This is a genomic window from Methylophilus aquaticus, from assembly GCF_030769565.1.
Classification (GTDB): Bacteria; Pseudomonadota; Gammaproteobacteria; order Burkholderiales; family Methylophilaceae; genus Methylophilus; species Methylophilus aquaticus.
This window is the reverse complement of the sequence record NZ_JAVCAP010000020.1, coordinates 57,672-114,578: the sequence shown is the minus strand read 5'-3', so window position 1 is coordinate 114,578 and position 56,907 is coordinate 57,672. Positions and strand designations below refer to the sequence as shown.

The window sequence follows — 56,907 nt, the reverse complement described above, 5'->3', positions numbered from 1 at the left end:
CCCTGACTGGCGATGGCTATCCCCGGCTGGCGTTTCATCGCGGCACACAGCGCAAGGGTAGCCAGTATTTTGGACCTTTCCCCAGTTCGCCTGCGGTGCGCGAGAGTATTCAGCTATTGCAAAAGGTGTTCAAGCTGCGTACCTGTGAAAACACCGTGTTTGCCAATCGGTCACGTCCGTGTTTGCAATACCAGATCGCGCGTTGCACTGCGCCGTGTGTCAATCTGATTTCTACCGAAGATTATGCGCATGATGTGCGGCATGCTGCCCTGTTTTTGCTGGGTAAAACATCTGAAGTCATGCAAGCCATCGAGGCGGAAATGAATCAGGCCGCCGAGGCATTGGAGTATGAAATGGCGGCCGTGTTGCGTGACCGCATGCAGGCCTTGCGGCAAGTGCAGGCCAAACAGTTTGTCAGCGATTTCAGTGTCAGCGACGCCGATGTGATTGCCTGTGCCGAGGCACAAGGGCAGCACTGCATCAATCTGGTCATGATCCGGGGTGGGCGCCATCTGGGTGATAAAAGCTTTTTCCCCAAAAATAGTCAGGATGCCGACCTTGTGGAAACCGTTGAAGCCTTTATGACCCAACATTATGTCGCGCAGAACACGCCGCCTTTGCTGGTGTGCGGTGCCGAGGTGGATAAAGAGGCCTTTGAAACCGCCCTGAGCGAGCAGTCAGAACGTAAAATCCGTGTGCTGACCAATGCCATTGGTGATAAAAAAGTGTGGCTGAAAATGGCGCAGACCAATGCCGAGCTGGCTTTGCAGCAACGCCTGGCCACTTCAGCCAATCAGCAGGCACGGCTACTGGCCTTGCGTGAGGCACTCAATCTGGCCGAGAACACCGAACGCATCGAGTGCTTTGACATCAGCCACACCATGGGCGAGGCCACGGTAGGCAGTTGTGTGGTGTTTGACCGCGGCGATATGCAAAACAGTGAGTACCGCCGGTACAACATCACCGGCATTACGCCTGGCGACGATTACGCCGCCATGCGCGATGTGCTTACGCGTCGCTACAAAAAAGTGGCGGCAGGCGAGGGCAAAAGGCCCGATCTGGTCTTTATCGATGGTGGCAAGGGCCAGTTGGGCGTGGCGATTGAAGTCATGCAGGAAGTCGGCCTGGAAGATATTCTGTTGGTCGGTATTGCCAAAGGTGAGGAGCGCAAGCCCGGCCTCGAAACCATGATCTTCTCGGATACCGGTGAAATGCTCAACCTGCCTACGGACAATATTGGCCTGCACCTGTTGCAGCAAATTCGTGACGAAGCACACCGTTTTGCCATCACCGGCCACCGCGCCAAGCGCGCCAAAGCCCGCATTACCTCCAGCCTTGAAGATATTGAAGGCGTGGGCGCCAAGCGTCGCAAAGCGTTGTTAACCCGATTTGGTGGCCTGGACGGCATAAAAAATGCTAGCATAGACGAAATCGCGCAGGTCGAAGGCATCAGCCCTGCATTGGCACAAACCATTTACGAGCGCTTGCACTGATGCAGCGTGCTTGAATAAAAGCGCAAAACAACAAGTTATGTGGACCATTCCCAATATTCTGACCCTGTTACGCATTGCCATGATTCCGGTATTCGTCGGCATGTTCTTTCTGCCTGCCAATGCAGTCACAGCAGAAGGCCTGCCTGCCCACTGGGTGAATCTTACGGCCTCCTCAGTGTTTATTCTGGCCGCGCTGACCGACTGGCTCGATGGCTACTGGGCGCGTAAATACCATCAAATGTCCAAGTTCGGCGCCTTTCTCGACCCGGTCGCCGATAAACTGATGGTGGCCGCTGCGCTGATTGTGCTGGTGGAACTCAACCGCGTCGGCGCTGTGGTCGCACTCATTATTATTGGGCGCGAAATCGCCATCAGTGCACTGCGTGAATGGATGGCCAGCATCGGCAAAAGTAGCAATGTCGCCGTCGCCATGGTCGGAAAATTCAAAACCGCCGCGCAAATGATCGCCATTATCCTGCTGCTCTGGTACGACCCGCTGTTTGGCATCAACATTCAATGGATAGGCGAGTGGCTGATCGTGATTGCCGCACTGCTGACCCTCATTTCCATGGGCTATTACCTCAAAGCCGCCTGGCCCGCGATTCGGGAAACCATCTAAAAAAGCATTCCTGCAATAAGAATGCTTTTTTCAAAATCTTCCTTGACACCGGGGCAAAAATCATTAAAATGCCAGCTTCCTTACGACGCATGACGCAAGGAAATACGCGGGAATAGCTCAGTTGGTAGAGCGCAACCTTGCCAAGGTTGAGGTCGCGAGTTCGAGACTCGTTTCCCGCTCCAAATTTCGGGGAAAGCGCAGCTTTCCCTTTTTAACATAAGAAGTTTTTATGTTGTTGGTTCTGGCGCGATAGCAAAGCGGTTATGCCGCGGCCTGCAAAGCCGTTTAGGCCGGTTCGACTCCGGCTCGCGCCTCCAGTCTCATGTAGTAATTATGCGGGAATAGCTCAGTTGGTAGAGCGCAACCTTGCCAAGGTTGAGGTCGCGAGTTCGAGACTCGTTTCCCGCTCCAAATTTCTCACAAGCACGTCGCCAGAAAGACTAGGCAAAGCCCGTCAGGGTGTTAAAATACGCAGCTTGTCAGACCTACCGCCCGGATGGTGAAACTGGTAGACACAAGGGACTTAAAATCCCTCGGCTTAACGGCTGTGCCGGTTCGATTCCGGCTCCGGGCACCACACTTCTTATACCGTTCCAGCATTTTTCTATTGACCACACATCAAATTTGCAAAAAGTGAGCACACCACTTTTTATTCGTTTTGATTCATCAGTGGCAAACCTCCGCACTGCATCTGTATTTAATAAAAGTGGCAGTTATGGTCTCTGCCTGAAAAGCTGGTTTTTGAGCGCGCCAGCCGTTAAAGTGATGTCAGTTGCAATCGATTATGTTTAATCAGATTTTTAACCAGAAAACATCACCATGTTTGAGCAAACCTTTAAAAATATCGACGATATTCTGCACAAAGATGCAGGCGCCACCAGCGAGCTGGATTACACCGAACAAACCTCCTGGATATTGTTTTTAAAGTATCTCGATGCGCTTGAGCAAACCAAAGCTTTAGAGGCAGATTTAGAAGGCAAACCCTACGCATTTATTATCGATGCCGATTACCGCTGGCCAGCCTGGGCAGCACCCAAAACGGCGGATGGCAAGTTTGACCACAACAACGCCTTAACCGGCGATGACCTCAAAGAGTTTGTAAACACCAAGCTTTTCCCTTACCTCAAAGGCTTTAAGCAACGCGCCACAGGCCCCAACACCATCGAATATAAAATCGGCGAGATTTTTGGCGAGATCAACAACAAAATTCAGAGTGGCTACAACCTGCGTGAGGTGATAGAGCGCATTGATGAGCTACGCTTTAACACCCAGGCTGAAAAGCACGAGCTTTCGCACCTCTACGAGGCCAAAATTAAAAATATGGGCAACGCAGGTCGCAACGGCGGTGAGTATTACACCCCGCGCCCCCTGATTCGCGCCATGATTAAAGTGCTAAACCCCAAAATTGGCGAGACCATTTATGACGGCGCTGTGGGTAGCGCAGGCTTTTTGTGCGAAGCATTTGATTATTTGCGTAACCAACCAAACCTGAGCACCAGCGATTTAACCACCCTGCAAACCAGCACCTTTTACGGCAAAGAGAAAAAAAGTCTCGCCTACGTGATTGCCATCATGAACATGATTCTGCATGGCATCGAAGCGCCCAATATTATTCATACCAATACGCTGGCCGAGAACATTAGCGACATTCAAGAAAAAGACCGCTACGATATTATTCTCGCCAACCCGCCGTTTGGTGGCAAAGAGCGCGCCGAAGTGCAGCAAAACTTCCCCATTAAAACCGGCGAAACCGCGTTTTTGTTTATGCAGCACTTTATTAAAAGCCTCAAAGCCGGTGGCCGCGCCGCGGTGGTGATTAAAAACACCTTTTTAAGCAACACCGATAACGCCTCAGTCAGCCTGCGCAAACTGCTGCTAGAAAGCTGCAACCTACACACCGTGCTCGATTGCCCAGGAGGCACTTTTTTAGGCGCAGGCGTTAAAACCGTGGTGCTGTTTTTTGAAAAAGGCGCGCCAACTAGAAACACATGGTTTTACCAGCTAGACCCAGGCCGCAACATGGGCAAAACCAACCCGCTGAATGATGACGATTTGGCAGAGTTTGTGCGTTTACAAACCACCTTTGCCGATTCACCCAAAAGCTGGTCAATAAACGCCAGTGACATAGACCAAACTACCTTTGATTTATCGGTAAAAAACCCCAACAACGTGCAAGAAGTCGCGCACCGTAGCCCGCAAGACATCATGCAAGAAATTGCTGCACTTGATGCTGAGAGCGCGGAAGTGCTGGTGAGTATCAGGGCGTTGCTATGAAGGCTGGATGGGAAGTAAAAACGCTTGGTGATGTTTGTGAGTATGACAAATTACAAGCCATTCATAAAAACCTACCTTATGTAGGTCTGGAAGACATTGAATCCAATACAGCGTCGTTTCTTGGGAGCTTGGAGTCACAATCGGTTAAAAGTGCCACATTTAAATTCAATAACTCTCATATCTTATACGGAAGATTGCGCCCTTATTTAAATAAGGTTCTTGCACCAGAGTTTGATGGGCACTGTTCAACAGAAATATTCCCAATAAAACCAAAGTCGTGTCTTTTACGAGATTATTTATTGTACTGGTTTATTAGAGAGCAAACTGTTGATCTAATAAATGCAACTTGCACTGGTGCACGTATGCCACGCGCTGACATGAACGCAGTGTTAAGTTTTGAGTTTTTACTCCCACCAATTCAAGAACAACAACGCATCGTTGCGATTCTTGATAAAGCGTTTGAGCAGATTGCTATTGCCCGCGCCAACACCGAAAAAAACCTGCAAAACGCCCGCGCCTTGTTTGAAAGCCATTTGCAAAACGTCTTTACCCAGCGCGGTGATGGGTGGAAAGAGAGAAGGCTTGGCGATATTGCTGAAGTTCAAAGTGGAGGCACGCCATCAGTACCGCAAAAACAATATTGGAATGGAGACATTCCATGGTATTCGTCAGGTGAGTTAAATAATACTTACACAACTGAATCTGAAAAAAAGATTACTTTATTGGGTTTGGATAACTCTAATGCCAAGCTTTTCCCAAAGGGCTCCTTACTTGTTGGTATGTATGATACGGCGGCTTTGAAAATGTCCATTCTTGACCGTGATGCCACATTCAATCAAGCAATTGCAGGTATAAAACCAAACGAAATGATTGACGTTAAATACATTCTGCATGCTATCAATTCAAAAAAACCAGCATTGCTTCTTGAAAGGCGTGGTGTCCGTCAAAAGAACCTTAGCCTTGGCAAGATAAAAGATATTTCGATTCCTTTACCTGACTTAGTAGAGCAGCAAACGGTTGTCTCTAATTTACAAAAAGTCCTATCTGAAACCCAACGCCTAGAATCCCTCTACCAACGCAAACTTAACGCCTTGGATGCCCTCAAAAAATCGCTGCTCCATCAGGCGTTTGCTGGCGAGTTATAGCCTCACACCGTCCGTATGCTATTTGCATATAGCATATAGGGTGTATATTCGCTATTCTCGAACAGCGAATAAATCAAAAAAATTAAACATTAAACCATTGTTTTAATTGAGTTGACAGGTTAATTTTAATTGATATATGCTGTTTGCATATAGCATATAAGGTGGTTTTATGGCAAAGGCAAACAATCAACAATCGGCGTCTATGCGTCGCGCAGGCAATCGCCAATGGGGCTTAAAGCCCTTAGATTTGGCGGTATTGCTCATGCTGGTCATTATTCGCAGAGAGCCTAAATACACTTACGCGGCACTGGCAAAATTAATGCTGCTTTCTCAGTTTGAGGTGCATGCATCGGTACAGCGCTTGATTGCAGCTAAATTGCTGGTGGATGCAGGGGAATATTTTCGCCCTGTGATGGAAGCTGTGCGCCAATATGTGTTGTTTGGCGCAAGCTATTGCTACCCCGCTATTCGTGGTGAGGCCACCATTGGTTTTGCAACTGCTTATGGTGTGCCGCCTTTAAGCGAAAAGGTGTTGTTCTCGCAAGAAATGCCGCCCGTTTGGCCGCACCCAGAAGGTGATCAACGTGGGTTTGCCTTGATGCCTTTATATGAAAACTTACCGTTAGCCGCCAAGGCTTTTCCACCGCTTTATGCGTTGCTGGCGTTATTTGATGCTTTGCGCATGGGGCAGGCGCGTGAGCGCGAGATAGCCATGCAGCTGTTAAACGAACGCTTGCAATGAATATCAACGACCCCAACCGGGCGATATTGTTGCTGATTGCCAACGCGCTTGGTGATTTGCGCGAAAAGGTAATTTTTGTGGGTGGCTGCGCCACGGGCTTGCTGGTGACTGTGCAGCGTGCGCAGGTGATACGCCCAACCGATGATGTAGATATTGTGGCGCAAGTAGCTAATACCGCGGGTTATCATCAGCTAGAAGCGCAATTGCGCAGCAAAGGCTTTGTGCAAGATATGAGTGCTAAAGCGCCTATTTGTAGGTGGAGCTATCGTGGTGTTGCCGTTGATGTGATGCCAACGGATAAAAGCATTTTAGGCTTTGCGAATCGTTGGTACCCACTTGCCATTGAATATGCAAATGACTTTGTATTAGATGCAGAAAATACGATTAGGCTGATAGCAGCACCATTTTTTATTGCCACCAAGCTAGAGGCGTTTGAAGATAGGGGGAAGTCAGACTTATTGCTCAGCCACGATATGGAAGATATTGTGACCGTGATTGATGGCAGGCCTTCACTTATTGCAGAAATGCAGTTAGCACCAACAGTGTTGCAAAAATATATTGCTGAAAAATTTAGTGCCCTGTTACAGAACGAGGATTTTCTTTCTGCGCTGCAAGGCTATTTACCAGGCGACTCTGCCAGCCAAAGCCGTTTGCCTTTGCTTGAGCGCAAGTTAAACGCGTTGGCAAATTTGGTTTGATTGCGCGGTGTAGTAGCAACGTGTATCAAAAACACGTTTTTTTGAACATATCCAGCGCAACGTGATAAGAGAATGCGTTTTTTTATACACGTTGTGGTGACTTTTTAGTTTAAATGCTTATGTCGATGATAGTGAATTTTATCGACACAAGTCGCTGATGTGTCGTTAGCATCGACATACACCAAAGATGTGTCGATAAAACTGAAAAATATCGACACAAGTGGTTGACGTGTCGATAGCATCGACATATGATAAAGATGTGTCGATAAAACTGAAAATTTCGAACATATGGGCAACGATATGAACGCGCAACCTTGGCAAGCTGATCAGCCTTATTTGTCTTTACCTACCCTGCCACCCAAGGTGGATATTGAAACTAAGGCAATTTTAAAACAGTGTATTACTGCGCGTGCAGCTTTGGCTGAGCTAAAGCAAGCCGCAGAGTTAATACCCAATCAAGCGGTGTTGATTAACACGCTGCCTTTATTGGAGGCAGGCGCAAGTTCTGAGATTGAAAATATCGTCACCACTACTGATAAGCTGTTTCAGCATTTACGCAATGAAGACCAAGCAGACCCCGCCACCAAAGAAGCGCTGCGCTACAGCCGCGCCCTATTTGAGGGTTTTCAGGCACTCAATCAGCATCCATTAAACACTCGCACCATTGAGGAAATTTGTACGCAAATTAAGGGTGTGCAGATGAATGTGCGCAAGGTGTCTGGCACAGCATTAAGTAGCCATAAAACGGGAGAAGTGATTTATACGCCACCCGTGGGTGAGGATGTATTGCGGACGATGCTCGCTAATTGGGAGCAGTTTTTACATAACGAGATTGAGGTTGACCCCTTGATTCGGATGGCAGTGACGCACTACCAGTTTGAAGCTATCCACCCTTTTACTGATGGTAACGGGAGAACTGGGCGTATTGTAAATAGCCTGTTTTTAATACAGGAAGGTTTGCTAACGTTGCCGATCTTGTATTTAAGCCGCTATATTATCAAGAATAAAAGTGATTACTACAGACTATTGCTTCAAGTGACCAAAGAGCAAGCTTGGGAAGATTGGATTCTCTACATTTTAAAAGGCGTTGAAGAAACAGCCATTTGGACAACCGCTAAAATTGCTGCCATGAAAGCGCTGAATGAGCATACTGTAGAGTTTGTACGACAAAAACTACCTAAAGTGTATAGCCATGAGTTGGTCAGTTTAATTTTTGAACTGCCTTATTGTCGGATTAGCAGTGTAGTGGATGCGGGAATTGCAAAGCGACAGTCGGCATCGGTTTATTTAAAACACCTTGTTGAGATAGGCGTGCTAGTTGAGGTGGCGGTGTCAAAAGAGAAATTATTTGTTCACCCCAAGTTAATGCAATTACTCTCTCAAGATAGTAACGAATTTAAAGCTTATATATGAATGAAGCCGAAACCCGCGCAGAACATATCGACCCAGCCCTGAAGGCCGCTGGTTGGGGCGTGGTGGATGGCAGTTATATTCGGCGCGAGCATATTACGCTAGGGCGTTTGCAGGGTGGTGGTAAACGCGGCAAACAGGAAATTGCCGATTATGTGTTGGTGTATAAAAACCATAAGTTAGCCGTCATTGAGGCCAAGGCGTGGGATAAGCCTTATACCGAAGGCGTGGCGCAAGCGAAAACCTATGCCAAAAAGCTGAATAGCCGTTTTGCCTATGCGACCAATGGCCAGCGCATTTATGGCATTGATATGCTCACGGGTAAAGAGGCGGATGTCGCAAGCTATCCTAGCCCCGATACGCTGTGGCGCTTAACTTTTGCAGAGCAAAACGCTTGGCGTGATGCCTTTGCAGAGATTCCATTTGAGGATAAAGGCGGTAGTTTTGGTGCGCGCTATTATCAACACAATGCGGTTGAGGCGGTGCTTGAGGCGATTGCAAATAATCAAGACCGTATTTTACTGACGCTGGCGACTGGCACTGGCAAAACCTTTATTGCGTTTCAGTTGGCTTGGAAGTTGTTTTACAGCCGCTGGAATTTAAGCCGCGAACTGGATGCCAACAAACCACGTAGGCCGCGCATTTTGTTTTTGGCCGACCGCAATGGGCTGGCCGATCAGGCGTATAACGCGTTCTCTGCTTTTGCTGAAGATGCGCTCGTGCGCATTGCGCCCGATGAAATTAGCAAAAACGGCCGTGTACCTAAAAACGGTAATCTCTTTTTTACCATTTTTCAGACCTTTATGAGTGGGTCGGATGCTGAAGGCAATCCAGCACCAAACTTTGGCGAATATCCACCAGACTTTTTTGATTTTATTATCATCGACGAATGCCACCGTGGCGGTGCCAATGATGAAGGGAGCTGGCGCGGGATTCTGGAATATTTTTCCCCCGCCGTGCAATTAGGCCTAACGGCGACCCCCAAGCGCAAAGACAATGCGGACACCTATGCTTATTTCGGTGAGCCGGTGTATGTGTACTCGCTCAAAGAGGGGATTAATGATGGCTTTTTGACACCCTTTAAAGTCAAGCAGATTGCGACCACGCTGGACGAGTATATTTACACTCCGGGCGATGGTGTTGTGGTGCAAGGCGAGGTTGTGCCGGGCAAACTGTATCAAGAGGGTGATTTTAACCGGGTGATAAAAATCCCGGCACGCGAGCAATATCGCGTGAAATTGTTTATGGAGTTGATTAACCCGCGTGAGAAAACCCTGGTGTTTTGCGCCAATCAGGAACATGCGCTGGAGGTGCGTGACTATATTAACCAGATTAAAACCAGTAGCGACCCTGATTACTGTGTGCGTGTCACGGCGGCTGATGGCGCGCGTGGTGATGAGTACCTGAGAGCGTTTCAGGACAATGAAAATGCGATCCCCACCATATTGACCACCTCGCAAAAACTTTCAACAGGGGTGGATGCGCGCAATGTACGTAATATTGTGCTCATGCGCGAAGTGAACAGCATGATCGAGTTTAAGCAGATCATAGGCCGTGGCACCCGCTTGTATGACGGCAAGGACTATTTTACCTTGTATGATTTTGTGAAGGCGCATCATCACTTTAGTGACCCGGAATGGGATGGTGAGCCTGAACCAGTGGAGTACATCACGCCTGGCACTGCGGTGAGTACCTCCAAGCCTGCAGAACAAACGCAAAAGCCTTATGAGCCGACGGAACCCAAGCGAGAAAAAATTCTCATCAAGCTCAATGATGGCAAAACACGTCAGATTCAACACATGATGGCGACCAGTTTTTGGGGCGCAGATGGCAAACCGATGTCGTCTGCCCAGTTTTTGGAAAGTTTGTTTGGTGTATTGCCCGAGTTTTTCAAGGATGAGGATGCGTTGCGCGATTTGTGGAGCGACCCCGAAACCCGCAAAAAACTATTGGAAGGCTTGGCAGAGAAAGGCTTTCACAAAGAGGTATTGATAGAAATGCAGCGGATTATTGATGCAGAAAACAGTGATCTGTTTGATGTATTGGCAAATGTTGCATTTGCTTTGGCGCCGCTTTCGCGCACACGCCGTGCAGACCTGGCTAAGCAGAACATCCATCAGCACTTTGCGGATAAGCAGTCAGCCTTTATTGAATTTATCCTTGGGCAATATGTGCAACAGGGTGTTGATGAGTTGAATCAGGAAAAACTGAAAGACTTAATCAGTCTGCGATACCAGTCCATTCACGATGCCACTGCCGAGCTAGGCAATGCGGCTGAAATCAGGCAACTCTTTGTAGGTTTTCAAAAATATCTTTACCAGCCAACTGGCGAGGCCAATCTTTGATCTGATCTTGCCATTCTGACTGATATAGATGGCCGCTCACTCGCGCGCATGCAGGGCATTGATCTGAGCTTGCGCGCAGGTTGGCGCCACCATTGTTAAGCTGAGTGAATTGTGTGGGGGATGAGGTTATATCAGCAATGCCAGGCGTTATTCGTCATATAATAACGCGCAGTAATATCCCTTGTTTAATCCTTGTCCTCCAGTAGTTTGCTTAATACTTCAATAGATAAAAACCGTCGTTCCTGGCATAAAAAATCTCAGTTGGTAGATAGTACGGGATCCAAATATATTGTATTCACTCACGATATTTCGTTGACGGGGATCAGCCTGTTCGCGGATAAGCAATACGCGCCCGGGCAGGTATGCAATATTGATGTCCCGGTATATGTGGGTTCAAGGCTCAAGCATTACCGATTCAATTGTCGTGTGACGTTTTCATCGCTGTGCGGCATGCGCGGTTTTAGAACCAATCTGGAGTTTCTGGACGTTCCTTTAGAAAATAAAAGCCTGATTCAGTCGCTGATGGCGAGGTGAGGGTGATGGCTTGTATCCCTCGCGTGATTTACTTCACAAAATAGAGGGGAAGGGCAGGGCGACAATGCTGGAGATGATAAATGCGAAGGTGTTCAGCACTAGCCAGCGTGTAAATCGAGGTAGCTCAATGTCGTTGTTTTGCAGCAGCTGATCGCCCCACTTTAAAGAAAAGTAGTAGGCGAGCAGTGAAATGACAATACCAATAATCAGCATGTTGCGATTCTAACACTGCCATTCCTAACACTGCTATTCTAAGTCACATAACACCATACGCATGCAGTGACTTCAGCATGCGCTGACAGCCAAATAAGCCATGACCCGACCTGCGTAGCACTTTCCAACCGTTAGGATTAGACACGCTAGGGTTTGTGTGGCCCTTTTCTTACATTTTTTCCAGCTTGAGGTGTCATGAGATTGTCAGGGAGCAAAGTCCCAGTGAGTAAAGTCCCAGTGAGTAAAGCCCCAGTGAGTAAAGCCCCAGTGAGTAAAGCCAAGGTGTCTATGCGAGACATATGAGTGCTGGTTGCGACGTGTTTTAATGTGGTCTTTGGCTTTTTATTCACCACCGGCATGTTCGCCATGATTTACAAGGTCATGCCGCGCGTCAGCATCCGCTGGCGAAGTGTGGATAGGTGCGGCCATCACTGCTGCCCTGTTTACGGTGGGTAAATGGCTGATTGGTTTTTATATAGGCCGCAGCGCGTTTTCAAGTGGCTATGGCCCCGCAGGGGCGATTCTTGCGTTGCTGATCTGGATTTATTACTCTGCGCAAATTTTTCTCATGGGCGCTGAATTTACCTGGGCGTATTCTCATATTTTTGGCTCTCGTAAAAGCAGGGATACGCCCGCGGAGCTCGCCAATGCATTGATAGAAAATGGGGAAAACGTCCTGAGGCATGACCATGTGGTTGCAAAAAAGGCACGCACCCAAAAAGTGAACCCGCACCTGAAATAAGCCGCGCATCTCAAGATGCTCTTTCTTTTCTTCGATGACTGCCTTTGGTGAAAACAGATATTATATAAAAATGTATAATGTCTGTTTTTGTTGCACTGCAATTCTTTAAGCGTTTGCTTGATGCGGGTCAACACACCGCAAATAATGGAACGTTATGCTGAGTGCGGTGGTCAACCATGCCAGTCAATGCTGGATGGCTGGCATGAGACAAGTCGTGTGTATTGGAACAGATTGTGATTTACGTTGAATTGAAACAGGTCATTTTTAAAAAACAGGTCGAGTGGGGCAGAACCATCACCGTGACCGAAATTGCGGATGCAAGCGGCATTAGCCGCATGACTCTGCATCGCATGTTAAAAGACCATACCTATAATGCCAGTACGGACCATTTGAACAAGTTGTGTGCGTATTTGGAATGCGATCTGTGCGAGCTGCTGCGGTGGGAGCCAGACACGCCCACCCGTTGTGAAAATGCCGCCTGATCGGCGGCTTCAGGCTTAAAAAATAGCCCGGCCATCTTCTTTCCTGCGGTTGATTCGGCATTTTTACGGCAGATCTGCAGTTTTCTTTAATCATGCAGTTGGCCGCGCATGGTCTGCGGATTTTCTGCCTGATGCTGCTAAACCCAGTATTCAAGCGCCATCACGCGCCATATTTTGTATGCGCATGCCATGATCAGCAGCCAAGTTGAATGGCTTTTCCCCTTTTTTTTGCGCAATAGATTGCCCGGTTTTTTTTCAATAATAAGAGAAATTTTTTGGAATTTCTTTTATGCAACATTCTGCCGCGCGCGCTCATCGCAAGACTGCTCATGACACTGAATGCCAGCAGTGGATGCAGCAATTGATCGCGCACTGGCAGGCTGGTGAATGGCCAGCCTGTCTTGAATGGGCGCAAAAGATCACGCGTACGTTTCCTGAAGAGGGCCTGGCCTGGAAGTTATTGGGCAGCCTTTATCAGCAGCAGGAGCGTCTGGTAGAAGCTGCCGAGGCGTTTTTGCAGGCAAGCAAAGCGCTGAAAAAAGATGCCGAGGTGCTGTATAACCTGGCCAATGTCCATGCGCAATTGCAGGAATATCCCCAGGCCATTAAATATTACCGTCAGACACTGAAGTTAAATCCTGCATTTAGCCTGACCTATGCCAACTGGGCCAGCGTGCTCAAGCAAACCGGCCAGTTAAAAGAAGCCGAGAAGTTATTGCGACGTGGCTTGAATATTCACCAGCAGGATGGTCGTGTCAATTTTGAACTGGCGACCTTGTTGCATGAGGCAGATAAACCTTTAGAAGCCATGCAATATTACCGTGAAGCGGTGGCGATTGAACCTGCAAACGCTGTGATCTTTTTTAATATGGCCGTGGCGCTGGAGCAACTGGGCAATACCTCGGAAGCAATAGCGACTTATGAACAGGTGATTACGCTTCAAAAGGACTACGTTGAGGCATACAGCCATCTGGGTGGCTTGTATCTACAGCACGGCGATGTGGAAGAAGCAGAACAATGGCTGTTGGCTGGGATGGCGTTGAGTCCGGCCGAGCTGTCACTGCTGAAAAACCTGGCCCGGCTCTATCGAGTGACGCATCGTACCAGAGACTATCAAGCGTGTTTAGATCAGATCATGCAGGTGCAGGATTTTAGCCCCGAAGCACTGAATAACCTGGCTACCGAAATGCTTAACCAGCAGTTGTATGGCGAGGCGGAAAGCTATTGCCTGAAAGCGCTGGAAGCAGACCCCGATAACCCTTATATACAAGCAAATCTGGGGCTGGTTGAAAATGCCAGAAATAGCTATGACAAAGCCTGCCAGCGTTTCGAAACGGCTTTGCAGCAGTTGCCGGATTCTGAAAGTGTCTTGAGCAATTACAGTATCAGCTTACGCATGCTGGGTCGCTTTAGTGAATCAATTGCCTGCTTGGAAAAGGCCTTGCAGATCAAGCCTGACTTTATGGCTGGCTATATCAATCTTGCCAATGTATATCTGGATATGGGGCAGGTGAGCACGGCAATTGACACCTTGAAAAAAGCGTTGGAAATTGAGCCCACACACATGATGGCGCTCAGAAACCTGCTGTTTGCCAATAGCTACAGCAATACCTTGCCAGTCAGTGAAAGCCTGACTTATGCCCATCGCTTGGGTGCAGCCATGATGGCTGGCGTGACGCCCTATGATAGCTGGCAGGTGCATGCACAAGAACAACGACTCCGCATTGGTCTGGTCTCTGCCGATTTGCGTACACACCCGGTGGCGTATTTCCTGCATCAATGGTTACAAGCCTTTGATGCCAGCCGTCTGGAAGTGTATGGCTACTCGACCGATGGTCGCGAAGACGCGTTTTCGCACGAACTGAAAGACTTATGCAACCAGTGGCGTTCACTGGCCGGGTTGACCGATGCACAGGCAGCCAAGCAGATTCGCGAAGATGGTATCCACATTCTGCTGGATTTGTCTGGCTTGTCTGGAGGCACACGGTTACCCATTTTTGCGCACAAACCCGCGCCGGTGCAAGCCACCTGGTTAGGCTATTGGGGCACCACCGGTTTACCGGTGATGGATTACGTGATTGCAGACCCGGTGAGCATTGATGCGCAGGGCGCAACGCAATTTACTGAGCAGGTGGTGCACCTGCCGCATACACGCATGTGTTTCACGGCGCCGTCGAATGATGTGGCTGTCAATGCATTACCTGCCTTGCACACAGGGGCCATTACCTTTGGTTGTTTCCAGAACTACAGCAAGGTCAGCGATGATGTGTTGTCCTGCTGGGGCGAGGTTTTGCAAGGGTTACCAACAGCCAGGTTATTCTGGCAAACCAAGGCATTTAATGACGGACGCATGCGTGAACAGGCATTGGCCAGATTAGCGCAATACGGCATCTCGGCTGCCAGATGCACATTGACTGGCATGGCCCCGCGCGAACAATACTTGCGTAACCATCACCAGATTGATGTGATTCTGGATACATTCCCGTTTACCGGTGGCACGACGACTTGCGAGGCGCTCTGGATGGGTGTGCCGACAGTCACCTTACTGGGCGAGTCACTGATTGCCCGCCAGGGGGCCAGCTTTTTGCATTGTGTAGGCTTGCAGGATTGGGTGGCCACTTCGCGTGACGCGTATGTAAGCAAGGCGATTGCGCTGAGCAGTGATTTGGAGGCGCTGGCAGCATTGCGTGCCCAATTGCGGCCACAAGTGCTGGCATCACCATTAATGAACGCCGAGCTGTTTGCACAAGGTTTTGAGCAATTACTGTTTCAGTTGTGGCAACAAAAACTCGCCTGTTTGCAGGCTGAGCAGTTATTGGCACAGGTTCCGGTACAAGCTGCTTTTACCGGAGCACAGCCAGTGTGGGTGGTGAGCGCCACACGCATGACAGAAGAAGCTTTCTGGCGCGAATCTGCCCTGGGGCGTTCACTCAAGCGTCACATGCAGCAGGATGCACGCCTGCGCCCCGTGGTGGCGTATGAGAATACACGCGGCCTGTCTGAGGTGTTTAACGAGGCTATTGCCGCTGCCCCGGACGATGCTTTGCTCGTCATGATTCATGATGACGTGTGGCTGGATGAGAATACCTTTGTACACACCCTAGAGAATGGATTGACGCACTATGATGTGATCGGCATTGCGGGAAATGCCCGGCTGCAAGCTGGTCAGCCCGGCTGGTGCTTTGTTGACCTGCAATTTACCTGGGATGATGCCAAATACCTGAGAGGTGCAGTCAGCCATGGTCAACATGCGTTTGGGCCCGCTTCCAGTTATGGCGATGTGTCAGGCGAATGCCAGCTCATGGATGGCGTGTTTCTGGCGGCACACAAGCAGACCCTGCTGCAAAGCAGTGTGCGTTTTGACCCACAGTTTGAGTTCCATTTTTATGACCTGGATTTTTGCCGTACGGCGACGCGTGCCGGGTTGAAACTAGGCGTATGGCCAGTACGGATGACGCATCAAAGTGGTGGCGCTTTTGGCAGTGCCCGCTGGCGTGAAACTTATCTGCACTACCACCAAAAATGGGAGGCAACGCCAGTACAACAGTCTACGTCTCCTGCGATGCAGGCAGCCATGGCCGAAGTATTTGACCTGGCCTCACGTGCGCAGCAGCAAGGTGACTTTGCGACGGCGACACAGCTTTACCAAGAGATTCTGGCGGTGGATGCCCAGCATGCCCTTGCCACGCATAATCTGGGCTTGATTTACTGGCACAGCCAACAGCCAACAGAGGCCTTGCGCTTGCTGGCAGCGGCGTATGCGCTGGCCCCAAGTCAGTGGCAGTTGTTAAGCAGCTATCTGACGGCACTCAAAAACAGTGGTGCCACAGCCGAACTGGAGCAAGTATTGGCGCAGGCGATGAATGGCGGCCAGCATACACAGGCCTTGCAAACGTTGATGCAGGACTGGCAGTTACCAGTGCAAACGACCGCTGTACAGCCGTCTGATGCAATACAGCAGGCCTTGCTGGCGTTATTTGAAGCGCAGCAATATGCGCAAATGGAAAGCGAATTGCACACGCTATTGCAGCAATATCCAGCCTGGTTGAGTGGCTGGAAAATGCTGTCTGACGTATTGATGATACAAAAAAAGGATGCGCGCGCAGCGGCCAGCAAAGCACTGGCACTGAATCAGCTCAGTGCTGAAGAGCATTGCTATTACGGTCTGGCACTCAAGGCCCAGAGTGATCTGGTCGCAGCGGCTGAAGCTTTCAGAAATGCCATCCAGCTTAAGCCTGACTATGCAGCGGCCTATAACAATCTGGGTATTGTGCTCAAAGACCTGGGTGCGGTGGACGAAGCAATCAAGCAGTTTAAGCAGGCCTTGTTATTACAGCCGCAGTATGCCGATTGTTTTAGCAATTTGCTGTTTTGCATGACGCATGCCGAACATATTGATCATCATGCCCTGTTTGAAGCTCACACTGCGTATGCAGCGCTGTATGAAGCCCCGTTAAAAGAGCAGTGGCAGTCACACAGCAATACACGCGACGCACAGCGTCCGCTCCGTGTCGGCTTTGTGTCTGCTGACCTGCGCGCACACTCGGTAGCGCATTTCCTGCTGCCTTTGCTGCCTGCGCTGGCGCAAGATGCATCACTGGTCCTGTTCGCTTATGCCAATTACACTCTGGAAGACGAAGTCACTGCCGAGATGCGCCAGTATTTCAAACAATGGCGTGTGGTTTCAAGCATGTCTGACGACGCGCTGGCTGGGACGATCAGACAGGATGAGATTGATATTCTGATTGATTTATCTGGCCATACGTCAGGGAATCGCTTGCTGACTTTTGCCAGAAAACCGGCACCGGTACAGGCCAGCTGGTTAGGGTATCTGAATACCACCGGCTTGCGCGCGATCGACTATTACCTGGCTGACAGCGCTTTGCTGCCGCCGGGCCGGTTTGATCAACAGTTTACCGAGCAGATTGTGCAGTTGCCGGTGAATGCGCCGTTTGTGGCCCACCCGCAGGCCCCCGAGGTCAATGCTTTACCCGCGCTGACGAATGGCTATCTTACTTTTGGCTGCTTTAACCGGCCCAATAAAATTACGCAGGCAACCGTGCAGCAATGGGCGGCTGTGATGCAGGCCAACCCCGGCAGCCGCATGGTACTGGGCGGCATGGCTGAAACAGCAGGCAATGCGCATTTGCAACAATGGTTTGCCGAAGCAGGCGTGAGCACAGACCGCTTATCGTTTTATGCACGCACCGATATGCTGGGCTATTTGCAGCAATATCACCTGGTCGATGTGTGCCTGGATACCTTCCCGTCTAACGGCGTGACCACCACGGCGCACGCCTTGTGGATGGGCGTCCCCACGCTATGTGTCGCGGGTGATCGCCTGGCCAGCCGTGGTGCCATGGCGCTCATGCAGCATCTCGGTTTAGATGCATTTATCGCTGTCAATCCACAGCAATATGAACAACAGGCGCAGCTCGCCTTGGCTGATCTGCAAGGGCTGGCCGAATTACGTGCCAGTTTACGCACACGTTTTGCCCAATCCCCGCTGGTACAAGCAAGCCCACTGGCACAGGCCTTATCACAAGCGATGCGCCAGATGTGGCAGCGCTGGTGTCAGGGCCAAACTGCAACCAGCTTTGCTATTCCTTCTTTAACCCTGCAAGCACCTTCTGTTGCGGCCGTCGTGACTGAACCCACTGATAAAGGTATCTCTATGAACACAACACTTAACCCCCAAGCTGCACCGGCGAACGCACTGCAAGACTCGATTGCCGAAGTATTTCAGCTCGCGCTAAAAATGCAGGAAAAAGGCGACTTTGTCCAGGCCATGCAGTTTTATCAGGAAATTTTGCGAATTGATGCCAAGCATGCAGCGACTTATTTCCAGTTGGGCCTGCTGGCACAACAAGCAGGCAAAACCGAAGAAGTCCTGCCGCTCCTGGAACAGGCAGTGATTCTGTCACCCAAGCAAGCCGCCTACTGGCAAGCTTATATTCAGGTGTTGGCGCTGACAGCCCCGCACAGCGAAGTGCTGGATGTGATTACCTTTGCCCGCCAAAATGGCCTGGCTGCCGCGGAGGCAGATGCATTGCAACAGCAATATGGCCAGCCAGCAGCAGTTGTGTCTGGCGCAAGCGCTGCGGTCGTCACCAAGGGTGCTTATATTTATCGCGCTGAAGACAACTTTTACCAGCGTGCCCAGAGCGAGGCGTTTGGGTATCAGGATGTAGGCAATGCCGAACAGCGTTTGTACGACATGATTCGCCAGTCACGCGACAAGAGTGTGTTTTCGAGTGAGCTGGCCGCCAAAGCCACTGACTGGCCAAGTTATTATCACTTGACCTCGCAACGCGCCAATCTGCTGCGTCCGTTTGCCGATAAAATCGCCGCAGGCAAAGTGCTCGAACTGGGCGCGGGTTGTGGTGCCATTACCCGCTTTCTGGGTGAATTGGGCGGTGAAGTGGTGGCGCTCGAAGGCAGCCCGAACCGTGCGCGCGTGATTGGCCAGCGTTGTGCTGATCTCAAGAATGTGACGATTTATTCTGACCTGATCCAGGCGTTTGAAACTGACGAAAAATTTGATGTGGTGACCCTGATCGGTGTGCTTGAATACGCGCAGGTCTATGTCAAAGAAGCTGATCCTCTGCGCTATTTGCTGCAAGTGGCCAAGTCTTTTCTCAAGGAAGATGGCATGCTGATTGTCGCGATTGAGAATCAGCTGGGACTTAAATATTTCTGCGGCGCGCCTGAAGATCATATGGGACAAGCCATGTATGGCATCAATGACTCTTACAGCAACAGCAGCCCGATTACCTTTGGCCGTGTTGAACTGGATGCATTGATCCGTAGTGTGGGCTTTGAAACAACAGAACTCTATGTGCCATTGCCAGACTACAAAACCCCGGTCAGCGTGATTTACCCTGAAGGCTTTAATCAGGCGCATCGTGCGGCTGGCTGGGATGTCGGTGCAATAGCGGCTGGCTCTGTGGTACACGACAGGCAATCGCCACGTCACCCAACCTTTTCACTGGAAAACGCCTGGCAGGTGATTGCGCGCAATAATCTGGTCGAAGATGTTGCTAATTCGTTTATGTTTGTGGCTTATCCACAGCGTCAATCAGGCAAATTGCATCCGGATGTATTGGCAGCGCATTATGGTTGTCAGCGCCAGGCCGTGTTCAGTAAGGAAACCCAGTTTATCAACGCGGCGGAAGGCCTGGTGACGCGTACACGCAATACCGGCGAAACCGCACAACTGTTGCAAGCCGACTGGGAGCATGCGCCTTATCATGGCGGCCAGCTATGGATGGATAAGCTGACCCAGCTGATGAATCGCCCTGGCTGGCGTGTGGAAGAACTGGCAGCTTGGGCAGCCCCGTGGTTACAGGGCCTGGAAGCTGCGGCACAAACCGGCGGCAAAACCTTGCCGGAATTTGCTGGCTATTCTGCCTTGTTGCCTTCCCAGTATTTTGATGCCACTCCGACCAACTTTGTGATGGACAAGGCCGGGCAGGGACATTTCTTTGATCTGGAGTGGGACTTTGCCATCCCTTTGCCAGTGGCCTTTGTCGCCTTGCGAGGTTTATTCCTCACGCTGCATCGCGTACGCAGTTGCGGCAAACCGCATGCCAGCACGCCTGCCAATATTGGCAGCCTGACCCTGGCTGCACTTGAACTCAATGGCTATTATTACCGGGACGATCAGTTGCAGGCCTTTATCAGCGTGTTTAACCGTTTGCAGAATATGACGCAGGGTGCACCTGAACATGTGGTGAACAGCCTGACAGCCGAGTTTACGCGGGCGGTGCTGCCTGTGCGCCAACTGTTTACCTAAACGCTGGCAGTCACCTCACAAAAGCATGTGCAGCGATGCACATGCTTTTTTACTGCCTCAAAGAACAGGCAGTAAAAAACCGGCGACACTCAAGTGGCCGGTTTTTTTATCACTGATCTAGACGCTGTTAAAACATGGTTTCCATGCAACGGCGTATATGCGGAATCGAGCCGCCAGGGTTGGGCGTGTACTTGCTGAGTTTGGCCAATGTGAGCAGAGCTTTGTCGGCCTTTTGTTGCAGACAATACACTTCTGTCAGGTTGCTGAGCGGGATCGCCGGATTCTCCTGTGCTAGCAGCACCGCTTTTTCCAGCAGCAGTTCGGCATCTTCAAACTGGCCCTGGCTCACCAGTAAAGTGCCAAGGTCGTTGTAGGGCTCCCAGCAGCAACTTTCTTTTTTAATCAGCTCCAGCATGACCTGGGTAGACAATTTCATATCGCCTTCGGCGGCCAGTTTTTCGGCATAGTGATAGGTATTGCGGTCAATCTCAACCTGGGATTTGATCGCGGGTGTGGGCAAGGCGGTTTCACCCGCCAGGGCGGCGAGAATATTATCCGTAATCAAGGTGGCACTTTGCCCCAGATGGGCAAACTGGTGCTGCTTGTTTTGCGTGATCTGTTGCTGATAAACGGCCGCGTTTTTCAATACATCTTCTACGGTCCGGCGTAAATCCGCTTTGACTGTTTTGATCACATAGTCATAAGGCACGCTGGCCGGGCGTGGTGGATTGGTATCCGGGATCAGCCAGTCGGTCACCGCAATGCCAGGCACATCCAGCAACAAGGCCTCGGTCAGGACGCTGGATTCATCCGACACCATGACATCGGCCAGGCCCAGGCAATACATGATGCTGATTTCGCGATCAACCACATAGACATTGTCTGCGCAGTTTCTGTGCAGGGCATCCATTTCGTCGATATTATTCAGTACCCAGCGATATTTATCTGACCACGGGGCCTGCTTTAACAGTAAATTGACTGGCAAGTCTTTCAGGCTCTGTACAAATTCATCCTGCTTGCCATGGTTTTCCCACGATGGCGCATACAAAATCGAGTGTTCATACTTCAACCCCAGTTGCTCGCGCAGCTTTTGTGCTTCCTGTTTAAAGGTTTCCTGGTTGCGGTAGACCAGGTCAGCCTTGGGCCAACCCAGGTCAAACATGCCGAGTTTGGGCTGTGCCTGTTTGAAATTGGCTTGTGTTTGCCAGCGCTCTACCCAGGCCGGGCCGGGCACAATGCCCATATCAAACGCGCTCCAAGGTTCATGATGCCAGAAGTGCGGCCAGATATCATGGCGCTGCGCCAGATCGTGCAGCAGAATCACTGAAAATCCGGCATTGGGTTTGCAAGCATGCTCGCAGTACACGCCGACTTCAGCATATTGTCTGGAGTCAGTGCTCCATTGAATCGGGTAGCCTCTGCTGGCAATTTCATCGGCAACCGGTGCCAGTGCCTGGCGTTCGCAGTTGTCGGTATAAAAAAAAGTGAACACAGGCTGGTGTGATGTAGTTGTCGTCATGATGGTCTATCCATGCAAGCGTTTGGAAAAAATGACACTGAAGCGATATTGGCTTTGTGCATAATTGGGCACGCAGCTTTCAAATGCCTGATGCGGTTTGTCCGGCAGTTGCTGGCTGAACCACTCAGGAGTGTAATAGGTGTGGTGCAGGCCACGGTATTTTTCTTCATACTCAGCCTCACTCAGCGCCTCGCGCCGGGCGCGTTCGCAGGCTTCTTTGGTGGCTGCGTGCGGAATATCCAGAATGGCCACGCCAATGTTGGCTTTTTGCCACATGGCCTGGAACACCTGGGTGGCCATGGCTTCATCAAAATAATGAAACACGCTGTTGGCGATGACAAAATCATATCGGGTATCGGTGGCCATGGATTGCGCAGGCTGTGCTTTAAAGTCTCCATCCGGCATGGCCTGTTGCGCGGCTTCAATCAGTCCGGCAGCATAATCCAGCCCGCCCACGGTGAGGGTATGCTGCTGTCGCAAGGCATATAAAAATGCGCCTGCGCCACAGCCAACCTCAAATACTGAGTGTCCTGACTTCAGCGCAAGCTTGTCACTGATGCGGCGGGTATATTCCTGCCAGTCTGCCGGGTTGATTTTGCCCGCGCCACTGTCAAAACCATCCAGTGCAATCAATGTTTCCAGGGTTATGGGATGTTGCGGTTGCAGACTGCGTTTTTCCCAAATCTGTTGCCAAATATTACTCATGTGTTCGCTTCCATTTTTTGACTGACTGCCTTGAGTACACGGGCGCGCAGCATCGTGCTGCTGATGCCTTCCGTGCGCGGCAGGAGATGTAGTTTATCTGCAGCAATCGGGTTGCTGTTGTCATGGCCGTGGACCAGCACATCGATCTTGTGTTGTTGTAAAAAGGCTTCGTCAAGCAGCCAGGGGCTGGGCACCACTTCATCAACATCGCGCATGGCCAGTAACACTTCGGCACGGGCGGCATAGTCCAGCTCCGGCTCATAGCCTTTCTTGGCGCGGATTTCTGCATCAGTGGTCAGGGCGACCACGACATGGCCCAGTTGTTTGGCTGCCTTTAACAGGCGTACATGACCGTGGTGGATCAGCGTGGCTGACATATCGACCATAATCCGTTTTTGGGAGTGCGTCATGGCTGTAGCTCCAGTAAATCAAGAATATCACCGCGGGCCTGGCTGCCCAAATGTGCTTCGCCCAAATGGCACACAACGCTGCCACGGCTGATGCCGCGCGGTTGATACAGCACAGCACGTGCGTCCTGGCTGGTCACTTGGGCGTCTACCCAGGTGCATAAAGCGGGTTGGTAATGCGCCGGATGGGTGGCATAGCCCGCAATCTTTTTCAGCATGCGGGCTTTGTTGATAAACACGGCTTCGCGCAAGTCAGCGTGCTTGGGCAAGACTTCATACAAAGAAGCAATGGCGTGATAAGGGCCGGTCATACGGCGCTCAAGGTGCGTGGCCAGGTTCAGGTAAAATGAATCCACTTCATGTTTGGGCGGCTGGTGAAAAGCAATAAAAGAGGCACCTGTCAGGCCAAACAGGCCTTTGCAGGAACTGTAGGCAATCACATCCGCCAGGCCATGATCGATTTCGAGGCCGATCGAAGCGGTGGCATCCAGCATCAACTGGGCGCCGACACGGTCAGCCAGTGCGCGTAATTCAGCCACTGGTAACAACAGGCCAGCACTGGTTTCGGTATAGCAGGCCACCACCCAGTCATAAGGCTCTTGCACGCTCGCCAGTTGTTGCCAGTCGCAGACGGCGACTGATGACACTTCGCCCGCAGTGCGTTGTGCCATTTGTGCAAAGCTGCTCAGTCGCTGGGCATAGTAGCCGCTGTCTATCACCAGCACCTTGCCGTTTAAAAAGTTCAGGCTGGCGATTTCCAGCGCCAGACTGGCCGAGCCTTGCAGTCGCGCAATATGGGCGTGTCCCGTCATGGCTTTCAAGGTAGTCAGGACAGCCTCTTCAACCTGGCTGTAATCCTGGTCACCCCGACCAAAACAGGGCCGCAGGCCAAGCAAGTTTTCATCCAGCAGACTGGCCGGGCCAGCAGTAAACAGCACTTTGCGCGCATTTTGCGACGCGACATGGGTGTGCACGCTGATCTCAGGCATATTCCACCTCGGTCAAAAACTGCATGAAGTCTTGTTTGTTCTGGGCCGGCGTTCGTGTCGGACGACCCAGGTCTGCGCGCGCGCCTTTGCGGCACAGGACTTCAATAAAACTGCTTTTGCCGCTGTTCAGCACATTTTGCAATACGCGACCCAATTGTTCAGGGCCGGAAACACTGTAGACCTGCGCATAACCGGCAGCACTGGCAATCTCGGACAATGTCAGTTGTGCCGCTACGGTCGGTTGGCCACCGACCGAGTCATGGGCGCCGTTATTCAATACAATATGTAGCAGGTTGGTTTGCTGGGCACTGATGGTCAGGCTGCCCATATGCATCAGCATGGCACCGTCGCCGTCAATACATACGACTTGTCTGTCACGCTGGGCGAGGGCAATGCCGCAGGCAATCTGTGAGGCATGTCCCATGCCACCGACCGTCAGAAAATCTCGGCCATGCCCGGCTTGTTGGGCTTTACGATATTCAAATAATTCGCGGGAAGCCATGCCGGTGGTTGCAACTACTGCAGTTTCTGCGGGTAATGCGCTGACGATATGCTGGATCATATGCTCGCGGCTTTCCAGCGTTGGCAATTTTTCTGCCAGTGTAGCTAAGGGTTCAGGCTTGGTTTCGGCTTTTTTGTAGGGTGCAAAGCGCTGCTTGCGTACCACCAGGGCAACCGGACCTTGTCGCTCAGTTGCCTGGGTTAATAATGCTTGAATTTGTGCATGTGCGGTTTGAATGTCATCAGCCAGGATTCGATAAGGGATATCCAGCACATCGAGCTGAGATAAAGTCACCTGACCTTGTTTGACATGCTGCGGCTCATCATGGATCTGTTCGCCATTTTCAGCGACTTCACCACGCCAGCCGATCACCAATAACATCGGAATACCATACACCTGCGGATCCGCCAGTGACGCAATCGGGTTGACGACATTGCCGATGCCAGAATTCTGCATATACACCAGGGCAGGGTGGTGTGTGGCCAGGTAATGGCCAATCGCCAGACCGATGGCGCCGCCTTCATTGGCGGCGATCACATGCTGGCCTGCGGCCAGTTTGTCTGAAAAGCATGCGCACAGCTCTTTTAACAATGAATCAGGTACTCCGGCAAAAAACTGTACCTGTTCAGTTTGCAATGCGTTTAAAAAATCCTCGGCATGTATCATTTTCACGCTCCGCTTATTTAGTGCCTGGGATCAGTTCCAGCACATCGTTAATCGACATCAAACTGGATTCGATTTCAGCTGTTCGGCCATTTTTCAGGATTTCCATCGCTGCATTCTGCATGGCCGGGTAAGCGGCACGCATCATGTGGTTGGCATAAATAACCAGGTTAAAGCCATGCGCAGCCAGTTCTTCTTCAGTCACTTTGTTATAGCTGGTGGGTACGCAGACTAACGGTGTGGTTGGAAATTCCGATTTAAAAATCCTGGCAAACTCAAATACTTCGTCCGGTGCTTTCTGGCGGCTGTGGATCATGATGCCGTCCACACCTGCACCCACATAGGCTTGTGCGCGTTTGACCGCGTCGGCAATGCCTTTTTCCAGGATCAGGCTTTCAATCCGCGCAATGACCATAAAGTCATCACTGACGCGGGCAGCACGCCCCGCCATGATTTTTTCGCAAAACGGCTCGATCTCATCTTGCAGTTGCGGGACATCATTGCCAAATAAAGAGTTCTTTTTCAGGCCGATCTTGTCTTCAATGATGGTGGCCGAAATGCCCAGGCGCTCCATGCTGCGCACATTGAGTTCAAAATGCTCCAGTTTGCCGCCGGTATCGGCATCCATAATTAAAGGTTTGGTGGTGACATCAAAAATGTCATTGATATTCGACAGGCGGCTGTTGATTTCCACAGCTTCGATATCCGGCTTGCCGCGGGCGGTAGAGTCGGTGAGTGAGCTCGACCAGAAGCCATCAAACTGGCAGGTCTTGCCATTGCGCTGGGCCGTGACATGTTCGGCAATCAAGGCCGAGATCGGATTGTGCGCTTCAATAAAGCGGGAAATCGGTTTGACTGCCAGTAATCGTTTCAACGTCCGGCGGCGAATATCCGGCGTGGTGCCCAACGCCTGGATTTGTTCCAGCATTTCGTTGGACGACACGCCACGGGTGTAGGGGATTTCAATCAGGTGGCCGCCATACTCTGCCAGAGCGGCACGCGCGCGCTCACGGTAAGGCACTAAAGGACCTTCGAGCCAGTCATCACCATGCACCATGATGTCAGGTTTGTATTTGAGCAGGTTAGGCGCGTAGTCCCATTCTTCCTGCGTCACCACATTAACCACGCCGCGAATGTTTTCAACGATGTGTTTGCGCTGTTCATAGGTCAGGTAGGGCAGGCGCTTGTGGTCTGCCACCGCCGCGTCTGATAACAGGCCTATCGTGACATCACCATACTTTCTGGCCTGCTCAATAATGTTGATGTGGCCGTGATGCAGAATGTCTACTGTCATCCCTACATAAACTGATGCCATGCATAACTCCTTCGTAGTCTTTTGATACCTTATATAAGGTATGCGAAATGGTTAGCCTGATTATCGGTGGCTTTGCGCGGAAATGATTTGCAGATAAACGCTGAAAACCAGCCTTATATCTTGTGCGATAGGCATGTGCTCAAACAGGCACCTTGAAAAGCAGAATTAAGACTGAATATGTGTTTAGCTCGGTTAATGGTGAGGGCACTTCTTTTTATAAAATTGATTGCTATAAACAGTTGTGTGCAATTTTTAATTAAAGGCTAAAGATTTTTGTGGAGGGGTCGTAAATAGTTTCAAGGGCATGATCGAACGAAAAGAAAATAAAGCGAAACATTAAAGAAATTTTCAAAGCGGTCGATAACAACACTAACAACGCTGAATAGCTAACAGTAAGTAACAAGCGATCAACGTTGAAAGTAACATGACAATTTGACACTTAACGTGATACACGACTCTTAAAGGAGACTTAACATGGCTTCAGTAATTAACACAAACTTGGCATCCCTGAATGCACAACGTAACTTAACTGCTTCACAAAGCAGCCTGAATACTTCGATTCAACGCTTGTCTTCTGGTCTGCGTATCAACAGCGCCAAAGATGATGCGGCTGGTATGGCGATTTCAACACGTATGGATTCACAAGTGCGTGGTATGGATGTTGCAACACGTAACGCAAACGACGCGATCTCTTTCCTGCAAACTGCAGAAGGTGGCTTGAGCAGCGCAACTGATGCATTACAACGTATGCGTGAACTGGCTGTACAAGCAGCCAACGGCTCCTACAGCTCTGGTGACCGTGCAAACCTGGATACAGAATTTACACAATTGAAAGATGAGCTGACTCGTTTGAGTACAGCCACCAAATTTAACGGTCAGGCTGCCTTCGGTTCAGGTTATAACTTCCAGGTCGGTGCTGACAGCGGCGACACGATCAGTGTTTCTTCAGTGGCAGCGGCTTCATTGAGTGGTTCCTTGTCTACCGCTGATGCGGCATCAGATGCGATTACTGCGATTGATGCACAATTGACGACAGTGAACACCAACCGTGCGACATTGGGTGCTTACCAAAACCGTTTTGCTTCAGTGGTCACCAACCTGGGCGTAGCTTCCGAGAACATGTCTGCTGCCAAGTCACGCATCACTGATGCAGACTTCGCTTCAGAAACTGCCAAGATGACACGTGCACAGATTCTGCAACAAGCGGGTACTGCGATGCTGGCTCAAGCGAACCAGTTGCCTAACCAAGTGATGACATTACTGAGAGGTTAATCCATCACACGGTAACGCCAAATCCACAGGTCTAGGCCTGTGGATTTGGCCTAGGTAAAAGGAGCAACATCATGAGTGACTCATCTGTAACTGGTGTAGGTGGTAGTTTGCAGGGTATACAGGCAGCCAGCAGTTTGAAGCTGGTGAAATATGCCGAGGCATCTTCTGATAAAACTACAGTTGATGTGAATGACAAAGTTGCGTTAAGCGGCGCAGTCAAAAAGTTAAATGAGTATGTAGCGCCAGCGCTACAAACGATAGAGTTTTCTATCGATGATGATACCGACCGTATCATTGTGAAAGTGGTGGATACTGAAACGCAAAAGGTACTCCGCCAGATTCCCAATGAAGAGGTGCTGGCCATCAGTAAAACGCTGGATAAATTACGTGGGCTGGTGATACGACAGACAGCCTGATATTGCGTTTAAATAACGGTTGGGAGATTAAAAATGACAGCGATTGTATCCTCTACTGGGGCGTCAGGCTTGCCTATTGACAGTCTTGTCAGTGCACAGATGCAGGCAGAACAGCAACCTCTCACCGATATTCAAACCAAGATATCATCCTACAATACCAAGTTGTCCGCCTATAGCACGCTCAAAAGTGGATTAAGTACCTTTCAGACTGCGGTCGACAAATTGGCCACTGCGGCCAAGTTCAATGCGCAATCGGTGACTGCCAGTGACAGTACCAGCATCAGTGCTACTGCAAACGGGACTGCCGTGCTTGGTAACTATAGTGTGTCAGTCACGCAACTGGCGACCTCACAAAAACTGGCATCGCCTGCTTATAGCAGCGCGACCGATATTGTGGGCACCGGCAAACTCACCATCTCCTTCGGCACGACCGGGACTGCACCTGCCTCATTTACCGCGAATGCCGACAAGACGGATCTCACCATAGACATTACCAGCAGCAACAATACGCTGTCAGGCATCCGTGATGCGATCAATGCGCAAAACGCGTCTGTGTCGGCGTCTATTGTCAATGATGGTACTGGCAATCGCCTGGTGATTACTTCTAAAGACACCGGGGAGGTGAATAGCCTCAAAATATCGGTGGCCGATGATGATGGTAATAACACCGACACTGGCGGATTGTCTGCACTCGCCTATGATCCGCTGGCCAGTAGTAATAACATGACGCAAATGACCGCGGCGAAAAATGCCTTGCTCAATGTAGATGGCATGAGTATCAGTAAAGCGAGCAATACAGTCTCTGATGTCATTCAAGGCGTCACCTTGACGCTGAAGTCGGTCACCTCGGCCAGTAATACGCTGAGTGTGGGCACGGACACGGATACCATCCAAAGCTCTGTACAAAGCTTTGTGGATGCATATAACGCCCTGAATACCAGTATGCGCAACCTGACCAAGTTTGTGTCGGCGGGGTCGACCTCGAATGGTGCCTTACTAGGAGATTCAACGGCGCGCAACATCATGGTCAAGTTAAAGTCGATGTTATCGGCTTCTTCGCCAACAGCCACCACCTATAAAACCCTGAGCGATATTGGGGTCAGCATGGGATCGGATGGGTCGTTATCGCTGGATAGCACGAAATTACAAAAAGCCATTACCAACAACGTCAATGATGTGGCCAAGTTGTTCTCGCCGTCGGCGACCTCTACCGATTCGCAGGTGACATTTATCAGTAGCAAGGATGAAACGGCTTCTGGCACCTATGCGGTGAATATTACGCAACTGGGCGGTAACGGTGTCAATGCGATTGGTACGATTAACGGCGTGACGGCCAATACCACGGGTTCTGTGCTCACGGGTGTGACCGGCAATGGCAGCTATGGGCTGCAACTGAGCGTCACCGGGACTGCGACTGGCAGTCGTGGTACCGTGACCTTTAGCAAAGGCCTGGCAGGGGAGCTCAGCAGCTTGCTGGATGGCTGGCTGGATACCGATGGTGCCTTGACCACAAAAACAGACGGTATTTCATCTTCGATTAAAGATTTGAACAAAAAAGCCGATGATATTAATGCCAAGTTGCCTTCTATTGAAGCACGTTATCGTGCGCAGTATGCGAAACTGGATGCCTTGCTCAGCAGCATGCAAAGTACCAGCAGTAACCTGACCTCACAATTGGAAGCTATCAGTAATAACAGTTAGTTTAAGTGGTAGCAGTCTGCAGAGGGTGCCTGGCAAACTATCGCTAACCATACGCTTTTAAGCAGAATTCAGGAGTAAAAAATGTTCGGAATGAAAAAATCAGGTGTGAATGCTTATGCAAGCGTAGGGCTTGAAACCGGCGTGGTGGATGCCAGCCCGTTAAAGTTAATTGTGATGCTGTATGACGGTGCCATTTCTGCATGCATACATGCACAGCAAGCGATGGCGCAGCATGATATTGCCAAAAAAGGAGAGTACCTGACGCAAGCGGTGACCATTGTCGACAGTGGTTTGCGTGCTTGCCTTGATAAGCGTGTCGGTGGTGAGATTGCACAAAATCTGGACCAGCTTTATCAATATATGACACGTAGCCTGATGGAAGCCAGTGTGCGTCAGGATGTCAGAAAAGTGCAAGAAATTCAGCAACTGCTGATGGCGTTGAAGTCCGCTTGGGAAACACTGGAAAAGGCGGCTGTGACCCGTCCGGCACAAGCTGAAATGTCTTTGGGTCAGATGGTTGCCCAGAAAACACATGAAGTACAGCACATGGGCCAACAGCGTTTCGCCACTGCCGGAGCTTAAGATGTCACAAGCACTGATTAATACCTATGAATCTGCTGCCAAGATGATGGCGCAGATGCTGCTTGCAGCCAGACAGGATGCCTGGGAGAAAGTCACCGAGCTTGAGCAGTCCTATATGCTCAAAATCGAAGTCATCAAGTCACTGGAGCAGTCACTCAGGATGCAGTCAGTGGTGTTGACGACAGACCAGAATGCCCGCAAGCAGGTACTGGTGCAGAAAATTCTGGCCGATGATGGCGAGATTCGACAGTTGCTTTATCCGGTGATGCACCGGATTACGGACATGATTTTTGATGCGCAGCTGCATGCGCGCATGCCCCCGGATATTTTGTAAATGATCCCGATTCCGCAGACGCTAAGTGCCCGTTTTGTTCCACTCGAGGCCGAGAGTCTGTCTGCTGTTTCGTCTATTTTGCCAGTCGAGGGCGCACAGTCCGAACCTCCTTTGTGGAGCCGTCTGCGTCAAGGTACACAGTTTACAGGCGTGATTCTGGGCAAGGAAAAACCAGCCACTGAAGCTTCTTCTCTGGCCACTTTTAAAGTGCAGCTTAACCTGCCAAACCAGCCGCCTGCGGTTGTCCTTATGCAATTGCCTGCACAACTGGCACAGCAGCAATCCATCCAGATGCAATATATGGGTCAACCCCATCCTGCCAAGGATGATGTGCAAGTGCGTTGGGGGCTGTTGCCGGCAACACGTTCGGCAGTGGCCTCTTCAGCGGCAGGTTTACAGCATGAGATGGCGCAGTCTTCTACCTCTGATGCTGAACTGTTACAGGCATCGCAAGCGGGTTTGGGGCAGGCTAGTCTGGTTGAGCTCAGTAGCCCGGCAAAGTACTTGCACCGCTGGATTAACTCTCCATTGTTTAATGAGCATTCAGCCGCCTTGCAGGCAAAAGCCGTTGTCACACACACCCCTCAAAAGCCGCAGGTACTTGCGCAAGATCTCAAACATGCGCTGGACAGTTCGGGGCTGTTTTATGAGTCGCATCTGAAAGAGGCGACGTTGGGTAGTCGGTCATGGCACCAATTATTGCAAGAACCACAAAATAAACCGCAGTTTATGCCACCTGAAATGGTCGCGCAGCAGTTGCAGGTACTAGAACAACAGCGGGTAGTGTGGCACGGTGAGGTGTGGCCAGGGCAAGACATGCATTGGGAGGTGGCAGAGCGTGATGCTTCGCCACACCCGTCAGAAGCGCCAGCGCTGAACACTATGCAGAGTGATTTGAAACTGCAATTACCACAGATGGGTGAGGTGGCCGTGCGTATTGTCATGGTCAATGGCCGGTTCAATGTACAGATCAAAGCCGAGGCCTCTGACAGCGTCCGCCAAATGCAGTCAGCGCGTAAGCGCTTGGCTGGCAGCATGCAAGCGGCAGGACTGCCTCTGGACACTTTGCAAATCAGCATGGATGCGTCTTATGCGTCCGGCTAAGACTTATACTCAATCGGCTGTTGCATTAGCTTATGAAGCGGGTGATTTGGCGCCACGCGTAGTGGCTAAAGGTAAAGGGCTGCTTGCCGAACGTATTATTGCGCTGGCCAAAGAACACAAAGTCTTTGTGCATGAGTCGCAGGCATTGTTAGGGTTGCTGATGCAGGTAGAGCTGGATACGCATATTCCACCAGAACTTTATCAGGCAATCGCAGAGATTCTGGCTTGGTTGTATCAGTTGGAACAGGGCGAGCAACGGGAACCGCCAGCCGTCTAGGAAAGTGACCACACAGCATTGCGACGCGGGCTTGCGTGTGTGCAGGCTGGCTAGATTTGCATATTCATCATGTCTTGATAGGCGGTCACCAGCTTATTGCGTACCTGCACGGTGGCCTGGAACGCAATATTGGCTTTCTGACCAGAAATCATGACATCTGACAGGCTGACATTGTCGTTGCCCATGGCAAAGTCTTTACCCACATTTTCGGCTTGCACCTGCATGTTATTGACCTGATCCAGTGAAGCCTTCAAGGCATCGCTGAAGCTGACCTGGCTGGTCGGGCTGCTCTGGACTGTTTTTTGTACCGGGCTGACAGCATTAGCCGCACCAAAGCCTTCCGGTTTTTGAGCGGCAGCGCGCAATTGTGCCAGCATGGACGAGATGCGCTGAGCATCAATACCGCCTGCGTTCATGGTGGTCTCCTTTTGTTCAAAGCGGGCATCATTGCCCACGAAATCTCATGGTGACCACTTTATCATTGCTATCCATACACCGCTCTGCAAAATAGGCGACATTAATCCATCTTATTTACGGATTTGAATCATCACTGCAAGCGCATAATGTGTCTCATCAGCAACTCCCGTAAAGGGTAAGTTGTAAAGCGTTAAAAGTGATGTGCAGGGTGTTCTAATGACCTGCCTCGCACGTTGTAATGGATGTAATCATGGAGGTTCCAATGGCTGCTGACGCTGCCGCACTTGAGTCAAACAATCTACCGGGCGCATCGGCGTTCGGGCAGTTGGGTCAGAAACTACTGCTGGTGGCAGGGATTGCTGCTGTGGTGGCTGTGATGGTCGTGTTTTGGTTGTGGAGCCAAAAACCGGATTATCGCGTGCTGTTTTCCAACTTTGCAGATAAAGATGGTGGTGCCATTGTTTCCGAGCTGGAAAAACTGAATATTCCTTACCAGTTTGCCGAGGGCGGGGGCGCGATACTGGTGCCCGCAGATCAGGTGCATCAGGTGCGTTTGAAACTGGCCGCCCAAGGATTGCCCAAAGGCGGTAACATTGGTTTTGAGCTGCTTGAGAACCAGAAGTTTGGTGTTTCCCAATTTGTTGAGCAAGTGAACTTTCAGCGTGGCCTCGAAGGTGAACTGGAGCGTAGCATCCAGTCCATTTCTGCAGTACAGGCTGCACGTATTCACCTGGCAATTCCCAAGCCCAGCGTATTTGTACGTGAGCAACAGTATCCAACTGCTTCCGTATTATTGAATCTGCATAATGGTCGCCGTCTGGATGCACAGCAAGTGGCTGCAGTGGTGCACCTGGTGGCTAGCAGTGTGCCTAATCTGTCTGCTGACCATGTGACCGTGGTGGACCAGAACGGTAATCTGATCTCTGACAATACCAATCGATTTAAACAAAACGGACTAGACCCGGAGCAAATGGCTTACGTCGAAAACATGCAAAGCAGTATTGCCCGCCGTGTCGAGTCAATTATTACGCCTATTGTGGGTGCAAAGAATGTACATGCTGAAGCCAGCGCCGAAATTGATTTTTCAGTGACCGAGCAGGCAGCAGAATCTTATAAGCCCAATACCAAACCTGACGCCATGGCCGTGCGCAGTGCACAAACCCATGAGTCGCAAAATAGTAATCAGGATAACGGTGCTGTGCCAGGTGCACTTTCCAATCAGCCACCGCCAGAATCCACCGCACCGATCAATGCACCGCAAGCGGCGGGGGCCAATGGCGAGGGTGCACCGGCTGCACCTGCCACGCCGGCGAACCTGAGCACACAAAAAGACTCGACCACCAACTATGAAATTGACAAAACAGTCAGCTACATGCAACAGCCCAAAGGCGGCGTCAAGCGTTTGCATGTGGCTGTAGTGGTTAACCATATTCCTGTGGTGGATAGCACTGGTAAAACCACTTATCGTGCCTTGAACGCCGCCGAGAAACAGCAAGTCAGTGACTTGGCCATGCAGGCCATGGGGTTTAACCGTGAGCGTGGCGATACGATTTCGGTAGTCAATACGCCGTTTGTTGCCGAGGCACAGGAAAAACTGGCCGAGCCACCGTTGTGGAAAGATCCGCTTGCCATCGAGTATGGAAAAGACGCGCTGCGTTTTATTGCCGGGATTGTGGTGTTGATGCTGATTTATAAAAAACTGCTCAAGCCGATGGCTGGCAGGTTGACCGGAACAGATAAAAAACAAGCCGAACTGGCGGCAGCACAGGCGCAATTGCTGCCTGGCAGCGCCGAGGCCGGCGGCATGGTGTCCGCTGGAGGTGAAGCCGGTGCGGATGACGCGCTGGTCACGCTCAGTGGCGATGCGCCCGCACTCGCCAATGCTGGAGGGGGCCTGAATCAGACCCTGAGTGCAGCCAAGCAACTGGCGATTGAGAATCCGCGTATGGTTGCAAATGTAGTGTCCGGGTGGACGTCAACGGAGAAATAAATGAGTGACGAAGGCTTAAATAATAGTGCGATTTTAATGCTGGCACTTGGCGAGGATGAAGCCGCCGAGGTCATGAAGCACTTAACGCCCAAAGAAGTACAGCGCTTGGGCATTGTGATGGCCTCCATGAAGCCAGTGCCGCGCGAGGAAGTTGAATCAGTGCTGGAAAAATTTTTGGTTGATTTTGCCAGCAGCAGTGATTTTGGACTGGATTCTGACAGCTACATCCGTTCAGTATTGATTAAAGCTTTTGGGGACGACAAAGCGTCGAATCTGCTCAACCGTATCCCGCAGTCACAGGATGCTGCCGGTATTGAAAGCCTGAAATGGATGGATGCATTCAGTGTGGCCGATTTTATCAAAAACGAACATCCGCAGATTATTGCCACCATTCTGGCCCATCTCGAGTCTGATCAGGCCGCCGAAGTTTTAAGCCATTTTACCGACCGGTTGCGTCAGGATGTGATGCTGCGAATTGCCACGCTGGACAGCGTGAAACCGGCTGCACTCAAAGAACTGAATGAAGGCATGCTGAAAATGCTGGCCGGTAATGAAAACCTGAAACGGCAATCGATTGGTGGCGTGAAAACTGCTGCCGAAATCATGAACTACCTGAGTGGCGAGAACGAAGCCAAGTTGATGGATGGCTTGAAAAGCTACGACGATAACATGGCCCAGCAAATCATGGATCAGATGTTTGTCTTCGACAACATCATGGAAGTCGATGACAAGGGCATTCAGGTGCTGCTGCGCGAAGTGCAGTCCGATATGCTGATTGTGGCACTGAAAGGGACTTCTGATGAAATGAAAGAGAAGTTTCTGCGGAATATGTCATCACGTGCAGCCGACATGATGCGTGAGGATATGGAGTCGCGCGGACCGGTCAAGTTGTCTGAAGTTGAAGCCCAGCAGAAACAGATTCTGCAAGTGGTCAGACGCTTGTCCGATGAAGGACAAATCATGCTGGCCGCTAAAGGCGACGGTGAACAATACGTTTAAATATCGCATGTGTAAGGAATTGGTATGGTAGCTTCAGCAATCCCCAAAGAGAAAATGTCGGCTTATCAGCGCTGGGAGATGGCGAGTTTTGACGATGTGACGCCGACCGAGCAGGCCAGACGTGATCATGCACAGGCAGAAGAGAATGCACGTACGGTCAGCAATATTCTCAAGCAGGTTCGGCAAGAGGCTTACGAAGATGGCTTTAAAATCGGCTATGGTGATGGCCTGCAACAGGCAACTGCGCAGCTGGCAGACGAGCGTGAACACTTGGTGAAGCTGGCAGACAGTTTTCAGCAGGCACTTTCCATGCAGGATATTGCGGTTGCCGAATCGGTATTGACCCTTGCGCTGGAACTGGCTAAAGCCATGATGAAAACGAAAATGCAGGCAGACCCGCAAGCAGTGATTCCTGTAGTGCTTGATGCCATGCATTATCTGCCACAAGTAAAACAACCAGCCCGACTGATTGTGCACCATGAAGATGCCAAGGTGATTCGTACGCATTTGGGCGATGAACTCAAGGAGCAGGGCTGGCAGGTGGTGGAAGACAGTAGTGTCGAACGAGGTGGCTGTATGGTGGAAACCGCTGATAACCAGATTGACGCCACCAACGAAATTCGCTGGAAGCGGATGACGCAAGGCTTGTCGCGCGTGGATGACTGGCACACGCCTGCTTTCTCCACAGAACACACCGCATAAAACAGGCAAGCCAGAAGCGCATATCCCGTATGACTGATGAAACTATTTCCGCAGCGCTTGATCCTGCTGCCCCTGCTGCAGACGTGATTGTTCCGGATACAGAAACCGCTGATTCGGCTGCAACCACTGCTGCTGCGCCATTAACAGACAATATCCATAGCCAACGCTGGCAGAGTTACCTCAAGGATTGCCGCGAACTGGTGAATCTGGTGGAGCAGCTGGAAGTGGCTGGCCGTATTATCAAAGTGACTGGCCTGGTGATGGTGGCCACTGGCATCAAGCTGCCGATTGGCAGTGCCTGTTATATCCCCTTACAAGACGGCGGGCGCGTCGAGGCCGAAGTTGTTGGCTTTGATGGCGAAAACCTGCTGCTGATGCCGCAGTCTGCGGTAGAAGGCGTGGTCCCCGGAGCCAAAGTATTCAGTCTGGAAATTGCCGAAACCCTGCCTAAACCGCAATTTGGCCGTCCGCCACGGCGACGTGCGCAAGACCGTGCCCGCCATTTTCCGGTCGGTGACCATTTGCTAGGCCGTGTCGTCGATGCGGCCGGTAATCCGCTCGATGGTCTGGGGCCGATTTCCACAGAAGTGACGGCGCCGCTGGGTGGGCGTGTGATTAATCCACTGATGCGGGCGCCGATTGAAACGACCCTGGATGTGGGGGTGCGCGCCATTAACGCCATGCTGACGGTGGGGCGCGGTCAGCGTCTTGGTCTGTTTGCCGGCTCAGGCGTCGGTAAAAGCGTACTGCTAGGCATGATGGCGCGTTACACCACAGCCGATGTGATTGTGGTGGGCCTGATTGGAGAACGTGGTCGCGAAGTACAGGAGTTTATCGAACAGATTTTAGGGCCTGAAGGCCTGGCGCGTTCGGTCGTCGTTGCTGCCCCGGCAGACGTGTCTGCCTTGATGCGTTTGCAAGGTGCCAGTTATGCCACGGCGATTGCCGAAAAATTCCGCCAGCAAGGCAAAAATGTGCTGCTGATTATGGATTCACTCACCCGTTATGCCATGGCCCAGCGTGAAATTGCACTGGCGATTGGTGAGCCGCCAGCGACCAAAGGCTATCCGCCCTCGGTGTTTGCAAAATTGCCGGCACTGGTAGAGCGTACGGGTAACGGCGCGCGTGGCGAAGGCTCGATTACAGCGTTTTATACCGTGCTGACGGAAGGCGATGACCAGCAGGACCCGATTGCTGATTCCGCACGCGCCATTCTCGACGGCCATATCGTGCTGAATCGTACACTGGCCGAAAGCGGACATTATCCTGCCATTGATATTGAACAGTCGATCAGCCGCGCCATGCATAACATCACCAGCAGTCAGCATCAGCAACAGGCGCGTCTGCTCAAACAACTGTATTCAAGATTTTTGCGCAGTCAGGACCTGATTGCTGTAGGTGCCTATCAGGCGGGGTCAGACCCGATGCTGGATCTCGCCATTCAAAAGCGTGATGCGATTAATCAGTTCTTGCAGCAAGATATCCACGAGTGTGCGGATATGCAGGCCAGCCTTGATTTATTGGCCAACGTGGTTTCCTGATGAAAGGGATTGTGTTTCATGGCTAATCAATCTACCCAAACACTGGTGTTTTTACAGGGACTGGCAACTGAGGAAGTAGACGCGGCCATGCAGGCGCTGGCGCTGGCCATGCAGCAATTGGAGCAGGCACACACCCAGCAAGCCATGTTGGGACAATACCAGCAGGAATATCAGCAACAATGGCAGCTTGCTGCGCAAAAAGGGCTTAAAGCCGATTTATACCGCAATTTTCAGGGTTTTTTCTCGCAATTGGAATTGGCGGTACAGGGACAAAATGTTCAAATCGCGCATTGGCAGTCAGTTGTACAGCAGAAACAGCTTGAATTGCAAGAAAAGCAGCGCAAGCAAAAGTCTTATGAGGTATTGATTGCCCGCGCAGAACACGCACAGCAGAAAGTTGAGCGCAAGCGGGACCAGAAAATGATGGATGAATTCGCCAGTCGTGCCAAGCGGTCCGGTTTGACATGACAGGCATGGAGAATAGTATGGCATTTTTGAATGCAGTCAACCCGCTCAATATGGGCGCAGAGCCGGTTAAAACGGCCCAGAACAGCAACCCCGTCCAAGATGGTGAGAGCAAACCTTCAATAGAGTTTGCACAAACTTTGCGCAAACAGCTGCAACAGTCTCTGCAAAAAGCTCCCGTGTCTTCTCCCGTGGCCCAATCTGCTACGAACAAGGCAGCCGACACAGCAAAGCAAAACGCCCGTAGTCGGGAGAATGATGCGCCAGTAGCTAATGCCGAGAGCCAGTCCAAAGCAAAACAAGCTGCTGATCAACCAGCCCAGAATGCAGCTACGCAAAATGAAGCCGCGCAGCAAGACACTGACCATGCGACCACAAAAGAAGTCGTGCAGCAAGAGGACGGTCAGGCAGGCAAAGTGGTCAATACCGAGCCACAAGTCGAGGAAACTCCGGCAGAGCGCAAAAAACGCATGCTGAGTGAGTTGAATGCGCAAGATATCACTGACAGTGGCGTTTCGCCATGGATGCAGACTATGATTGCCATGCGTCCTGCCAGTACGAGTGCTGCTGAAAAAGGGGCGCCATCAGCCGGAAAATCTGGGCAGTCGGCTATCGATTTGCCGGTAGCCGTCAGCGGTGAGGCCTCCGAAGCCATGACTGCGGAAGAGGCTTTGCAAGCACCGGTGGCAACTGGTGTGCCTGCCCGGCCACTGGACACCCCGACTGAGACCCCTCCGTCAGCGTCATTTAATGAAGTATTGAATACCGCATCGTCCGAGTCAGCCAGCGCGGTGGACTTGAGCGGCCTTTCGGAAACGACTGATCTCGCCAGGTCAGTGATGGATGCCTCGATTGAAGCTGCCATGACAGGCAAAGCCGGCCAGGACAAAGGCCAGCCGTTCACGGCGGAGGCACCATCCATTGATATGTTACCTGCATCACAGGCGATGCCAAACACGCCCTGGCTTAATGCGGCCGGACTCACGCAAACAAGCAATGTGGTCACCACGCAAATAGCCACGCCGTTTGGCAATGAGCGCTGGCAGGCGGCGATGAACCAGCATGTGATGAAGATGGTGGGTAGCGGGGATGAGGTGGCCAGCCTGACATTGTCCCCCCCGGATCTCGGCCCGATCCAGGTGGTCCTTAAGGTGGATAACCAGTCAGTCAACACCAGTTTTATTACCGATAACCCGCTGGTGCGTCAGGCACTGGAGGATGGCATGCAGGATTTGAAGGACCGCATGCAATCACAGGGATTACAGTTGGGCCAAACCTTTGTCGGGGATGGCCGACAGGCACAGCAACATTTTGAAACGCAAGGTCAACAGTCTTCCGCTCAGATACGAAGAAGCGGCGAACTGGAAGCAGACGCGGCCACGCAGCCAGTCTCAACCCCGGTCAGAACGGTCAAGCTGGGTATGGTCGATACCTTTGTCTAGCCTATATCTGGCATAGTTACAGCTTCAACAGGATGGGCTAAATGTCTGGCTGCCTGCCTGCATTGATCATTATTGCCTGACCGCTTTTGCATCCATACCCATCCCGCTGACCATCTCCACCCCGCAAAGTTTGATTAAACCGTGATTTCCCCCTTTTATCTGTCAATCCTGATTGACTGCCCATGCGCATAATAACAACGTATACACCGTTGTTATATGTTTGAATTTGAAATGAAAGGTCTGTGCGATGGCTCAAGAACCCGCTAAAGCAGAAGATGCTGAGGCAGCACCCAAACCCAAAAAGAAACTGATTATTATCCTTGTGGCTGTGCTGGTATTGGCCATTGGAGGCGGTGCTGCGGCGTATTTTTTGATGCAAAAGAAACCGGATGCCCATCAGGCTAAAGCGAAGGCCGGTGAGCACGAAGCCAAGGCAGAGGATGGCGAAGGCCATGGTGAAGAGGCTGCTGCTGAAGAAGAGGCCGCAGAGGAGCCAGAAGCGGAAGGCCATGCCGACCCCAAAACAGCCCTGACGTTTGTGCCGTTTGAAACCTTTACCGTGAACCTGCTGCCTGACCCGGATGACAAGTTCTTGCAACTGGATTTGACGGTAGAAGTGAAAGGCGCTGAACTGGCCGAGAAGCTGAAGGTGCAGATGCCCGCTTTGCGTAACCGCGTATTGCTGCTGTTAACCAGTAAGAAAGCCTCTGATATTTCTACACCGGAAGGTAAAACGCAACTCAGTGAAGAGTTGCTGGCCGAGTTGAAAAAACCGTTGAGCAAAGGTGGCAAGCCGCTTAAGGTGACTCAGGTATTGTTTACTTCTTTTGTGATTCAGTAATTGCGAGTGTGAGTTGCCATGTCTGCTGACAAGTTTTTATCACAAGATGAAATTGATGCTCTGCTGAAAGGCGTTGAGGGCGACGAGGATACGGACACGTCAACTAAGGACGAGGCTGGTGTCCGCAACTACAATCTGGCAACCCAGGAACGTATTGTGCGTGGCCGCATGGCCACGCTGGAAATTATCAATGAACGCTTTGCGCGTTTTTTGCGCGTGGATCTGTTCAACTTTCTGCGGCGCACGGTTGAAGTATCAGTGGGCCCTGTGCGGATTATCAAATATACCGACTTTATTCGTAATCTGGTGGTGCCCACCAACCTTAACCTGATTCACATCAGTCCGCTGCGCGGAACCGGCATGATGGTGATGGATCCCACCTTGGTATTTCTGGTGGTGGATAATATGTTTGGCGGCGATGGCCGCTTTCATACCCGGGTGGAAGGCCGTGACTTTACGGCCACCGAGCAGCGGATTATCCAGCGCATCCTCAATATCATGTTTGACGCCTACGAGCGCTCATGGGCGCCGGTGTATCCGATCAAGTTTGAATATTTACGCTCGGAAATGAATACGCAGTTTGCCAATATTGCGACGCCAAATGAAGTCGTGGTGGCGATTACCTTCAATATCGAACTGGGGCCGAATGGCGGGGAAATGCACTTTTGTGTGCCTTATTCCATGGTTGAGCCGATCAAGGATATTTTGACCTCTCCGCTACAAGGGGAGAATCTGGGTGGCGATAAACGCTGGGTCAAGATGATGACGCAACAAATCCAGTCGGCAGAAGTGGAAATTGTGGCCAATCTGGCTTCCCGCAAGATGACGGTATCCGATCTGCTGGAGTTAAAAGCAGGAGACGTGATACCCATTAATATCAGCGACACCATTGAAGGTCAGATAGACAATATTCCGGTAATGGAATGTCGTTACGGTGTATTTAATGGGCAGTACGCCCTCAAAGTGGATAAATTGGTTAAAGCCAATGGTAGCCAAGAGCAATTGCAAGGAGAGTCATAATGGCGATGGAACCCGCAATCGAAACGAACGATGATGATGATTTAAATGCGGCAATGGCAGCCATGGGCGCGCCTGAGACGAATGATGTGCAGACGATTGCCGAAGATGACTGGGGCGCAGCTATGGCTGAGCAGACGCAGGCTGAGTCGGCAGCGATTCAGGAACCTGCCGGAAAAGCGGCGGTGTTTAATGAATTCAGTGCCAGCAACAAGATGGAAGGCACTCAGAACGATATCGATTTTATTCTCGATATTCCAGTGCAGCTGACCGTAGAGCTCGGTCGTACCAAGATATCAATCAAAAACCTGTTGCAATTGGCGCAGGGCTCTGTGGTTGAGCTGGATGGTATGGCCGGGGAGCCCATGGATGTGCTGGTGAACGGTTGCCTGATTGCGCAAGGTGAAGTCGTGGTGGTCAACGATAAGTTTGGTATCCGCTTGACAGATATTATTACGCCTGCTGAACGTATCCGCAAATTGAACCGTTAATGTGAGGGGTTCAATGCCCATGAAATACTTAAAAACGATGCCATGGCTGCTGCTGGTGCTGCTGGCACACAGCGCGGAAGCTGCTGAAGCCATGGTTTCCAGCGTTGGTGATGGATTAGGTCGCATGGTGCTGGGTACTGTGATTGTTTTGCTGGTAATCGGCGGCATGGCTTGGGTGGCTCGTAGGGTGTTGCCAGGGCAGGGCATGACGCAGGCTGGCGTGATTAAGCAAGTGGGGGGCGTGCATCTCGGGCCCAGAGAGCGCGTAGTGGTGCTGGAAGTTGCTGGTCGCTGGCTGGTGGTCGGGGTCAGCCCTGGACAAATGACTGCCTTGGGCGAGGTGCCTGCCATACAGTCAACGCCAGCGCCGCTCTCTGCTGAAACTTCATCTACCTTAGACGCCTCTGTGATCAATCCGCAAGACTCATTCGCCACGCGTTTGCAGCAAGCCATGCAACAAACGGTCAAAAGCCTTAAAAACAAGCCTTGAGGTGTTCATTTCCCGCATTTGAAACTGCGGAGCACGGCGTAGACTATGCATTATGTTTGAGTTGGTCAGCGTTGTGTCAGAAGCCATTTCTGTTGCAACGCGGCCTCAGTTTTGGATAGCTCCCCTATGCGATTACCCACTGTACTGAAATTTCTGATCGGATTGTGTCTCGGTTTCTGTTTCATGCCAAGTTTGGCATGGGCCGCCGACGGCTTGTCTATCGGTTCGGTCACGCCTGGTGCAGGAGGTGGTCAGGACTATACGCTCAGTTTGCAGACATTGATTCTGCTGACCTCACTTACGTTTATCCCTGCGGCGATTTTGATGATGACCGGGTTTACCCGGATTGCCATTGTGCTGTCCCTGCTGCGGCAGGCCTTAGGTACCCAGTCTGCCCCTTCAAATCAGGTCTTGATCGGATTGTCATTGTTCATCACTTTCTTTGTCATGGGCCCGGTATTCGACAAAATTTATGTGGATGCCTATCAGCCTCTGTCCGAGAGCAAAATCACCATGCAAGAAGCGCTGACCAGAGGTGCATTGCCCCTCAAGGCCTTTATGCTCAAGCAGACCCGCGAGAATGATCTGGCGATGTTTGCCAATATGGCCCATACCGAAGCCATGCATACGCCGGAGGATGTGCCTTTGCGTATTCTGGTGCCCGCATTCATGACCAGTGAACTGAAAACCGCGTTCCAGATCGGCTTTGCCATTTACATTCCATTTTTAATTATCGATATGGTGGTAGCCAGTATTTTAATGGCGATGGGGATGATGATGGTGTCGCCAGCGATTGTATCGTTGCCCTTCAAGCTGATGCTGTTTGTGCTGGTCGATGGCTGGCAACTGATTTTGGGGTCGCTCGCACAAAGCTTTGTGATGTAGCGATCAGTCGTCACCGATTAAGGAAGAAAACCATGAGTCCGGAACAAGTATTAACCATTGGCAGTGAGGCCATGCAAACCACCTTGATGGTGGCCGCCCCTATTCTCGGTGTTGCGCTGGTGATTGGCCTGCTGGTCAGTATTTTTCAGGCAGCTACGCAAATCAACGAACAAACCTTGTCATTTATTCCCAAGCTGGTCGGTGTGATGGCCATGCTATTGCTGGCCGGACACTGGATGCTGGTCACTTTGGTGGATTATATGCACCGGGTGTTTACCATGATTCCGCAAATGGTTAATTAAGCACGATTGCGGCATCCCATGCTGACCTTGCATGCTTCAGATTTGCAGCAATGGATCGTCCAGTTACTCTGGCCGCTCACACGTATCCTCGGCTGTATCGCCGTTGCTCCGATTTTCAGTCACCCGGCAGTGCCTAACCGGATTAAACTCGGGATTGGCATTATGGTCACACTGGCGATTGTGCCTACCATACAAGTGCCAACCATAGAAGTGCTTTCCTGGGGAGGCCTGTTCTCACTGTTAGGTCAGGTACTGATTGGTATCAGCATGGGCTTTGTCATGCGTCTTCTGTTTAGCGCGGTAGAAATGGCCGGGTTTATGATGGGCATGAGCATGGGGCTTGGTTTTGCCAGCTTTTATGATCCGCAGGCGCATGGCCAGACAATCGCTATCGGCCAGTTTCTGACCATGCTGGCATTATTGCTATTTATGAGTCTGGATGGCCATTTAATCATGATCGCCGTATTGGCGCAGAGCTTTGAAACCATGCCGATCGCAACCGAGCACTGGCAACTCAATAGTCAGGCGATTGCCGCCCTGGGGGGGCATATTTTCAGCCAGGGGCTGTTGCTGGCGTTGCCAGTGATTGCCAGTCTGCTGATCACAAATATGGCCCTGGGTATTTTGACCAAAGCCGCTCCCCAGTTGAATATTTTCGGCATTGGCTTCCCGATTACCATTTCGGTGGGCATGGTCATGACCATGCTCAGTTTGCCAGGATTGGTAGGTCCGGTCAGTCGCTGGCTGGTAGATGCACAGCAACTGATGTTACAAGTGATGCGCTAAGCGATGGTCAATGGGTCATCAGATCAAACTGAATAATGAGATGTTCGACGTGGCGACAAACGCCTTCTGGGCTGCCTGCAAAATGGTGGTTTTCTTGGAAATGTCAGACAGTGCCTGGGCATAATCCAGATCTTGCAAGTTTGAAATAGACGCATCGTATTGCAGGTCCAGGCTGTCACCCGTGGTATTCAGGGTGTCCAGCAAATTGAGGCTGCTGCCAATTTCTGAACGTGTATTCAACACCATATTCAATGAGCCCTGCATTTTTTCAATGCTGTCTCCCAGACCCGTATTAAATGCGGCCTGGGTGGTGCTGTCTGTAATGGGGGTGTTGAGCAGCGTAATCGCACTTTGCAGGTTGGTGAACACGTTGTTGCCATTGGCTCCAAACACCTGGTCACCTGTGAACGTCACAGATAACTGACTTTGCACATCAATTTGCAACTTGGTGCGCGTCGTGTTGGCAACAAAGTTGTTGCTACCATCAAAGGGCACCGTGGTTGTCGCATAGCCCGCATACATGTAGTTACCTTGCGAATCTTTGCTGTTCGCCAGCCCCTTCAGGGTATCCAGATTGCCTTGTAACTCATTGGCCAGCTTGGCACGTTCGGCATCTGTATAAGAGCCATTACCCGCTGCAATCAGGGTGGACTGTATTGACAGGATGGTATCCGTGACGCTGGTCAGGTTACCCTCATAGGTCTCCAACAGCGTTTCTGCCGTTTTTCTGGCATTGGTGTAGTTGGCGTTCTGGTCCTTGGCTGTGTTGAGTTCAAGTATCCTGGCTGCAGCGACCGGATCATCCGCCGGCGAGTTTACGCGCTTGCCAGTCGCAGTTTGAATGCTCAGCTTGTTCAGGTCTGACTGCAGATTCATTAACTGGTTGGTGCCAGATTGATAAATGGTATTGGTGCTGATTCTCATGATGACTTATCCCTCAAATACTTATTGACCGAGTTGCAGCAAGACTTCAAACAACTGGCTGGCAATTTGCATCATTTTCCCCGCGGCCTGATAGGCTTGCTGATAGCGCAACAGGTCAGTTGCTTCCTCGTCAAGATTCACACCTGATTCAGACTGCATGGCGCTGGTTGCATTTTCCAGCGCGGTCGCATCTGCTTTGCTGGTGATGCTGAGTTCATTGGTTTTGGTGCCCACGGCACTGACCATCTGCGCGAATGCCTGTGCATAGGTTCTGTTGGTGCTGCTGCCTGCCACGCGCACATTGGCCCCGTTTTGCAGCGCGGCCAGTTTCAGGCCATTTTCGTTATCACTCGGGCCAGTTGTGGCAGAACCTGCCAGCGCCAGTTGATCGACATTGGTAAATGCCAGTGCCAGCTTGCCCGCAGCATACTGGGTAGGCTTGATCAAATAAGAGTCACCTTCCGCTGGCGTACTGGTATTGACATCAATTTGCATGCCGTCAACCGTGGCAGGTAATGACGTACCTTGCCACATGATGGATTTGTCATTGAGGCGCGTGATCGTATATTGGCCACTGTTATATTTGACCGTATAGTCACTGCTGGTCAGCAGGCTGGCATCCACGATAGAGGCAGAAGCCGTTTTGGTCGGATCAGTGTTGTAGGCACTGCTGATTGCCGTCGGGCTGCCAACACTGAAAAAATCGGTGCCGACTACGCTGTTTAAATCATAGCCCTGGGTTTGCTGGGCATTAAACTGAGTGGCCAAGGTAATTGCCAACTGACCGACCTGGTTTTGTACCGCATCCAGTGTCTCGCTTCTGAACTGCAAAACACCCCCCAGCGTACCGCCAGAAATGGTATCTGTACTCAAAATCTTGGGGCTGGCCGCGTTGCCATAAGCCACTTCTACCCGCGTAGGGTCGGTATCGCTGGCACGTGTATACAGTGAGTATTGTTGCGTACCAACTACTAATGGCATGCCGGTACCCGCAAACACATTATACGAACCATCATCCTGTTTAATGACAGTGGTCTTGATTTGCTCACTCAGTTTGGCCACCAGCTGGTCACGCTGGTCCATTAAGTCATTCGGCATGTTACCTGTTGAGTTGACCGCTTTAGTGATGGTGTCATTTAACGTAGCAATTTGCGCAGAATAGCTGTTAATGGCATCCACACTGGAAGTGATCTGCGTATTGATACTCTCCCGCATCTGGTCGAGCTGGGTATTGACGGCATTAAACCGGTTAACCATGGATTGTGCGGAAGAAATAAGTGTCTGCCGCGTGGCAGTGTCACTCGGATTGGCTGCTGCGGCACTGACGGCACTGAAAAAGCTGGTAATCACCGGGTTTAAACCGGCGGTGCTGTCGGAGAGCAGACCGTTGACCTGACTGATATTGCTGTAATAAGCATTGCTGGCATTACTGGTCGCTGTTGCATTAATTACTTGTTTGGACAATGTCTCATTGAACACGCGCTGAATGCCGACGACATTGGTGCCTTGCCCGACGTAGCCATAGCCAAAGTTTTGTGCCTGAGCAGCCGCTTGCACCATCACCTGACGGTTATAACCGGGGGTGGATGCGTTGGCAATGTTGTGTCCGACGGTGGCAATGCCTATCTGCGCTGCATTGAGTGCGCTCTTACCAATGCTAAGTGCGTTTGACATGTTATTCCCTCATGTGCCTACCCCCTGCAGAGGGTCAGACAGGATTTAAAGTGACAGTTAAAATAGCTATCGGCCTTTTTTTGAGTTTCTTTAGGCCGATGATGTATTACCCTTGTAAATTTTTGATGACTTGTGTTAATTTTTTGCCATATTGCGGGTCGGTGGCATAGCCTGCTCGCTGCAATGCATGCGCATAGGCACTCGCATCATGCGTGTTATGCATGGCTTGTTCGTAGCGTGGATTCTGTGAAATCAGCTTTGCATAATCCTTGAATGCATCACCGTAGCTGTCATAGGCGCGGAATTTCTCTACGCGGCTTTGTTTCGCCCCGTCCACGTATTCTGTCGTCACGCTATTGACCACTTTGCCTTTCCAGCTGGCATCGGCTTTGATGCCAAACAGGTTGTGACTGTTGCGTCCGTCCACTGAGCGGATCTCATGCTTGCCCCAGCCACTTTCAAGCGCTGCCTGACCTATCATGAACTTGGCCGGAATGCCTGAAGCATTGCTGGCGGCTTGCGCATGGGGCAGCATGCTCTGGATGAACTGTTGTGTTTTTCCTGCGACTTCGCGTAAAGCACCGGCCAATGGCGCCTGTGGTAGGGTAAAGCTTGGTACATTGGCCTCCGCTTCATCCAGTAAAGTGGGGAGCTCAGGAATCTCGAGCACACGAGTGCTCTTGTCGTCAGCGCTCGTGGGGTCACTGGCCTCCCATTGTTGATAGGCTTCACGGATTTTCTGTATGGCTTGTGCCAGGACAGGTTTACCTGCGTTCGAGGGCAGGGCGGTCAGGCTAGCTGACAGGTCTGCCTTGCCGGATTTTTGCGTCCCGGTATTTTTCTCAGGCTGCATGGCCGCCGGCGAAATTTTGGTCAGTTGCCTGGTCAGCACATCTGCCAGCCCCATGCCTTTCTGGCTGAGGTGTGTGCTTAACTGCTGGTCCAGCATGCCCATAAACATTTTGCTTTGCTCGCTATCCGTCATGCCGTCTTGCGGCACGGTATCGCGCATGCTTTTGAGCATCATGTTCATCAATACTGCTTCAAACTGCTTGGCGGCTGCGCGGATAGACTCCGGCGAGTCATTTTGCGCAGACCGCTTGAGGCCGTTCAGCGCATTGCTGTCTATGGCCAGGCTATTGGGGTCGACACGTGGCTGCATGACAGTCCGCCCTAGATCACTTCCAGCTCGGCATTGAGTGCACCGGCTGCCTTCATGGCCTGCAGGATGGCCAGCAAGTCTTGCGGTGTGGTGCCGATCGCATTCAGCGCTTTGACCACATCGGCGAGATTCGCGCCATTATTCAGTTTTAGCACTTTGCCAGGTTCTTTGTTGATATTGATTTCAGACACTGCGGTAGACACCGTCTGGCCATTGGAAAATGGGCCAGGCTGGCTGATCACTGGCGAAGTGTTGATCACGACTGACAGATTGCCGTGAGACACTGCGCAACTATCCAGCGTGACTGCCTTGTTCATCACGACAGAGCCGGTACGTGCATTCAGTATGATTTTGGCCGGAGTGGCGGCAAGCGCCACATTGATCGTTTCCAGATTGGCCAGGAACGATACCCGCCCCATGTTTTCCGGTGGGCGTACCTGAATCACACGACCACTTTCAGCCTGTGCTGTTTGCGGGCCAAATTTTTTGTTAATCGCTTCCACCACATTGTTGGCGGTTGAAAAATCGCTTTCTTTCAGTTCTAGCCTGACCACTTCCTGACTGAGCAGCGTATTGGGCAGTGCACGTTCCACAGTCGCCCCTTCGGAAATACGGCCTACACTCAGGTGGTTGATTTGGGCTTGGCTGCCATTGGCTGAAGCGCCTACGCCACCTACCACCAGGTTGCCTTGTGCCATCGCATAGATCTGGCCATCCGCGCCTTTGAGTGGGGTCATCAGCAAGGTGCCCCCGCGCAGGCTTTTGGCGTTACCCATTGAGGAAACTGTCACATCCAGCGTTTGTCCCGGTTGTGCAAAAGCAGGCAGGGCGCTGGTAATCATGACGGCAGCCACGTTTTTAAGTTGCAGGCTAGTGCCGGGCGGAATGGTGATGCCCAACTGGTTCATCATGCTGATAATGCTTTGCACGGTAAACGGCGTTTGTGTGGTCTGGTCACCGGTGCCATCCAGGCCAACGACCAGGCCGTAGCCGATCAACTGGTTGGCGCGTACACCCTGAATATTGCTGATATCTTTAATCCGTTCGGCCTGTACCGGCAGAATCCAGCTGGCACTCATCACCACCACTAAATAGAGCAGCACATGCCTGAGCGGTGTCAGCCGTTGCAAGTATCGGTGACCTTGCTCTGAAAATAATGCATATAAAACGTAGGGCATGATGGTTCTCCTATAACGGAATCATGCTGAGAAAAAAGCGTGCAAAGATCGAGAAGGCTTCAGCCGCGTCAATTTTGCTGCTGGAACGGTATTCCACGCGGGCATCTGCCACTTTGGTGGAAAGTACTTCGTTACCCAGCGTAATCATGTCCGGATTAACCACCCCGGAAAACCTGACGTATTCGGTGCCTTTATCCAAGCCTATCTGTTTTTCGCCGCTGATCAGCAGGTAACCATTAGGCAAGACGTCGACGACAGTGGCTGTCACAGAGCCAGTAAAGGTATTGCTGGCATCCGCAGTGGCTGAGTCTTTAAATGACAGGCTGGAATCTGCATTAAATGCCGCTTTCGGCACATTGTGACCAAACAGTCCGGTCACGGCAGCAGCCGTTGAACCATCCTTGGTTTTTTCATTATCCGAAGCCTTGTTGGCAGTCGTATTTTCGGCAATACGTACCGTGACAATGTCGCCTATGTAGCGCGGCCTGCGGTCTTCAAACAGAGGGCGGTAAGCAGCCTGATTGAAAATGGCGCCTTCAGTGCGTGTATCTGTGCGGGAAATCGGTTTGGCCGAGATGGGCTGCTGTACTATCGTACTCGGGGTGACCGAGCAGCCGTTCACCGCCAAGGCAATGGCCATGCACATTAAAAAACGCATCATTGCTTTGTGTATATTCATGATCGCTTTAACCCATTACATCTGTGTCAGTTTTTGCAGCATCTGGTCTGAAGTCGTAATGGCCTTGCTGTTAATCTCGTAAGCGCGCTGCGTTTGAATCATGCTGACCAGTTCTTCCACCACATTCACGTTGGAAGTTTCCACGTAGCCTTGTGACAGCAGGCCAGCACCGTTGGTCCCCGGTGTGTTGGTGTTGGGGTTGCCAGACGCCGTAGTTTCAACATAGAGGTTTTCACCTTTGCCTTGCAAGCCAGCCGGATTGATAAAGGTGGCCAGCTGGATTTGGCCAATCTGTGTGGTGGCTGTTGAGTTGGGCGTTGTGATGGATACCACGCCATCACGGCCAACGGTCAGGCTTTGCGCATTGGCAGGCACGGTAATCGCCGGTTGTACCGGAAAGCCGCTGGCGGTGACCAGCTGCCCCTGGTTATCAATCTGGAAAGAGCCGTCACGCGTGTACGCAGTCGTGCCGTCCGGTAATAAAATCTGGAAAAAGCCCTGGCCTTGAATGGCCACATCTTTGTCGTTGCTGGTTTGCTGCAGGTTGCCTTGGGTGAAAATGCGTTCAGTGGCCACAGGCTTGACACCGGTGCCCAGTTGCAAGCCGCTGGGTGACTGGCTTTGCTGCGATGTTTGCGCGCCGACCTGGCGGATATTCTGGTAGAGCAGGTCTTCAAACACAGCACGTGACTTTTTAAAACCACTGGTGCTGACGTTGGCCAGGTTGTTAGAAATCACGTCCATTTGCGTTTGTTGCGCATCCAGGCCTGTTTTTGAAATCCATAATGAGCGTATCATCGTTCACTCCTTGGGTATTCACCCATGTGTATAGCTAAATAATAGTCCAGCGTTTAACCATTCATACTGAAGAGTTGATCGGCTTTTCCTGCGTTGTTTTGCGCATTTTCCAGCATCTTCATTTGCATCTCAAAACCGCGCGCCAGACTGATCATGTTGACCATGGTTTCCACCACGTTCACATTACTGCTTTCGAGCGCGCCACCAATGACACTGACAGCCGGGTCGAGTGGGGCAGGCTGGCCGTTGGTGGTGACAAACAGGCCATCATCCGCACGTTTCAAGCTGGATGCTGGCGGATTGGTCAGTTTGAGTCGGCCGATAATCGTGGTCGCACCGGGTGCAGTCAGGTTGTTGACGCTGGAAATTGTGCCGTCTTTGGCAATGGTGATGGTAACATCCGGCGGAATGCTGATCGGTCCACCATCGCCCATCACATTCAGGCCAGTGGCAGTTTGCAATTGCCCATTCTGGTTGATTTGCAGTGCGCCGTTACGAGTATAGCCCTCAGAGCCGTCGGCGCGTTGCACGGCAATCCAGCCATCTCCCTGTATGGCAACATCCAGATCACGCCCGGTTTGCTCTATGCTGCCTGATCTGTAATCCGTGCCTACCGTGGCATCTACCACAAATGCCCGGGTGGGCAAGCCATTACCCAGTACTGGAACGGCTCTAAAGCTGTCAATTTGCGCTTTAAAGCCCGTCGTTGATGCATTGGCCAGGTTATGGGCCGTCGTGGCCTGCTGTTCCAGGATATGTTTGGCGCCACTCATGGCGGTATAAATCAGGCGATCCATAAGGCTTCCTTCATCATGCTTGATTACCGGGATGCAGCTTCACTATCTCAGGTTGACCAGTGTCTGCATGACCTGATCTTGCGTTTTGATGGTTTGGGCATTGGCTTGGTAGATACGTTGTGCAGTGATCATGTTCACCAGTTCAGCCGTCAAATCCACGTTTGAATCTTCTACTGCAGAAGATTGCAGGACGCCCAGCGTGCTGCTGCCAGGTGCGCCTATCAGTTCATCCCCGGATTCGTAGGTGGCCATCCACTGGTTACCGCCGAGCGATTGCAGACCATTCGGGTTTACAAAGTTGGCCAGGATCACGCGTCCCAGGTCTTTGGATTGACCGTTGGTGTAGCGGCCTTGAATGATGCCATCATCGCCGATCGTAAAGCTGGCAATCCGGCCAGAAGAGTAACCATCCTGGCTCAGCTTGTTGACACTAAAGGAAGAGCCGTACTGGGTGCTGGCAGAATAGTCAAAACTGATATTCATGGTCGCGCCACCCGTCGTCGGTGTGAAGCTCACCGCCGTCACACTGGAGTTGGTCGCATCATAGCCGCCTGCATTAAATACCATGGTTGGCGTCGTAGCAGGGGTCACATCCGTACCATCGACGGTGGTATAGACATTCCAGGTGTTCGCGGCAGTTTTCACATAGTAGTTTTGTACGTTATGTGAGTTACCAAGGTTGTCATACACGGTAATCGCGGTGGAGTTGGTGTAACTGGTCGGGTCGGTGGAGCTAAACGGAGTGACCGTCTGGTCAATCGCTGTGCTGGCAGAATTCAGGTTCAAGGTGCCGGTGATTTTACTTGAGGCCACAGGTTGCAAATCACTGGTATCGATCTGGATCTCTACCGGGCTGGAACCGTTCAGGTTATCGGCGCTGTTACCCATCAGACGTTTGCCATCACTGGTGACAATGTAACCGTTTTTATCCATCTGGAACTGGCCGTTACGTGTATAAGTGACCGCACCATTATTACTCAGGCGAAAGAAGCCAGCGCCGTTAATTGCCACATCCAGCGTGTTGTTGGTAGCGGTGATGTTCCCCTGGGTAAACTGCTGGGCCACATCAGAGATTTTGGTACCAATACCGATTTGAGTGGTGCCTGAACCACTCAGTGACGCAGCAAATACATCCGAGAATTCTGCACGAGATTGTTTGAAACCAACCGTATTGGCGTTAGAGACATTGTTGCCAATGACTTCCAGCGCTTTAGACGCTGCATTTAAACCACTTAAACCTTGTGAAAAAGCCATGTTATCACTCCTTGATAAAGACCATAAATCTCAATAAGTTAGAAAATTTCTGAGACATCCGAAATTGCGACTGCCGTGTTGTTGCTTAAATTCAGTTTGACCCCACTGGTGCCGGTTGACACACTTTGTACCTGCGCCAGGCTCAATGCCGTGCTGCTGACTTGGGTGTCACCTGTTTTAGCAGTGATCTCATAGGTGTAGTTGCCGCTTGGAGCGGTGGTGCCATCATCGGCTTTCCCGTCCCAGCTAAGTGCATTCACACCGGTTTCCTGCTTGCCAAAAGTCAGGGTGCGTATGGTTGTCCCGGCACCGTCTTTAATGGCAACGCTCAGGCTGTCTGCACCATTCGGCACATTGACGCCAAAATAACCACCGCTTTCGCTATGGGTCAGCGTATTTCCGGATACCAGTACATTGTGGCCTATCATGCTGGTTGCCTGGTAAGACTGTCCGAGTTGCACGCTGCTGATCAGGCTGCTCATGGTTTCGTTTAATTTGTTAATCCCGGTCACGGTGTTCAGTTGCGCCATCTGGCTGGTGACCTGCGCGTTATCCATGGGGTTAAGCGGATCCTGATTCTTCATCTGTGTGATCAGCAAGGTCATAAAACGGTCTTGCGCTTCGTCGGTGGTGGTGCCGGTAGAACTCTTTTTGTTGACCGAGTCGAGCAGCTCTTGGGAAACGTTATTCTGGGTATTCACGGTTGTCATATTAAAAATTCCTTATATAAGGTTATTGACCGATATTGAGTGTTTTCAACAGCATGGATTTGGCAGCATTCATCGTTTCCACGTTGTTTTGATATGCGCGTGATGCCGAGATCATGTTGACCATTTCTTCAGTGACATTCACGTTAGGCATGGTGACGTAACCCTCACCGTTTGCCATTGGGTGTTTGGGGTCGTAGACCATTTTGCCTGGTGCAGTATCTTCAATCACCCGGTCTACCTTGACGGTACTGGTATTACTGCCTGCATCTTGAATGGCTTTGAAGACCACCTGTTTCGATTGGTAAGGTTTGCCATCCGAACTCACCACGCTATCGGCGTTGGCCAGGTTACTGGCCACGGTATTCAGGCGCTGTGATTGCGCGCTCATGGCTGAACCGGAAATTTTGAATACATTAAACAGAGACATGTGATTGCTCCTTTACCTTACTGGCCATTAATGGCAGTCAGCATTTTCTTGATCTGCCCTGTAATCATGGTGAGGCTCGCCTCATAACGGATGCTATTGTCGACATAAGCATTACGTTCTTCATCCATATCCACCGTGTTGCCATCCACGGCACCTTGCACCACGGGACGAAACAGTGGTTCGCCGGCGCCAGCATAACTATTGCTGGCAGTGCCAGTCATATGACCGTTGCTGGTTTGTTGCAGTCCGCCCGTTTGCTGGGGATTAGCCGTGGTGCTGATACTTTGCTGTAGCGCCTGACTAAACGTAGACTTGAAATCGATATCACGCGCTTTGTAATGCGGCGTATCCGCGTTCGCAATATTGGAAGCAAGCAGCTCCTGACGCTGATTGCGCACCCGCAATGCTGTTTGGTGAAAACTCAGCGCAGCATCCAGTTTGTTGATCATGGTCAGTTCCTTTCTCGTGTCTCAAAGCGCAATCGTCAGGCGCTATTACTGTGTCTTCTAAAAAGTATCTATGTGGCTAAAGTTTCCTGATGGCTGGCCGTTACAGCAGTCAACAGGCTTCTGTTCAGCAGGGCTATGTGCACATGCGACACTTTTACTAGCTATGCCTAGTCTACGCCGCTGTCTGATCGACTATTTCCCAATTAAACGGTAGAAATACCCTTTATTTCGTCAATTAGTTTGGTGTGTGATGCGCCACAATAGATCGCATGAAAAACTGGTTGAGATTGTCTGCGATGGGATGGGGCCTGCTTCTGGCCACTAGTCACATTGCGCTGGCCGCAGGTGATGCCCATGTAACCATGGCCGCTAGCCAGCCACGCATGTCACTCCCGGCCGGCTCCGAGCTGCATGCGCGCATTTATCAAACCGTATTGCAATATGTACAAAGCCAGACACAGGGGTATCCCGGTAAAGTCAATATTGAGATTCAGCCGCTGGACAGTCGTGTACATGTCAGTGCCTGTGAGTTGATGGAAGGGTTTGCTGTACAGGGTGCGCGTTTGTGGGGTAAAACCCACATTGGTGTACGCTGTGTGCAAACGTTGGCCAAACCATGGTCCTTATATGTACAGGCCGATGTGCAGGTGTGGGGCGACTATGCAGTGACAGCCTTGCCTGTGGGCCAGGGCAGTATGCTGCAAACCACTGATGTGGTGATGCAGAGCGGAGATTTAACCAAATTACCCGCTGGTATTATTACCGACTTGACGATGCTCGATGGCAAGCAGGCTGCACTGAATATGCCCCTGGGGACGGTATTGCGCCCCGAGTTGCTCAAGTCCGTGCCTGTTGTGCTGCAAGGACAGACAGTCCGGTTGAACAGCACCGGACAGGGATTTGTGATTACTGCTGATGGCACCGCAATGCAAACGGCCAAGGCCGGTCAAGTGGTGGATGTGAAAGTCAGTAGCGGACAAATCATTAAAGGTGTGGCACAGGCCTCCGGTCATGTCGAAGTCCGCTTTTAGTGACATCCACAACGATTGCGTTGCAAAAATGCTTGATGCGCAAATTACTTTCGATAAAAACTAACTAAAGCCCTAAAGTTCGCTTAAACTATGCCGATAGAACTGTTAACGAGTGTAGCTCATGTGCAAAATAAAGCCCATGACTCAACAGATAACCAGAAACAGAGGGTTGGCATGAATATTTCAGATTCGATTAAAAAACCGGGTGTCGGTGTAGACAAGCCGGTGCTGGATAAAGGTTCAGCAAGCAAGGGTTCACAAAAAGCCGACAATAAACCTGAGGTGGCTTCGGATAACGTGACCTTGTCAGCCACATCGGTGCAGTTGCATTCGCTTGAAAGTGGATTAAGCACGGGTGAAGTATTTGACGCAAACAAGGTGGAAGAAATCAAGGCTGCCATTACGCGTGGTGATTTTTCAGTAGATACGGCCAAGGTGGCCGATGGTTTGTTACAAACCGTCAAGGATTTAATACAACCAAATAAAAGGTGATGTGTATGGGTACTGCAAATCAGGTGAATAATACAAGTGTGAGTTTTGAGGCAGATGCTTCATTGGTAGCCCAGTTGTTGCGCGATTTGCAGGAAGAACAAACGGCATTGGTTTCTGCTGACCTGGATACTATTGAACGCATGGTGGATAGTCGGGTGGAGTTGCTGCAAGCGCTGGGCGCAGCAGCCAATCAACGTTATGATGCGCTTGCCGCTGCCGGGTATGAAGCCAATGAAAATGGCATGGCAGCATGGTTAAAGCAGCAATCCAGCCAAACGCTGGATAAAGCCTGGGTAGCGTTTCAGGCGCACCTGAGCCAGGCAAAAGAGTTGAACCGGTTAAACGGTATCTTGATCAACAAAAACTTCCTGCGTAATCAGGAAAAGCTCGATGCATTGAGTGGTAAAACGACTATACCGCAGTTTTACGGAAAAAATGGTCACGCCCAGGCAGCGGGCAGTTCGCGCGCCAGCTTTTCTGTGTAAAGTCCGTACTGAATAAAAAAGCCGAATCTGAATGATTCGGCTTTTTTATTGGATCCAGTTTGGCAAGGGTGCTTAAATGATAAGCGTCCTTAAATCAATGCAGCATTAAACCAGCATTTCATTAAAGCAGTGCTTCGAGCTGTTCCCAACGTTCCATTTTCTGCAAAACCAGTCCCGCGATTGCCTCCAGACGGTCTTGAC

General features: G+C 51.0%; 55 protein-coding genes and 4 tRNA genes (2 of these 59 running past the window's edge). 39 read left to right on the top strand and 20 right to left on the bottom strand.

All coding sequences use genetic code 11. The features are described 5' to 3' along the window. The 13 genes from uvrC to Q9291_RS09810 all read left to right on the top strand — a co-directional run. On the top strand, positions 1 to 1,493 hold the 3' portion of the coding sequence (uvrC, locus tag Q9291_RS09870) for an excinuclease ABC subunit UvrC (RefSeq protein ID WP_306389873.1). Its footprint begins 307 nt before the window's first position; only the last 1,493 of its 1,800 coding nucleotides appear in the window; the start codon falls outside the window, past its left edge; its stop codon occupies positions 1,491 to 1,493. 37 nt (positions 1,494 to 1,530) lie between these two features. Beyond that, complete coding sequence (pgsA, locus tag Q9291_RS09865) at positions 1,531 to 2,112, top strand: CDP-diacylglycerol--glycerol-3-phosphate 3-phosphatidyltransferase (RefSeq protein WP_306389904.1); 582 nt, start codon at positions 1,531 to 1,533, stop codon at positions 2,110 to 2,112. A gap of 106 nt (positions 2,113 to 2,218) precedes the next feature. Next, positions 2,219 to 2,294 (top strand) — tRNA-Gly (locus tag Q9291_RS09860). A gap of 61 nt (positions 2,295 to 2,355) precedes the next feature. Further along, positions 2,356 to 2,429: transfer RNA gene (locus tag Q9291_RS09855), tRNA-Cys, on the top strand. Positions 2,430 to 2,447: 18 nt separating this feature from the next. Then, positions 2,448 to 2,523, top strand: a tRNA-Gly gene (locus Q9291_RS09850). 79 nt (positions 2,524 to 2,602) lie between these two features. Continuing rightward, positions 2,603 to 2,689: transfer RNA gene (locus Q9291_RS09845), tRNA-Leu, on the top strand. 242 nt (positions 2,690 to 2,931) lie between these two features. Beyond that, positions 2,932 to 4,386, top strand: coding sequence for a class I SAM-dependent DNA methyltransferase (locus Q9291_RS09840; protein ID WP_306389872.1), 1,455 nt, complete (start codon positions 2,932 to 2,934; stop codon positions 4,384 to 4,386). After that, complete coding sequence (locus tag Q9291_RS09835; RefSeq protein ID WP_306389871.1) at positions 4,383 to 5,531, top strand: restriction endonuclease subunit S; 1,149 nt, start codon at positions 4,383 to 4,385, stop codon at positions 5,529 to 5,531. The genes Q9291_RS09840 and Q9291_RS09835 overlap by 4 nt, the downstream gene beginning before the upstream one ends. Before the next feature lie 169 nt (positions 5,532 to 5,700). Beyond that, positions 5,701 to 6,273 (top strand): hypothetical protein, encoded by a 573-nt coding sequence (locus Q9291_RS09830; protein WP_306389870.1) that lies wholly within the window; start codon positions 5,701 to 5,703, stop codon positions 6,271 to 6,273. Further along, positions 6,270 to 6,971 (top strand): hypothetical protein, encoded by a 702-nt coding sequence (locus tag Q9291_RS09825; RefSeq protein ID WP_306389869.1) that lies wholly within the window; start codon positions 6,270 to 6,272, stop codon positions 6,969 to 6,971. Before Q9291_RS09830 ends, Q9291_RS09825 begins: the two co-directional genes overlap by 4 nt. A gap of 300 nt (positions 6,972 to 7,271) precedes the next feature. After that, the gene (gene fic / locus Q9291_RS09820) at positions 7,272 to 8,384 is read left to right on the top strand and encodes a protein adenylyltransferase Fic (RefSeq protein WP_306389868.1); all 1,113 of its coding nucleotides are present in this window, start codon (positions 7,272 to 7,274) and stop codon (positions 8,382 to 8,384) included. Then, entirely contained in the window at positions 8,381 to 10,726 is a 2,346-nt protein-coding gene (gene hsdR / locus Q9291_RS09815; protein WP_306389867.1) for an EcoAI/FtnUII family type I restriction enzme subunit R, read from the top strand. The genes fic and hsdR overlap by 4 nt, the downstream gene beginning before the upstream one ends. 261 nt (positions 10,727 to 10,987) lie before the next feature. Continuing rightward, complete coding sequence (locus Q9291_RS09810; RefSeq protein ID WP_306389866.1) at positions 10,988 to 11,260, top strand: PilZ domain-containing protein; 273 nt, start codon at positions 10,988 to 10,990, stop codon at positions 11,258 to 11,260. A gap of 33 nt (positions 11,261 to 11,293) precedes the next feature. Here Q9291_RS09810 and Q9291_RS09805 read toward each other — a convergent pair whose 3' ends face one another. Then, positions 11,294 to 11,473 (bottom strand): hypothetical protein, encoded by a 180-nt coding sequence (locus Q9291_RS09805; protein ID WP_306389865.1) that lies wholly within the window; start codon positions 11,471 to 11,473, stop codon positions 11,294 to 11,296. 409 nt (positions 11,474 to 11,882) lie between these two features. Between Q9291_RS09805 and Q9291_RS09800 the strand changes: the two genes are divergently transcribed. The 3 genes from Q9291_RS09800 to Q9291_RS09790 all read left to right on the top strand — a co-directional run bounded on the left by Q9291_RS09800 (position 11,883) and on the right by Q9291_RS09790 (position 20,492). After that, positions 11,883 to 12,215: a YihY/virulence factor BrkB family protein gene (locus Q9291_RS09800; protein WP_306389864.1), complete on the top strand. Its 333-nt coding sequence runs from the start codon at positions 11,883 to 11,885 to the stop codon at positions 12,213 to 12,215. A 233-nt stretch (positions 12,216 to 12,448) separates the two neighbouring features. Beyond that, on the top strand, positions 12,449 to 12,697 hold the full coding sequence (locus Q9291_RS09795; protein ID WP_306389863.1) for a helix-turn-helix domain-containing protein: 249 nt from the start codon (positions 12,449 to 12,451) through the stop codon (positions 12,695 to 12,697). 289 nt (positions 12,698 to 12,986) lie between these two features. Then, positions 12,987 to 20,492, top strand: a complete 7,506-nt coding sequence (locus Q9291_RS09790) for an O-linked N-acetylglucosamine transferase family protein (RefSeq protein ID WP_306389862.1) — start codon at positions 12,987 to 12,989, stop codon at positions 20,490 to 20,492. 127 nt (positions 20,493 to 20,619) lie between these two features. Here Q9291_RS09790 and Q9291_RS09785 read toward each other — a convergent pair whose 3' ends face one another. The 6 genes from Q9291_RS09785 to aepX are packed head-to-tail and all read right to left on the bottom strand — an operon-like array spanning position 20,620 to position 26,592. Next, the gene (locus Q9291_RS09785) at positions 20,620 to 22,011 is read right to left on the bottom strand and encodes a CDP-glycerol glycerophosphotransferase family protein (RefSeq protein WP_306389861.1); all 1,392 of its coding nucleotides are present in this window, start codon (positions 22,009 to 22,011) and stop codon (positions 20,620 to 20,622) included. Between the two features lie 6 nt (positions 22,012 to 22,017). Then, positions 22,018 to 22,716 (bottom strand): class I SAM-dependent methyltransferase, encoded by a 699-nt coding sequence (locus Q9291_RS09780; RefSeq protein WP_306389860.1) that lies wholly within the window; start codon positions 22,714 to 22,716, stop codon positions 22,018 to 22,020. Further along, on the bottom strand, positions 22,713 to 23,126 hold the full coding sequence (locus Q9291_RS09775; protein ID WP_306389859.1) for an adenylyltransferase/cytidyltransferase family protein: 414 nt from the start codon (positions 23,124 to 23,126) through the stop codon (positions 22,713 to 22,715). The genes Q9291_RS09780 and Q9291_RS09775 overlap by 4 nt, the downstream gene beginning before the upstream one ends. Continuing rightward, positions 23,123 to 24,112, bottom strand: a complete 990-nt coding sequence (locus Q9291_RS09770) for an aminotransferase class V-fold PLP-dependent enzyme (protein ID WP_306389858.1) — start codon at positions 24,110 to 24,112, stop codon at positions 23,123 to 23,125. Before Q9291_RS09770 ends, Q9291_RS09775 begins: the two co-directional genes overlap by 4 nt. Then, positions 24,105 to 25,280: a phosphonopyruvate decarboxylase gene (gene aepY / locus Q9291_RS09765; RefSeq protein WP_306389903.1), complete on the bottom strand. Its 1,176-nt coding sequence runs from the start codon at positions 25,278 to 25,280 to the stop codon at positions 24,105 to 24,107. The genes Q9291_RS09770 and aepY overlap by 8 nt, the downstream gene beginning before the upstream one ends. A 13-nt stretch (positions 25,281 to 25,293) precedes the next feature. Continuing rightward, positions 25,294 to 26,592, bottom strand: coding sequence for a phosphoenolpyruvate mutase (aepX, locus tag Q9291_RS09760; RefSeq protein WP_306389857.1), 1,299 nt, complete (start codon positions 26,590 to 26,592; stop codon positions 25,294 to 25,296). A gap of 474 nt (positions 26,593 to 27,066) precedes the next feature. Between aepX and Q9291_RS09755 the strand changes: the two genes are divergently transcribed. The 7 genes from Q9291_RS09755 to Q9291_RS09725 all read left to right on the top strand — a co-directional run bounded on the left by Q9291_RS09755 (position 27,067) and on the right by Q9291_RS09725 (position 32,278). Continuing rightward, positions 27,067 to 27,864 carry a flagellin N-terminal helical domain-containing protein gene (locus tag Q9291_RS09755; RefSeq protein WP_306389856.1) on the top strand — a complete coding sequence of 266 codons (798 nt, stop codon included), beginning with the start codon at positions 27,067 to 27,069 and terminating at the stop codon, positions 27,862 to 27,864. A 71-nt stretch (positions 27,865 to 27,935) separates the two neighbouring features. Next, complete coding sequence (locus Q9291_RS09750; protein ID WP_306389855.1) at positions 27,936 to 28,280, top strand: flagellar protein FlaG; 345 nt, start codon at positions 27,936 to 27,938, stop codon at positions 28,278 to 28,280. 33 nt (positions 28,281 to 28,313) lie between these two features. Further along, a complete protein-coding gene (gene fliD, locus Q9291_RS09745) occupies positions 28,314 to 29,981 on the top strand; it encodes a flagellar filament capping protein FliD (RefSeq protein ID WP_306389854.1) in 1,668 nt (555 codons plus the stop codon). Positions 29,982 to 30,062: 81 nt separating this feature from the next. Then, positions 30,063 to 30,563: a flagellar export chaperone FliS gene (gene fliS, locus Q9291_RS09740; RefSeq protein WP_306389853.1), complete on the top strand. Its 501-nt coding sequence runs from the start codon at positions 30,063 to 30,065 to the stop codon at positions 30,561 to 30,563. Between the two features lies 1 nt (position 30,564). After that, positions 30,565 to 30,897, top strand: a complete 333-nt coding sequence (locus Q9291_RS09735; protein ID WP_306389852.1) for a flagellar protein FliT — start codon at positions 30,565 to 30,567, stop codon at positions 30,895 to 30,897. Continuing rightward, positions 30,898 to 32,001, top strand: coding sequence for a flagellar hook-length control protein FliK (fliK, locus tag Q9291_RS09730; protein ID WP_306389851.1), 1,104 nt, complete (start codon positions 30,898 to 30,900; stop codon positions 31,999 to 32,001). After that, the gene (locus Q9291_RS09725; RefSeq protein ID WP_306389850.1) at positions 31,988 to 32,278 is read left to right on the top strand and encodes an EscU/YscU/HrcU family type III secretion system export apparatus switch protein; all 291 of its coding nucleotides are present in this window, start codon (positions 31,988 to 31,990) and stop codon (positions 32,276 to 32,278) included. Before fliK ends, Q9291_RS09725 begins: the two co-directional genes overlap by 14 nt. 50 nt (positions 32,279 to 32,328) lie before the next feature. On the opposite strand, the gene fliE is transcribed toward Q9291_RS09725, so the two are convergent. After that, on the bottom strand, positions 32,329 to 32,694 hold the full coding sequence (fliE, locus tag Q9291_RS09720; RefSeq protein ID WP_306389849.1) for a flagellar hook-basal body complex protein FliE: 366 nt from the start codon (positions 32,692 to 32,694) through the stop codon (positions 32,329 to 32,331). 263 nt (positions 32,695 to 32,957) lie between these two features. On the opposite strand from fliE, the gene fliF reads away from it, so the two are divergent. From fliF to fliR, 13 genes are all read left to right on the top strand, one after another. After that, a complete protein-coding gene (gene fliF, locus Q9291_RS09715) occupies positions 32,958 to 34,685 on the top strand; it encodes a flagellar basal-body MS-ring/collar protein FliF (RefSeq protein WP_306389848.1) in 1,728 nt (575 codons plus the stop codon). Then, entirely contained in the window at positions 34,686 to 35,684 is a 999-nt protein-coding gene (fliG, locus tag Q9291_RS09710; protein ID WP_306389847.1) for a flagellar motor switch protein FliG, read from the top strand. Positions 35,685 to 35,708: 24 nt separating this feature from the next. Continuing rightward, the gene (locus Q9291_RS09705) at positions 35,709 to 36,386 is read left to right on the top strand and encodes a flagellar assembly protein FliH (RefSeq protein WP_306389846.1); all 678 of its coding nucleotides are present in this window, start codon (positions 35,709 to 35,711) and stop codon (positions 36,384 to 36,386) included. Between the two features lie 29 nt (positions 36,387 to 36,415). After that, entirely contained in the window at positions 36,416 to 37,927 is a 1,512-nt protein-coding gene (gene fliI, locus Q9291_RS09700) for a flagellar protein export ATPase FliI (RefSeq protein ID WP_306389845.1), read from the top strand. Between the two features lie 18 nt (positions 37,928 to 37,945). Continuing rightward, on the top strand, positions 37,946 to 38,395 hold the full coding sequence (fliJ, locus tag Q9291_RS09695; RefSeq protein WP_306389844.1) for a flagellar export protein FliJ: 450 nt from the start codon (positions 37,946 to 37,948) through the stop codon (positions 38,393 to 38,395). Between the two features lie 17 nt (positions 38,396 to 38,412). Further along, on the top strand, positions 38,413 to 39,834 hold the full coding sequence (locus Q9291_RS09690) for a flagellar hook-length control protein FliK (protein WP_306389843.1): 1,422 nt from the start codon (positions 38,413 to 38,415) through the stop codon (positions 39,832 to 39,834). Between the two features lie 247 nt (positions 39,835 to 40,081). After that, entirely contained in the window at positions 40,082 to 40,675 is a 594-nt protein-coding gene (locus Q9291_RS09685; RefSeq protein WP_306389842.1) for a flagellar basal body-associated protein FliL, read from the top strand. A gap of 18 nt (positions 40,676 to 40,693) precedes the next feature. Next, positions 40,694 to 41,695, top strand: a complete 1,002-nt coding sequence (fliM, locus tag Q9291_RS09680; protein WP_306389841.1) for a flagellar motor switch protein FliM — start codon at positions 40,694 to 40,696, stop codon at positions 41,693 to 41,695. Beyond that, positions 41,695 to 42,183, top strand: coding sequence for a flagellar motor switch protein FliN (gene fliN / locus Q9291_RS09675; protein WP_306389840.1), 489 nt, complete (start codon positions 41,695 to 41,697; stop codon positions 42,181 to 42,183). The genes fliM and fliN overlap by 1 nt, the downstream gene beginning before the upstream one ends. Positions 42,184 to 42,202: 19 nt before the next feature. Then, positions 42,203 to 42,673, top strand: a complete 471-nt coding sequence (fliO, locus tag Q9291_RS09670; RefSeq protein ID WP_306389839.1) for a flagellar biosynthetic protein FliO — start codon at positions 42,203 to 42,205, stop codon at positions 42,671 to 42,673. 126 nt (positions 42,674 to 42,799) lie between these two features. Then, positions 42,800 to 43,558 (top strand): flagellar type III secretion system pore protein FliP, encoded by a 759-nt coding sequence (gene fliP, locus Q9291_RS09665; RefSeq protein ID WP_306389838.1) that lies wholly within the window; start codon positions 42,800 to 42,802, stop codon positions 43,556 to 43,558. Between the two features lie 32 nt (positions 43,559 to 43,590). Further along, positions 43,591 to 43,860: a flagellar biosynthesis protein FliQ gene (fliQ, locus tag Q9291_RS09660; protein WP_306389837.1), complete on the top strand. Its 270-nt coding sequence runs from the start codon at positions 43,591 to 43,593 to the stop codon at positions 43,858 to 43,860. Between the two features lie 18 nt (positions 43,861 to 43,878). Next, positions 43,879 to 44,646 (top strand): flagellar biosynthetic protein FliR, encoded by a 768-nt coding sequence (gene fliR / locus Q9291_RS09655; protein ID WP_306389836.1) that lies wholly within the window; start codon positions 43,879 to 43,881, stop codon positions 44,644 to 44,646. 18 nt (positions 44,647 to 44,664) lie between these two features. On the opposite strand, the gene flgL is transcribed toward fliR, so the two are convergent. The 11 genes from flgL to flgB form a co-directional block, all read right to left on the bottom strand. Then, on the bottom strand, positions 44,665 to 45,570 hold the full coding sequence (gene flgL, locus Q9291_RS09650; protein ID WP_306389835.1) for a flagellar hook-associated protein FlgL: 906 nt from the start codon (positions 45,568 to 45,570) through the stop codon (positions 44,665 to 44,667). Between the two features lie 21 nt (positions 45,571 to 45,591). Next, positions 45,592 to 47,244, bottom strand: coding sequence for a flagellar hook-associated protein FlgK (flgK, locus tag Q9291_RS09645; protein WP_306389834.1), 1,653 nt, complete (start codon positions 47,242 to 47,244; stop codon positions 45,592 to 45,594). A 106-nt stretch (positions 47,245 to 47,350) separates the two neighbouring features. Beyond that, positions 47,351 to 48,406: a flagellar assembly peptidoglycan hydrolase FlgJ gene (gene flgJ, locus Q9291_RS09640; protein WP_306389833.1), complete on the bottom strand. Its 1,056-nt coding sequence runs from the start codon at positions 48,404 to 48,406 to the stop codon at positions 47,351 to 47,353. A gap of 11 nt (positions 48,407 to 48,417) precedes the next feature. Beyond that, positions 48,418 to 49,485 carry a flagellar basal body P-ring protein FlgI gene (locus Q9291_RS09635; protein ID WP_306389902.1) on the bottom strand — a complete coding sequence of 356 codons (1,068 nt, stop codon included), beginning with the start codon at positions 49,483 to 49,485 and terminating at the stop codon, positions 48,418 to 48,420. Positions 49,486 to 49,594: 109 nt separating this feature from the next. Beyond that, positions 49,595 to 50,263, bottom strand: coding sequence for a flagellar basal body L-ring protein FlgH (locus Q9291_RS09630; protein WP_306389832.1), 669 nt, complete (start codon positions 50,261 to 50,263; stop codon positions 49,595 to 49,597). A 15-nt stretch (positions 50,264 to 50,278) separates the two neighbouring features. Further along, on the bottom strand, positions 50,279 to 51,061 hold the full coding sequence (flgG, locus tag Q9291_RS09625) for a flagellar basal-body rod protein FlgG (RefSeq protein WP_306389831.1): 783 nt from the start codon (positions 51,059 to 51,061) through the stop codon (positions 50,279 to 50,281). A 53-nt stretch (positions 51,062 to 51,114) separates the two neighbouring features. Then, complete coding sequence (gene flgF / locus Q9291_RS09620; protein WP_306389830.1) at positions 51,115 to 51,858, bottom strand: flagellar basal-body rod protein FlgF; 744 nt, start codon at positions 51,856 to 51,858, stop codon at positions 51,115 to 51,117. A 42-nt stretch (positions 51,859 to 51,900) separates the two neighbouring features. Further along, a complete protein-coding gene (gene flgE, locus Q9291_RS09615) occupies positions 51,901 to 53,112 on the bottom strand; it encodes a flagellar hook protein FlgE (RefSeq protein ID WP_306389829.1) in 1,212 nt (403 codons plus the stop codon). Between the two features lie 38 nt (positions 53,113 to 53,150). Next, positions 53,151 to 53,822 carry a flagellar hook assembly protein FlgD gene (locus Q9291_RS09610; RefSeq protein ID WP_306389828.1) on the bottom strand — a complete coding sequence of 224 codons (672 nt, stop codon included), beginning with the start codon at positions 53,820 to 53,822 and terminating at the stop codon, positions 53,151 to 53,153. A gap of 22 nt (positions 53,823 to 53,844) precedes the next feature. Next, positions 53,845 to 54,249: a flagellar basal body rod protein FlgC gene (flgC, locus tag Q9291_RS09605; protein ID WP_306389827.1), complete on the bottom strand. Its 405-nt coding sequence runs from the start codon at positions 54,247 to 54,249 to the stop codon at positions 53,845 to 53,847. 17 nt (positions 54,250 to 54,266) lie between these two features. Beyond that, positions 54,267 to 54,698, bottom strand: a complete 432-nt coding sequence (gene flgB / locus Q9291_RS09600) for a flagellar basal body rod protein FlgB (protein ID WP_306389826.1) — start codon at positions 54,696 to 54,698, stop codon at positions 54,267 to 54,269. 269 nt (positions 54,699 to 54,967) lie between these two features. On the opposite strand from flgB, the gene flgA reads away from it, so the two are divergent. The 3 genes from flgA to Q9291_RS09585 all read left to right on the top strand — a co-directional run bounded on the left by flgA (position 54,968) and on the right by Q9291_RS09585 (position 56,706). Then, positions 54,968 to 55,729 (top strand): flagellar basal body P-ring formation chaperone FlgA, encoded by a 762-nt coding sequence (gene flgA, locus Q9291_RS09595; RefSeq protein WP_306389825.1) that lies wholly within the window; start codon positions 54,968 to 54,970, stop codon positions 55,727 to 55,729. 174 nt (positions 55,730 to 55,903) lie between these two features. Next, on the top strand, positions 55,904 to 56,221 hold the full coding sequence (gene flgM / locus Q9291_RS09590; RefSeq protein ID WP_306389824.1) for a flagellar biosynthesis anti-sigma factor FlgM: 318 nt from the start codon (positions 55,904 to 55,906) through the stop codon (positions 56,219 to 56,221). 5 nt (positions 56,222 to 56,226) lie between these two features. After that, positions 56,227 to 56,706, top strand: coding sequence for a flagella synthesis protein FlgN (locus Q9291_RS09585; protein ID WP_306389823.1), 480 nt, complete (start codon positions 56,227 to 56,229; stop codon positions 56,704 to 56,706). Between the two features lie 121 nt (positions 56,707 to 56,827). Here the strand turns inward: Q9291_RS09585 and Q9291_RS09580 are convergent, their stop codons facing one another. Beyond that, positions 56,828 to 56,907, bottom strand: the 3' end of a protein-coding gene (locus Q9291_RS09580) for an ATP-binding cassette domain-containing protein (protein WP_306389822.1). Its footprint extends 1,819 nt past the window's final position; the window shows 80 of its 1,899 coding nt (coding positions 1,820-1,899); the start codon falls outside the window, past its right edge; it ends in the stop codon at positions 56,828 to 56,830.

Excerpts from the sequence above, each read along its gene's own strand:
- Q9291_RS09750 (WP_306389855.1), top strand. The coding sequence starts at position 27,936 with ATGAGTGACTCATCTGTAACTGGTGTAGGTGGTAGTTTGCAGGGTATA.
- fliR (WP_306389836.1), top strand. The coding sequence starts at position 43,879 with ATGCTGACCTTGCATGCTTCAGATTTGCAGCAATGGATCGTCCAGTTA.
- Q9291_RS09775 (WP_306389859.1), bottom strand. The coding sequence starts at position 23,126 with ATGACGCACTCCCAAAAACGGATTATGGTCGATATGTCAGCCACGCTG.
- fliQ (WP_306389837.1), top strand. The coding sequence starts at position 43,591 with ATGAGTCCGGAACAAGTATTAACCATTGGCAGTGAGGCCATGCAAACC.
- hsdR (WP_306389867.1), top strand. The coding sequence starts at position 8,381 with ATGAATGAAGCCGAAACCCGCGCAGAACATATCGACCCAGCCCTGAAG.
- fliM (WP_306389841.1), top strand. The coding sequence starts at position 40,694 with ATGTCTGCTGACAAGTTTTTATCACAAGATGAAATTGATGCTCTGCTG.
- aepX (WP_306389857.1), bottom strand. The coding sequence starts at position 26,592 with ATGGCATCAGTTTATGTAGGGATGACAGTAGACATTCTGCATCACGGC.
- flgJ (WP_306389833.1), bottom strand. The coding sequence starts at position 48,406 with ATGCAGCCACGTGTCGACCCCAATAGCCTGGCCATAGACAGCAATGCG.
- Q9291_RS09840 (WP_306389872.1), top strand. The coding sequence starts at position 2,932 with ATGTTTGAGCAAACCTTTAAAAATATCGACGATATTCTGCACAAAGAT.
- Q9291_RS09790 (WP_306389862.1), top strand. The coding sequence starts at position 12,987 with ATGCAACATTCTGCCGCGCGCGCTCATCGCAAGACTGCTCATGACACT.
- fliS (WP_306389853.1), top strand. The coding sequence starts at position 30,063 with ATGTTCGGAATGAAAAAATCAGGTGTGAATGCTTATGCAAGCGTAGGG.
- Q9291_RS09805 (WP_306389865.1), bottom strand. The coding sequence starts at position 11,473 with ATGCTGATTATTGGTATTGTCATTTCACTGCTCGCCTACTACTTTTCT.
- fliG (WP_306389847.1), top strand. The coding sequence starts at position 34,686 with ATGAGTGACGAAGGCTTAAATAATAGTGCGATTTTAATGCTGGCACTT.
- Q9291_RS09725 (WP_306389850.1), top strand. The coding sequence starts at position 31,988 with ATGCGTCCGGCTAAGACTTATACTCAATCGGCTGTTGCATTAGCTTAT.
- Q9291_RS09585 (WP_306389823.1), top strand. The coding sequence starts at position 56,227 with ATGGGTACTGCAAATCAGGTGAATAATACAAGTGTGAGTTTTGAGGCA.
- Q9291_RS09785 (WP_306389861.1), bottom strand. The coding sequence starts at position 22,011 with ATGACGACAACTACATCACACCAGCCTGTGTTCACTTTTTTTTATACC.
- fliN (WP_306389840.1), top strand. The coding sequence starts at position 41,695 with ATGGCGATGGAACCCGCAATCGAAACGAACGATGATGATGATTTAAAT.
- flgC (WP_306389827.1), bottom strand. The coding sequence starts at position 54,249 with ATGTCTCTGTTTAATGTATTCAAAATTTCCGGTTCAGCCATGAGCGCG.
- flgG (WP_306389831.1), bottom strand. The coding sequence starts at position 51,061 with ATGATACGCTCATTATGGATTTCAAAAACAGGCCTGGATGCGCAACAA.
- Q9291_RS09755 (WP_306389856.1), top strand. The coding sequence starts at position 27,067 with ATGGCTTCAGTAATTAACACAAACTTGGCATCCCTGAATGCACAACGT.
- fliI (WP_306389845.1), top strand. The coding sequence starts at position 36,416 with ATGACTGATGAAACTATTTCCGCAGCGCTTGATCCTGCTGCCCCTGCT.
- fliP (WP_306389838.1), top strand. The coding sequence starts at position 42,800 with ATGCGATTACCCACTGTACTGAAATTTCTGATCGGATTGTGTCTCGGT.
- flgL (WP_306389835.1), bottom strand. The coding sequence starts at position 45,570 with ATGAGAATCAGCACCAATACCATTTATCAATCTGGCACCAACCAGTTA.
- fliO (WP_306389839.1), top strand. The coding sequence starts at position 42,203 with ATGAAATACTTAAAAACGATGCCATGGCTGCTGCTGGTGCTGCTGGCA.
- Q9291_RS09830 (WP_306389870.1), top strand. The coding sequence starts at position 5,701 with ATGGCAAAGGCAAACAATCAACAATCGGCGTCTATGCGTCGCGCAGGC.
- fliD (WP_306389854.1), top strand. The coding sequence starts at position 28,314 with ATGACAGCGATTGTATCCTCTACTGGGGCGTCAGGCTTGCCTATTGAC.
- flgA (WP_306389825.1), top strand. The coding sequence starts at position 54,968 with ATGAAAAACTGGTTGAGATTGTCTGCGATGGGATGGGGCCTGCTTCTG.
- flgB (WP_306389826.1), bottom strand. The coding sequence starts at position 54,698 with ATGATCAACAAACTGGATGCTGCGCTGAGTTTTCACCAAACAGCATTG.
- Q9291_RS09735 (WP_306389852.1), top strand. The coding sequence starts at position 30,565 with ATGTCACAAGCACTGATTAATACCTATGAATCTGCTGCCAAGATGATG.
- Q9291_RS09610 (WP_306389828.1), bottom strand. The coding sequence starts at position 53,822 with ATGACAACCGTGAATACCCAGAATAACGTTTCCCAAGAGCTGCTCGAC.
- fliJ (WP_306389844.1), top strand. The coding sequence starts at position 37,946 with ATGGCTAATCAATCTACCCAAACACTGGTGTTTTTACAGGGACTGGCA.
- flgE (WP_306389829.1), bottom strand. The coding sequence starts at position 53,112 with ATGGCTTTTTCACAAGGTTTAAGTGGTTTAAATGCAGCGTCTAAAGCG.
- flgM (WP_306389824.1), top strand. The coding sequence starts at position 55,904 with ATGAATATTTCAGATTCGATTAAAAAACCGGGTGTCGGTGTAGACAAG.
- flgK (WP_306389834.1), bottom strand. The coding sequence starts at position 47,244 with ATGTCAAACGCACTTAGCATTGGTAAGAGCGCACTCAATGCAGCGCAG.
- Q9291_RS09835 (WP_306389871.1), top strand. The coding sequence starts at position 4,383 with ATGAAGGCTGGATGGGAAGTAAAAACGCTTGGTGATGTTTGTGAGTAT.
- Q9291_RS09770 (WP_306389858.1), bottom strand. The coding sequence starts at position 24,112 with ATGCCTGAGATCAGCGTGCACACCCATGTCGCGTCGCAAAATGCGCGC.
- Q9291_RS09635 (WP_306389902.1), bottom strand. The coding sequence starts at position 49,485 with ATGAGTGCCAGCTGGATTCTGCCGGTACAGGCCGAACGGATTAAAGAT.
- flgF (WP_306389830.1), bottom strand. The coding sequence starts at position 51,858 with ATGGATCGCCTGATTTATACCGCCATGAGTGGCGCCAAACATATCCTG.
- Q9291_RS09630 (WP_306389832.1), bottom strand. The coding sequence starts at position 50,263 with ATGAATATACACAAAGCAATGATGCGTTTTTTAATGTGCATGGCCATT.
- fliK (WP_306389851.1), top strand. The coding sequence starts at position 30,898 with ATGATCCCGATTCCGCAGACGCTAAGTGCCCGTTTTGTTCCACTCGAG.
- Q9291_RS09825 (WP_306389869.1), top strand. The coding sequence starts at position 6,270 with ATGAATATCAACGACCCCAACCGGGCGATATTGTTGCTGATTGCCAAC.
- fliF (WP_306389848.1), top strand. The coding sequence starts at position 32,958 with ATGGCTGCTGACGCTGCCGCACTTGAGTCAAACAATCTACCGGGCGCA.
- Q9291_RS09685 (WP_306389842.1), top strand. The coding sequence starts at position 40,082 with ATGGCTCAAGAACCCGCTAAAGCAGAAGATGCTGAGGCAGCACCCAAA.
- pgsA (WP_306389904.1), top strand. The coding sequence starts at position 1,531 with ATGTGGACCATTCCCAATATTCTGACCCTGTTACGCATTGCCATGATT.
- Q9291_RS09780 (WP_306389860.1), bottom strand. The coding sequence starts at position 22,716 with ATGAGTAATATTTGGCAACAGATTTGGGAAAAACGCAGTCTGCAACCG.
- Q9291_RS09690 (WP_306389843.1), top strand. The coding sequence starts at position 38,413 with ATGGCATTTTTGAATGCAGTCAACCCGCTCAATATGGGCGCAGAGCCG.
- Q9291_RS09705 (WP_306389846.1), top strand. The coding sequence starts at position 35,709 with ATGGTAGCTTCAGCAATCCCCAAAGAGAAAATGTCGGCTTATCAGCGC.
- fliE (WP_306389849.1), bottom strand. The coding sequence starts at position 32,694 with ATGAACGCAGGCGGTATTGATGCTCAGCGCATCTCGTCCATGCTGGCA.
- aepY (WP_306389903.1), bottom strand. The coding sequence starts at position 25,280 with ATGATACATGCCGAGGATTTTTTAAACGCATTGCAAACTGAACAGGTA.
- fic (WP_306389868.1), top strand. The coding sequence starts at position 7,272 with ATGAACGCGCAACCTTGGCAAGCTGATCAGCCTTATTTGTCTTTACCT.